52 protein-coding genes and 1 pseudogene (1 of these 53 cut by a window edge) are annotated in these 56,530 nt (G+C 72.3%); 32 read left to right on the top strand and 21 right to left on the bottom strand.

Annotated features, from left to right (window positions below; genetic code table 11):
• Positions 1-965, top strand: partial view of a PP2C family protein-serine/threonine phosphatase gene (locus tag ACFQ79_RS19795; RefSeq protein ID WP_383585161.1) — the 3' portion only. Its footprint begins 184 nt before the window's first position; the window shows 965 of its 1,149 coding nt (coding positions 185-1,149); its start codon lies beyond the left edge, outside the window; the stop codon is at positions 963-965.
• Positions 966-1,822: 857 nt separating this feature from the next.
• Here the strand turns inward: ACFQ79_RS19795 and ACFQ79_RS19790 are convergent.
• Positions 1,823-3,949, bottom strand: a complete 2,127-nt coding sequence (locus ACFQ79_RS19790) for a SpoIIE family protein phosphatase (RefSeq protein WP_383585159.1) — start codon at positions 3,947-3,949, stop codon at positions 1,823-1,825.
• Positions 3,950-4,149: 200 nt separating this feature from the next.
• Here ACFQ79_RS19790 and ACFQ79_RS19785 point away from each other — a divergent pair, with 200 nt between their 5' ends.
• Positions 4,150-5,394 (top strand): PP2C family protein-serine/threonine phosphatase, encoded by a 1,245-nt coding sequence (locus ACFQ79_RS19785; protein WP_383585156.1) that lies wholly within the window; start codon positions 4,150-4,152, stop codon positions 5,392-5,394.
• Here the strand turns inward: ACFQ79_RS19785 and ACFQ79_RS19780 are convergent.
• From ACFQ79_RS19780 to ACFQ79_RS19770, 3 genes are all read right to left on the bottom strand, one after another.
• A complete protein-coding gene (locus ACFQ79_RS19780) occupies positions 5,378-5,623 on the bottom strand; it encodes a PT domain-containing protein (protein WP_383585153.1) in 246 nt (81 codons plus the stop codon). The two genes, ACFQ79_RS19785 and ACFQ79_RS19780, sit on opposite strands and share 17 nt — an antisense overlap.
• On the bottom strand, positions 5,541-6,788 hold the full coding sequence (locus ACFQ79_RS19775) for a geranylgeranyl reductase family protein (RefSeq protein WP_383585186.1): 1,248 nt from the start codon (positions 6,786-6,788) through the stop codon (positions 5,541-5,543). The genes ACFQ79_RS19780 and ACFQ79_RS19775 overlap by 83 nt, the downstream gene beginning before the upstream one ends.
• 228 nt (positions 6,789-7,016) lie before the next feature.
• A complete protein-coding gene (locus tag ACFQ79_RS19770) occupies positions 7,017-7,952 on the bottom strand; it encodes a LysR family transcriptional regulator (RefSeq protein WP_383585150.1) in 936 nt (311 codons plus the stop codon).
• 71 nt (positions 7,953-8,023) lie between these two features.
• Between ACFQ79_RS19770 and ACFQ79_RS19765 the strand changes: the two genes are divergently transcribed.
• Together ACFQ79_RS19765 and ACFQ79_RS19760 are read left to right on the top strand one after the other, a co-directional pair.
• Positions 8,024-8,191 (top strand): hypothetical protein, encoded by a 168-nt coding sequence (locus ACFQ79_RS19765; RefSeq protein WP_383585147.1) that lies wholly within the window; start codon positions 8,024-8,026, stop codon positions 8,189-8,191.
• A gap of 20 nt (positions 8,192-8,211) precedes the next feature.
• The gene (locus ACFQ79_RS19760; protein ID WP_383585144.1) at positions 8,212-8,946 is read left to right on the top strand and encodes a dihydrodipicolinate synthase family protein; all 735 of its coding nucleotides are present in this window, start codon (positions 8,212-8,214) and stop codon (positions 8,944-8,946) included.
• Between the two features lie 86 nt (positions 8,947-9,032).
• On the opposite strand, the gene ACFQ79_RS19755 is transcribed toward ACFQ79_RS19760, so the two are convergent.
• The 8 genes from ACFQ79_RS19755 to ACFQ79_RS19720 form a co-directional block, all read right to left on the bottom strand.
• On the bottom strand, positions 9,033-10,571 hold the full coding sequence (locus ACFQ79_RS19755; protein WP_383585184.1) for an MFS transporter: 1,539 nt from the start codon (positions 10,569-10,571) through the stop codon (positions 9,033-9,035).
• Between the two features lie 190 nt (positions 10,572-10,761).
• Positions 10,762-11,295 (bottom strand): hypothetical protein, encoded by a 534-nt coding sequence (locus ACFQ79_RS19750; protein ID WP_383585141.1) that lies wholly within the window; start codon positions 11,293-11,295, stop codon positions 10,762-10,764.
• Positions 11,296-11,327: 32 nt separating this feature from the next.
• Positions 11,328-12,170 carry a hypothetical protein gene (locus ACFQ79_RS19745; RefSeq protein WP_383585138.1) on the bottom strand — a complete coding sequence of 281 codons (843 nt, stop codon included), beginning with the start codon at positions 12,168-12,170 and terminating at the stop codon, positions 11,328-11,330.
• A gap of 127 nt (positions 12,171-12,297) precedes the next feature.
• Positions 12,298-12,594 (bottom strand): DUF2188 domain-containing protein, encoded by a 297-nt coding sequence (locus tag ACFQ79_RS19740; RefSeq protein WP_383585135.1) that lies wholly within the window; start codon positions 12,592-12,594, stop codon positions 12,298-12,300.
• A gap of 32 nt (positions 12,595-12,626) precedes the next feature.
• Positions 12,627-13,748: a glutamate--cysteine ligase gene (locus ACFQ79_RS19735; RefSeq protein ID WP_383585133.1), complete on the bottom strand. Its 1,122-nt coding sequence runs from the start codon at positions 13,746-13,748 to the stop codon at positions 12,627-12,629.
• A gap of 35 nt (positions 13,749-13,783) precedes the next feature.
• Entirely contained in the window at positions 13,784-13,957 is a 174-nt protein-coding gene (locus ACFQ79_RS19730; RefSeq protein WP_383585131.1) for a CsbD family protein, read from the bottom strand.
• Between the two features lie 269 nt (positions 13,958-14,226).
• Positions 14,227-15,852, bottom strand: coding sequence for a phospholipase D family protein (locus tag ACFQ79_RS19725; protein ID WP_383585129.1), 1,626 nt, complete (start codon positions 15,850-15,852; stop codon positions 14,227-14,229).
• A 139-nt stretch (positions 15,853-15,991) separates the two neighbouring features.
• Positions 15,992-16,360, bottom strand: a complete 369-nt coding sequence (locus tag ACFQ79_RS19720) for a low affinity iron permease family protein (protein WP_383585127.1) — start codon at positions 16,358-16,360, stop codon at positions 15,992-15,994.
• A gap of 245 nt (positions 16,361-16,605) precedes the next feature.
• On the opposite strand from ACFQ79_RS19720, the gene ACFQ79_RS19715 reads away from it, so the two are divergent.
• The 4 genes from ACFQ79_RS19715 (at position 16,606) to ACFQ79_RS19700 (ending at position 19,031) form a co-directional block, all read left to right on the top strand.
• Entirely contained in the window at positions 16,606-17,550 is a 945-nt protein-coding gene (locus tag ACFQ79_RS19715) for a hypothetical protein (protein ID WP_383585125.1), read from the top strand.
• A 289-nt stretch (positions 17,551-17,839) separates the two neighbouring features.
• Positions 17,840-18,394 (top strand): DUF5994 family protein, encoded by a 555-nt coding sequence (locus tag ACFQ79_RS19710; protein ID WP_383585123.1) that lies wholly within the window; start codon positions 17,840-17,842, stop codon positions 18,392-18,394.
• Between the two features lie 4 nt (positions 18,395-18,398).
• Positions 18,399-18,626, top strand: coding sequence for a hypothetical protein (locus ACFQ79_RS19705; RefSeq protein WP_383585121.1), 228 nt, complete (start codon positions 18,399-18,401; stop codon positions 18,624-18,626).
• A 138-nt stretch (positions 18,627-18,764) separates the two neighbouring features.
• Positions 18,765-19,031 carry a hypothetical protein gene (locus tag ACFQ79_RS19700; protein WP_383585119.1) on the top strand — a complete coding sequence of 89 codons (267 nt, stop codon included), beginning with the start codon at positions 18,765-18,767 and terminating at the stop codon, positions 19,029-19,031.
• 262 nt (positions 19,032-19,293) lie between these two features.
• On the opposite strand, the gene ACFQ79_RS19695 is transcribed toward ACFQ79_RS19700, so the two are convergent.
• Positions 19,294-20,232 (bottom strand): RimK family alpha-L-glutamate ligase, encoded by a 939-nt coding sequence (locus ACFQ79_RS19695; RefSeq protein WP_383585117.1) that lies wholly within the window; start codon positions 20,230-20,232, stop codon positions 19,294-19,296.
• A 214-nt stretch (positions 20,233-20,446) separates the two neighbouring features.
• On the opposite strand from ACFQ79_RS19695, the gene ACFQ79_RS19690 reads away from it, so the two are divergent.
• Positions 20,447-22,381: a cellulase family glycosylhydrolase gene (locus ACFQ79_RS19690; protein WP_383585115.1), complete on the top strand. Its 1,935-nt coding sequence runs from the start codon at positions 20,447-20,449 to the stop codon at positions 22,379-22,381.
• A 235-nt stretch (positions 22,382-22,616) separates the two neighbouring features.
• Here the strand turns inward: ACFQ79_RS19690 and ACFQ79_RS19685 are convergent, their stop codons facing one another.
• The gene (locus ACFQ79_RS19685; RefSeq protein WP_383585113.1) at positions 22,617-22,841 is read right to left on the bottom strand and encodes a DUF6458 family protein; all 225 of its coding nucleotides are present in this window, start codon (positions 22,839-22,841) and stop codon (positions 22,617-22,619) included.
• Positions 22,842-23,016: 175 nt separating this feature from the next.
• Here ACFQ79_RS19685 and ACFQ79_RS19680 point away from each other — a divergent pair, with 175 nt between their 5' ends.
• On the top strand, positions 23,017-24,087 hold the full coding sequence (locus tag ACFQ79_RS19680) for a mechanosensitive ion channel family protein (protein WP_383585111.1): 1,071 nt from the start codon (positions 23,017-23,019) through the stop codon (positions 24,085-24,087).
• A gap of 22 nt (positions 24,088-24,109) precedes the next feature.
• On the opposite strand, the gene ACFQ79_RS19675 is transcribed toward ACFQ79_RS19680, so the two are convergent.
• On the bottom strand, positions 24,110-25,132 hold the full coding sequence (locus ACFQ79_RS19675) for a LacI family DNA-binding transcriptional regulator (RefSeq protein WP_383585109.1): 1,023 nt from the start codon (positions 25,130-25,132) through the stop codon (positions 24,110-24,112).
• 152 nt (positions 25,133-25,284) lie between these two features.
• On the opposite strand from ACFQ79_RS19675, the gene ACFQ79_RS19670 reads away from it, so the two are divergent.
• Genes ACFQ79_RS19670 through ACFQ79_RS19655 form a run of 4 tightly spaced genes read left to right on the top strand, consistent with a single transcriptional unit; the run spans position 25,285 to position 30,762 of the window.
• On the top strand, positions 25,285-26,592 hold the full coding sequence (locus ACFQ79_RS19670) for an ABC transporter substrate-binding protein (RefSeq protein ID WP_383585107.1): 1,308 nt from the start codon (positions 25,285-25,287) through the stop codon (positions 26,590-26,592).
• A 17-nt stretch (positions 26,593-26,609) separates the two neighbouring features.
• Positions 26,610-27,557 carry a carbohydrate ABC transporter permease gene (locus tag ACFQ79_RS19665; RefSeq protein WP_383585105.1) on the top strand — a complete coding sequence of 316 codons (948 nt, stop codon included), beginning with the start codon at positions 26,610-26,612 and terminating at the stop codon, positions 27,555-27,557.
• Positions 27,557-28,375, top strand: coding sequence for a carbohydrate ABC transporter permease (locus tag ACFQ79_RS19660; RefSeq protein WP_383585103.1), 819 nt, complete (start codon positions 27,557-27,559; stop codon positions 28,373-28,375). Before ACFQ79_RS19665 ends, ACFQ79_RS19660 begins: the two co-directional genes overlap by 1 nt.
• Before the next feature lie 8 nt (positions 28,376-28,383).
• Positions 28,384-30,762 carry a beta-glucosidase gene (locus ACFQ79_RS19655; RefSeq protein ID WP_383585102.1) on the top strand — a complete coding sequence of 793 codons (2,379 nt, stop codon included), beginning with the start codon at positions 28,384-28,386 and terminating at the stop codon, positions 30,760-30,762.
• Positions 30,763-30,843: 81 nt separating this feature from the next.
• Here the strand turns inward: ACFQ79_RS19655 and ACFQ79_RS19650 are convergent, their stop codons facing one another.
• Entirely contained in the window at positions 30,844-31,212 is a 369-nt protein-coding gene (locus ACFQ79_RS19650) for a PRC-barrel domain-containing protein (protein WP_383585099.1), read from the bottom strand.
• A gap of 243 nt (positions 31,213-31,455) precedes the next feature.
• Here ACFQ79_RS19650 and ACFQ79_RS19645 point away from each other — a divergent pair, with 243 nt between their 5' ends.
• From ACFQ79_RS19645 to ACFQ79_RS19615, 7 genes are all read left to right on the top strand, one after another.
• Complete coding sequence (locus ACFQ79_RS19645) at positions 31,456-32,907, top strand: hypothetical protein (protein WP_383585097.1); 1,452 nt, start codon at positions 31,456-31,458, stop codon at positions 32,905-32,907.
• A 353-nt stretch (positions 32,908-33,260) separates the two neighbouring features.
• Positions 33,261-33,641 carry a hypothetical protein gene (locus tag ACFQ79_RS19640; protein WP_383585095.1) on the top strand — a complete coding sequence of 127 codons (381 nt, stop codon included), beginning with the start codon at positions 33,261-33,263 and terminating at the stop codon, positions 33,639-33,641.
• Positions 33,642-33,711: 70 nt separating this feature from the next.
• Positions 33,712-34,293 (top strand): carbonic anhydrase, encoded by a 582-nt coding sequence (locus ACFQ79_RS19635; RefSeq protein WP_383585093.1) that lies wholly within the window; start codon positions 33,712-33,714, stop codon positions 34,291-34,293.
• The gene (locus tag ACFQ79_RS19630) at positions 34,290-35,813 is read left to right on the top strand and encodes a SulP family inorganic anion transporter (RefSeq protein WP_383585091.1); all 1,524 of its coding nucleotides are present in this window, start codon (positions 34,290-34,292) and stop codon (positions 35,811-35,813) included. The genes ACFQ79_RS19635 and ACFQ79_RS19630 overlap by 4 nt, the downstream gene beginning before the upstream one ends.
• A 179-nt stretch (positions 35,814-35,992) precedes the next feature.
• Entirely contained in the window at positions 35,993-36,322 is a 330-nt protein-coding gene (locus tag ACFQ79_RS19625; RefSeq protein WP_383585089.1) for a DUF3040 domain-containing protein, read from the top strand.
• Positions 36,323-36,465: 143 nt separating this feature from the next.
• On the top strand, positions 36,466-37,581 hold the full coding sequence (locus tag ACFQ79_RS19620) for an AI-2E family transporter (RefSeq protein ID WP_383585087.1): 1,116 nt from the start codon (positions 36,466-36,468) through the stop codon (positions 37,579-37,581).
• A 252-nt stretch (positions 37,582-37,833) separates the two neighbouring features.
• Positions 37,834-39,453 carry an amino acid permease gene (locus tag ACFQ79_RS19615; protein WP_383585085.1) on the top strand — a complete coding sequence of 540 codons (1,620 nt, stop codon included), beginning with the start codon at positions 37,834-37,836 and terminating at the stop codon, positions 39,451-39,453.
• A gap of 74 nt (positions 39,454-39,527) precedes the next feature.
• On the opposite strand, the gene ACFQ79_RS19610 is transcribed toward ACFQ79_RS19615, so the two are convergent.
• Entirely contained in the window at positions 39,528-40,214 is a 687-nt protein-coding gene (locus ACFQ79_RS19610) for a TetR/AcrR family transcriptional regulator (protein ID WP_383585083.1), read from the bottom strand.
• Between the two features lie 288 nt (positions 40,215-40,502).
• Here ACFQ79_RS19610 and ACFQ79_RS19605 point away from each other — a divergent pair, with 288 nt between their 5' ends.
• Genes ACFQ79_RS19605 through atzF form a run of 4 tightly spaced genes read left to right on the top strand, consistent with a single transcriptional unit; the run spans position 40,503 to position 47,219 of the window.
• The gene (locus tag ACFQ79_RS19605) at positions 40,503-41,264 is read left to right on the top strand and encodes an urea amidolyase associated protein UAAP1 (RefSeq protein ID WP_383585081.1); all 762 of its coding nucleotides are present in this window, start codon (positions 40,503-40,505) and stop codon (positions 41,262-41,264) included.
• Positions 41,261-41,947 carry an urea amidolyase associated protein UAAP2 gene (locus ACFQ79_RS19600; RefSeq protein ID WP_383585079.1) on the top strand — a complete coding sequence of 229 codons (687 nt, stop codon included), beginning with the start codon at positions 41,261-41,263 and terminating at the stop codon, positions 41,945-41,947. Before ACFQ79_RS19605 ends, ACFQ79_RS19600 begins: the two co-directional genes overlap by 4 nt.
• A complete protein-coding gene (uca, locus tag ACFQ79_RS19595) occupies positions 41,944-45,531 on the top strand; it encodes an urea carboxylase (RefSeq protein WP_383585077.1) in 3,588 nt (1,195 codons plus the stop codon). Before ACFQ79_RS19600 ends, uca begins: the two co-directional genes overlap by 4 nt.
• Positions 45,528-47,219 carry an allophanate hydrolase gene (atzF, locus tag ACFQ79_RS19590; RefSeq protein ID WP_383585075.1) on the top strand — a complete coding sequence of 564 codons (1,692 nt, stop codon included), beginning with the start codon at positions 45,528-45,530 and terminating at the stop codon, positions 47,217-47,219. The genes uca and atzF overlap by 4 nt, the downstream gene beginning before the upstream one ends.
• A 4-nt stretch (positions 47,220-47,223) precedes the next feature.
• On the opposite strand, the pseudogene ACFQ79_RS19585 reads toward atzF, so the two are convergent.
• The 4 genes and pseudogenes from ACFQ79_RS19585 to ACFQ79_RS19570 all read right to left on the bottom strand — a co-directional run bounded on the left by ACFQ79_RS19585 (position 47,224) and on the right by ACFQ79_RS19570 (position 50,928).
• Positions 47,224-47,603 (bottom strand): annotated as a pseudogene (locus tag ACFQ79_RS19585) (dihydrofolate reductase family protein).
• Positions 47,591-48,295, bottom strand: coding sequence for a class F sortase (locus ACFQ79_RS19580; RefSeq protein ID WP_383585073.1), 705 nt, complete (start codon positions 48,293-48,295; stop codon positions 47,591-47,593). Before ACFQ79_RS19580 ends, ACFQ79_RS19585 begins: the two are co-directional and overlap by 13 nt.
• A gap of 91 nt (positions 48,296-48,386) precedes the next feature.
• Positions 48,387-48,893 carry a sortase gene (locus tag ACFQ79_RS19575; protein WP_383585071.1) on the bottom strand — a complete coding sequence of 169 codons (507 nt, stop codon included), beginning with the start codon at positions 48,891-48,893 and terminating at the stop codon, positions 48,387-48,389.
• A gap of 373 nt (positions 48,894-49,266) precedes the next feature.
• Positions 49,267-50,928, bottom strand: coding sequence for an FAD-dependent oxidoreductase (locus ACFQ79_RS19570; protein WP_383585069.1), 1,662 nt, complete (start codon positions 50,926-50,928; stop codon positions 49,267-49,269).
• A 231-nt stretch (positions 50,929-51,159) separates the two neighbouring features.
• Between ACFQ79_RS19570 and ACFQ79_RS19565 the strand changes: the two genes are divergently transcribed.
• From ACFQ79_RS19565 to ACFQ79_RS19535, 7 genes are all read left to right on the top strand, one after another.
• On the top strand, positions 51,160-52,281 hold the full coding sequence (locus ACFQ79_RS19565) for a SchA/CurD-like domain-containing protein (RefSeq protein ID WP_383585067.1): 1,122 nt from the start codon (positions 51,160-51,162) through the stop codon (positions 52,279-52,281).
• A gap of 65 nt (positions 52,282-52,346) precedes the next feature.
• Positions 52,347-52,817, top strand: a complete 471-nt coding sequence (locus ACFQ79_RS19560) for a cupin domain-containing protein (protein ID WP_383585065.1) — start codon at positions 52,347-52,349, stop codon at positions 52,815-52,817.
• A complete protein-coding gene (locus ACFQ79_RS19555) occupies positions 52,814-54,082 on the top strand; it encodes a beta-ketoacyl-[acyl-carrier-protein] synthase family protein (protein WP_383585062.1) in 1,269 nt (422 codons plus the stop codon). Before ACFQ79_RS19560 ends, ACFQ79_RS19555 begins: the two co-directional genes overlap by 4 nt.
• Positions 54,079-55,326, top strand: coding sequence for a ketosynthase chain-length factor (locus tag ACFQ79_RS19550; RefSeq protein WP_383585059.1), 1,248 nt, complete (start codon positions 54,079-54,081; stop codon positions 55,324-55,326). Before ACFQ79_RS19555 ends, ACFQ79_RS19550 begins: the two co-directional genes overlap by 4 nt.
• Before the next feature lie 24 nt (positions 55,327-55,350).
• Positions 55,351-55,611 carry an acyl carrier protein gene (locus ACFQ79_RS19545; protein WP_383585057.1) on the top strand — a complete coding sequence of 87 codons (261 nt, stop codon included), beginning with the start codon at positions 55,351-55,353 and terminating at the stop codon, positions 55,609-55,611.
• 2 nt (positions 55,612-55,613) lie between these two features.
• A complete protein-coding gene (locus ACFQ79_RS19540; RefSeq protein ID WP_073905101.1) occupies positions 55,614-56,093 on the top strand; it encodes an SRPBCC family protein in 480 nt (159 codons plus the stop codon).
• 54 nt (positions 56,094-56,147) lie between these two features.
• Complete coding sequence (locus ACFQ79_RS19535) at positions 56,148-56,480, top strand: TcmI family type II polyketide cyclase (RefSeq protein ID WP_073905086.1); 333 nt, start codon at positions 56,148-56,150, stop codon at positions 56,478-56,480.
• Positions 56,481-56,530: the final 50 nt, after the last annotated feature.

Below are 56,530 nucleotides of genomic sequence, written 5' to 3'. Positions count from 1 at the left end.
CCCGTACGACGGCGGCCATGGGGGCTCTTGCGGTGGCCGCCCAGGTGCTGATCGGCGTGCTCAGGGGGGTCTCGGGCACCGCCAACATCCAGGCCCAGATCGCTGCCCTGATCGTCGTCTCGGCCGTCTGCGTCACCGTGTGTGTGGTGCGGGACCGGCGCGAGCAACAGCTGCACCAGGTGCGGTCGGTGGCCGAGGCGGCCCAAAGAGTGCTGTTGCAGCCGCTGCCCGCACGTGCCGGCCCCCTGCGGATCGCCGGCCTGTACATCCCCGCCGAGGAGGAAGCCGAGCTGGGCGGAGACCTGTACGCGGTCGCACGCACCGCCCACCACAGCACCCGGCTCCTCATCGGCGATGTGCGCGGTAGTGGTCTGGGGGCCATCAGCAACACCGCCCTGCTGCTCGGAGCCTTCCGAGCGGCCGCCCATCGGCAGGCCACCCTTCCCCGTCTCGCCGTCCATCTGGACGCCGCGTTCCGTTGGGACACCGGACAGTGGCGGTCACGGACAGAGCAGGACACCGTTGAGGACTTCGCCACCGCCCTGCTGCTCGACATCCCCGACCACGAGCCGGTCGTCCACCTCATCAGCTGCGGTCACCCGCCGCCGCTCATCCTCCGCGGCGATCGGCTCATCCCGCTCGTGGCCGATGCGAGCCACCTGCCGATCGGCTTGGCCGGGGCCTTCGGCATCGCCGACTACGACGTCCAGACGTTCCCGTTCGAGCCCGGCGACCTGCTGCTCCTCTACACCGACGGCGTGATCGAGGCACGCGACACCGAGGGCCGCTTCTACCCCTTCACCGAGCGCGCGCCACAGTGGACCACGGAGGACCCCGACGAACTCCTGCGTCATCTCCAGGCCGACCTACTGGCCCACGTCCACGCACACCTCTACGACGACGCGGCCGTCGTCGCCATCCGCCGCACGACATCCGCCCCACCGCCAACCGACCCGGCCCCGTGAGCGAGGGCCGGGGCGGGGGCGGGGGCACCCTGTGGCCTTGAGCGTGCCTCCGATCCGAGAAGGGACGGCGTGGACACCTGAGACCTCAGATGGTCCACGAGGTCCACGAGGTCCACGAGGCAATGGACCTCGACACCCGTGTCGGCCTCGGCCATCACCTCTACCTTCCGCCGCTCCTGCTCCCGCTCGATTCGCTGCAGTCGACCGCGACGACCCGGTCGGACACACAGGATGTCTCTCCTTTGGCCTAGCGCAGCGCGCTCCGGGCAGGGGCCGCTCATAGCGTGGGATGACGCTTGCACGGCCCCCAGGAGGACTTCCGATGAGCAGTCGCAGCATGGTCGCCGGCATAGCCCTGGCGATCGCCTCTCTCGCCCCGTTGTCCGGCGTCGCTCACGCCCAGGACCTCGACTGTCGCAACTTCCGATTCCAGGAGGACGCCCAGGCGGAGTTCGACCGGGACCCGAGCGACCCGAACCGGCTCGACGAGGATCAGGGACCTGATGACGGGCTCGCCTGTGAGGCACTTCCCAGGCGCAGCAGCACAGGCGCCGTGCCTGGGCCCGTGCCGCCGGTGGACCCGGGCGCTACCGCCGTCTCACCGGTGAATCCGAGTGCCGGTGCCGTTCAGCCGGCCCCCGTCGTCCCGAGTCGCGGTACCCGGGCGGGGATCGGTGGAGCATCCGGTCCGTCCGGTCTCAGCGTGGGCATAGGCCTCGCCCTGGCTGTCGGAGCCACCGTGGCGGGCGGCTTCCTCACCGCACGGCGCCGGGCCCGCGGATCGAGGAGGTCCTGATCGACGCCCAGGTCTTCGCCCACGGCAAGGAAGAGCGTTCCTCCGTGGCGTCCGGCCCCGGTCACGTCCCGGCGGCGGGGTCGTGACCGAGGGGCGGGGCCGTGGGGAGGGTTCGTGCCGCCCAGAGCGTCTTGCCTCGTTCTGAGGGCCTCACGCCCCAGCGCTGGGTGAGGTGGGCGGTGATGAACAGGCCCCGGCCGTTCTCGTCCGCGTCCAGGGCGCGGCGAAGGTGCGGACTTGCGCTGCTGTCGTCGGTGACCTCGCACACGAGCGCGCCGTCGCGGATGAGGCGCAACTGGATCGGCCCCTTCGCGTAGCGCACGGAGTTGGTGACCAGCTCACTGACGACGAGGGCGGTGTCGTCGATGACGTCCTGGGCCAGTCCCCATTCCGCGAGTTGGTCCATGGCCCTCCTGCGCGCCTGCCCGGCGCTCTCCGGACGGTTGGGAAAGGTCCACGCCCTCGTCCGGGAGTCGCCCAACGTGCGGGTGCGGGCCAGCAACAGGTAGGCGTCCCGGAGCGGCTGCTCGGGCGCGAGGACCTCGGCGCACCTGTCGCACATGGCCTGAAGAGAGGGCTGCGGTTCGGCGAACAGGTCGGTCAGCCGGCTCAGCAGCGCTTCCGGGCCGCCGGCCGCGGTCAGCAGAGCGGTGTTGCAGATCAGCAGGGTGCTCCCTTCGGGCAGGACGCGTCGCGTGAGCGCGTACTCCGCGAGGCCCTGCCCGAGAGGTGGTCCGGCCGCGACGTCCAGCAGTTCGACGGCACCGCCCGGATGCACCAGAACCGGTGGCGGGTGTCCCGCGCTCGCTGCGGTGCACAGCCGGGTGACCGGGTCGTAGACGAGGCAGAGGCAGGTGGCGGGCGTTCCGTCACCGGCGTCCGGTGCAGCCGTGTCCGGCGGGCTGCTCGGGCGGCTCGCGAGGTCGTGAAGCCGCTGGAGGATGTCCTCCGGCGGCAGGTCGAGGTCGGCGAGCGCCTCGATCGCCGCGCGGAGCTCGCTCATCGCCGCCGGACGCGAAGTCCCGGACGTGGTGTCGCCCGCCACGAGGGCGACCCTGGACCCGGAGAGGGAGATGGCGTCGGACCAGCCGCCGCCCGTGCCGGCCGGCAGGTGGGTGCGGGCGAGTTCGACGGCCGTCACGACGGAGGCCTGCGCCTGGGCGAAGCCACCGGACAGGATGCGGGCGGCCGAGCGCTCGCGCCCGTAGAGACGGGCGTTGTCCAGGCACTGGCCCGCGTGGGTGGTGAGCTGCTGCGCGAGCCTCAGGTGCCGGTGGTCGTACGGGGCGGGTTCGCGCCAGCGGTAGAAACAGGCCAGGCCGAGCACCACACCCCGGGCTCGGATCGGAACGAGCAGCATGGAATGCGTCCGTGCGCTCAGGATCCGGGCGTCACGCCGACGCCTCGGATCGAGCCAGTGGGCGTCCGGACGCAGGCGTCGGATCAGCTTCGGGGCCAGGGTGTCCAGGACGGTTCGGTAGGGGGTGCCCGGCGGGTACACGTCCACCTCGCCGACGGCCGGGACGCCGTCCTGGTCCGGTCCGGCGACCGAGCGGTACCCCACGCGTCGGACGGTCTGGTCCCGGTCGAGAGCGTCCGCGATGGGAGCCCGGCCGCCCAGGACCACGTCGTAGACGTCGACGGTCACGGTGTCGGCCAGGGCCGGGGAGACGACCTCGCAGAACTCGGCCGCCGTACGGAAGATGTCGAGCGTGGTTCCGATCCGCGCGGCCGCCTCGTTCTGCAGGCGCACCTCCGCTTCGGCCCGCACCCGGGCGGTGATGTCGGTCAGTGCGGCGGCGAGCCCGAGCACGGTGCCGTCGGCCCGCTGCAGCCGGAACCCGGACACCGAGGAGACGGTTTCGGCCAGAGGGACGCGGCGGTCGCGGAACCGGATCCTCATGTCGAGCTCGGGCACGCCGGTCTCCAGCACCCGGTGGGCGGCCCGTTCCACGGCCGCGGGGTCGGTGATGTCGAAGGACCGCAGGATCTCCGGGAGCGTACGGCCGAGCAGCCGGTCGGCCGGGAACTCCCGCATCAGCCGGGCCGCCGTGTTCACCCGTACCAGGCGCAGCTCCTGGTCGTACACGTGCAGGCCCATGGGGGACTGGGAGAAGAGCGCGTCCAGGACGGCACCCCCGAGGCCCTCGGGGGTGGACAGGCTGTCCGGATGATCTTCACCAACCACTGTGTGACCGCCCATTCGACGAGACGGGTGGACCGCGCTGCCTCCCATGCAACGCCCACCCCACCCGCCCGGCCACCGCAGTGGAGTGGCCGGGTGACGCCGGCCGGTCCCGCCGGACAGGCCTGCTGGGGCGCGGTCGGCGGGAGCGCTGCGTACGCTGGTCGGAGGGGGTTCCTCTCGGGACGAGGATCGGAAGGTCTGTGAGGCCGGAGATCGACCACAGTGCGTTGTTCGCCGCGACGCCCAGCCCGTATCTGGTACTGGCACCGGATCTGCTGATCGTGGATGTGAACGATGCGTACCTGCGGGCGACCGGCCGCACCCGGGAGGATCTGCTCGGGCAGCACGTGTTCGACGCGTTCCCCGACAACCCCGACGACCCGGGCGCGGACGGGGTGAAGAACCTGGGGGCGTCGCTGGGGCGGGTGCTGGCCACCGGTGAGGCCGACACCATGGCGGTGCAGAAGTACGACATCCCCGTCGTCTCGCAGCCCGGTGTGTTCGAGGAACGCTGGTGGTCCCCGGTGAACACCCCGGTCAAGAACGCGGACGGGCGGGTCGCCTGGATCATCCACCGCGTGGAGGACGTGACGGCGTTCATGCGGTCCCGCCGGTTCCGGGGCCGGAACGAGGGGCGGCGGATGAGCGAGCGCGAGGAGGGGATGGAGGCCGAGCTGTACGCCCGCGCGCGGGAGCTGCAGCGGCTGAACGAGGAGCTGCGGGCGGCGCACGCCCGGGAGCGGGAGGTCGCCGTCACCTTGCAGGAGGCGATGCTGCACTCCCCTGACCTGGCCCGGCACAGTGACGTGGCGGTGCGCTATCTGCCGGCGATCGGTTCGCTGAACGTGTGCGGCGACTGGTACGACGCCGTCGACCTGGCCGAGGGGCGGTTCACCGTCGCGGTGGGCGACGTCGTCGGGCACGGGCTGGAGGCGGCCACCGTCATGGGCATGCTCCGCAGCGCGCTGTCCGCGGCCAGTCGGGCGGTGGCCGGGCCGGCCGGGGCCCTGGAAGTGCTGGGCATGTACGCCCGCTCCGTGGACGGCGCGCTCGCCGCGACCGCGGTCAGCGTCCTCGTGGACACCCGCTCCAAACTGCTCGTCTACTCCAGCGCCGGGCACCCGCCGCCGGTGCTGCTGCACGCGGACGGCACGTGCGAGCTGTTGGACCAGGCCACCGACCCGCCGCTGGGAGCCAGACCCGAGCACGTTCCCCGACCGCAGGCCGGCTCCCCCTACCGCCCGGGTGACACCCTCGTCCTCTACACCGACGGGCTGATCGAACGCCGCGACGAGGACATCGACACCGGCCTGGACCGGCTCACCAACGCCCTGGGTGACCTGGCCACCCTTGATCCGGCCGAGCTGGCCGACGCGCTGCTCGCGCGACTCGGCGTCGCCAGCGGAGCCCGCGACGACATCGCCCTCGTCATCGTCCGCGTCTGAGCCCGCGGAACGCCCGGCACGACGGTCGGCACGGCGGTCGGCACGACGTCGGTACGGCGGTCGGTACAGCGGTCGGTACGACGGTCGGTACAGCGGTCGGTACGACGGTCGGTACAGCGGTCGGTACGACGGTCGGTACGGCGGGTCTACCTCCGTGGGGTGGGCACGAGGCGCAGCAGCCCGTGGAGGACGGCGTCGATGGTGTCGTGTGCGGGCTCGTCGGTGACATGGGTGAGCAGGCGGGCCAGGGTGCGCAGGACGTGGGGCGAGGCCATCACACGGGGGTGGAGGACGGGCCGGAAGCCGTAGCGCGAGAAGATCAGATCCCCGGCGAGGTTGCCCAGCCGGTAGTAGCGCGCCCATCGGCGCTGGATCTCGGCCGGGTACTGGTGCAAGGCGTGTTCCCGGCGCGGTCCGGCCGGACGGGCCAGTGCCAGGGCGATGATGTCCGCCGCCACCTCGGCGGCCTCCATGGCCTGGGCGATGCCCTCGCCGCTCCACGGACTGACCATGCCGGCGCTGTCGCCCACGAGCAGCACACCCCGCCGGTACTGCGGGCGCCGGTTCAGTCCCATCGGCAGCGGCGCGCTGCGCAGGGGCGAGTCGGCGGTCTCCTCGTCCAGCCCCCAGTCCGCGGGCAGGCGGGGCAGCCAGTGGTCCAGCGCCGCCCGCAGGTCCACCGGCCTGCGCCGCCGGTGCTGCGGCAGGACACCGAGGCCCACGTTGACGCGCCCGTCCCCCAGGGGGAACACCCACCCGTATCCGGGCAGATCCCGTCCGGTACGAGGACAGCGCAGGTCGGCCCAGAGCTCCAGGTAGGGGTCATGTGTACGGGCCTCGCTGCGGTAGTACCGCCGGGCAGCGGCCGCGACGGGCCTCTTGGCGTCTCGTTCGAACCCCAGCCCGAGGGTCGTGCGCGCGGAGGCTCCGTCGGCGGCGATCACCAACGGCGCCCGGTAGCGGACCGGCTCCTGCCCCGGTCCGCGGGAGGCGGTCACGCCGATGACGTGTCCTGCCCGGTCGGTCAGCGGGCCCGTCACCTTCACATGGGTACGGAGGCGCGCTCCGGTGGCGCGGGCGTGAGTGGCGAGCAGGTCGTCGAAGTCGTGCCGACTGCGGGTGAGTCCGAAATCGGGAAGGGCACCCAGGCGCGGCCAGTCGAGCTCCGCCTGGTGGCCGCCGCAGACCCAGCGCATGCCCTTGTTGCGCATCCACCCCGGTGCGTCGATGTCGATGCCCATCCGCACCAACTGGTACACGCCGCGTGGTGTCAGCCCGTCGCCGCACACCTTCTCCCGGGGGAAACCGCCCTTCTCCAGGAGCAGCACGTCCACCCCCGCCCTCGCGAGGTGCACCGCGGCGGCGGAACCCGCCGGACCCGCCCCCACCACGATGACCTGTGCCTCTTCGTCACCGGCGCCTTCAGTGCCCGCGCTGCCGGCGTCGCGGCCTTCGTCGGCCTCGCCACTTTTGGTGATCACCCCACCACTATGCCCAGGGCGGGAGCCGGTGGAACGTACCGATCCGTCGGCCCGAGCCGGGAGGTGGCGGCGGACACGGCCCTGCGGGCCGCCGTGGCGGCGGAGCGGTGCCACCGCCGCCGGGACGGCCGCCGTCCCCGACTAGGAGGCACCGTCCGCGGTGCCCACCGCCGTGCGGGCCGCCGCCACGAAGGCTGCGATCGCCGGGTGCGTGCGGCCGCCCGCGCGGAAGGCGACCTTCGAGCGGCGGAAGAGGGGCAGCCGGGTCAGGACCACGCCTTCGGGGGTGGGCGTGGTGGCCATCTCCGGTACGAATCCGGCGCCTTGCCCGATCGCGGCCAGCGCCAGGACGGTACGGAAGTCGTTGACCTGATGGCGGATGCGCGGCTGGAAGCCGGCCGCCTGGCAGGCGCGTACGGCCATCGCGTGACCGGTCGTACCGTCCCGGGCGGTGATCCACGGGGTCGTGGCCCACGGTCCGAGCAGTTCGGCCAGGGTGCCGGGGTGGGCGGCCGAACCGCTGGCGGGAGGCCTGTCGTCGGCGGCCTCGGCCGTGGCCAGGTACATCGGCTCGTCCAGCAGGGGCACCTGATCGACCGTGGTGTCCGGTGAGGCGGGAACGAAGTCGTAGTCGTGGACGAGGGCCACGTCGAGTTCGCCGGTGCGCAGGGCGTCGGAGACTCGCGCCGAGTCGATCTCCTGCAGCATCGGTTCCAGCGCGGGGTGCCGCAGGGCCAGTTCGGCCAGCGTCCCGGGCACGATCGCGGGGCCGCCGGAGGGGAACGTCCCGATCCGCAGCGGTCCCCCGATGCCCTCGCGCGCCCCGGCCAGCTCGGAGACCGCGCGTTCGAGGCGTTCGAGAACGGCGTCGGCGTGGGTGACGAGGGTGCGGCCCGCGGGCGTGAGCACCACCCGCCTGCCGCTTCGTTCCAGCAGGGGCACACCGGCTTCGCGTTCGAGGACACCCAGTTGCTGGGAGACGGCCGACGCGGTGAAGGTGAGCGCCTCTGCCACGGCCGCGATGGTGCCGCGTCGCTGCAGTTCGCGGAGCAGGTGGAGACGTCGCACATCAAGCATAAGATCACCTTACGCATGAGCGAAGAAATGTGAGCTGGATCTACCGGGTCGGTGTCGGTGAGGCTGGTCGCATGAAGCCCGAAGCGAACCTCACCGGCCTGTTCGTCCCCTTGGTGACTCCGTTCACCGACGACCTGCGCCTTGCCCCGGACACGCTCGCCCGCCTCGCCGACGAGGCCCTGTCGGCCGGCGCACGCGGTCTCGTCGCCCTCGGCACCACGCGGAGGCGGCCACGCTGACCACGGAGGAGAAGCGGGCCGTGGTCCGCATCTGCTCGGCCGCCTGCCGGGCACACGGAGCTCCGCTGATCGTCGGCGTCGGCACGAATGACACGGCCGCCGCCATCACGACACTGCGGGACCTCGCCCAAAGCGGTGACGTCGCCGCGGCGCTGGTCCCCGCGCCGCCCTACACCCGGCCCGGCGAGGCGGGAACGCTGGCGCACTTCACGGCACTCGCCGAACACGGAGGCCTCCCGCTGGTCGTCTACGACGTCCCGTACCGCACCGGTCAGCCCCTCGGCACCAGCGCCCTGAAGGCGCTGGGGCACCTGCCGGAGGTCGTCGCGGTCAAGTACGCGACCGGTGCGATCGACGGATCCACCATGGACCTGCTCGGCTCGACGGCACCGGGCTTCGCGGTGCTCGGCGGCGACGACGCCGTCATCTCGCCGCTGCTCGCGGCGGGCGCCCACGGCGGGATCCTGGCGTCGGCCCATGTCCGCACCGCTGACTTCGCCGAACTGATCTCGCTGTGGCGGCGCGACGAGGCCGCACCGGCCCGCCGGCTGGGAGCCGAGCTGGCCCGGCTGTCCGCCGCGCTCTTCGCCGAGCCCAACCCGACCGTGATCAAGGGCGTCCTGCACGCCCAGGGCCGCATCCCCAGCCCGGCCGTCCGGCTGCCGCTGCTGGCCGCCTCCACCGATGCGGTACGGCGGGCGACGAGCCTGGCCGACACACGGACCCACCGCGCGCGCCACGAGGCCGCGGCCTGACCGCGGGTGACGACCCCGAACCCGTTCCGCCCAGGCGGCCCGGGCGGCCTCCGGGACGACGGGCCGCAGGAGCTACGGCGCCTGGTTCACACCGGGGGTGTCGGCTCCGGTTCCTTCGGGACGGCGCGGTCGCCCGGGTGGCGGACGGCGCACAGGAAGCCGAGGCCCAGGGCTACGGCCATGCCGTAGAAGACCCACTGGTTGGCCTGGGCGAAGTCCATCTGGATGGACGACATGGCGTCGCGAGTGGCTTCGGCGACCTGTCCGGTGCCGGTCGGCGGGGTGGCATCGCCGTGGCCGGAGACGGAGTCGGTGATGCCGCGTGCGACCTGGTCCGCGGTGGCGGGGTCGATGCCCCGGGCCCGGAGCGTGTCCGTGACGTTCTCCGTCATGGCCCGCGACAGCAGGGCGCCGAACACCGCAAGGCCGATGCTCGCCGCGTAGTTGCGGACGGTCTGGGTGATACCGGTGACCTCGCCGTACGAGGTTCCGATGGCCCGGTTGACCGCGTCCGTCGACGCCGGGGCCAGGATGAAGCCGATTCCCGCGCCGGCGAGGGCCGCGTACGGCCATTGGTCGTGCATGGACAGGTTCGTCAGTTCGTTGGCCCACAGGGCGAAGCCGACCGCGCCCAGGATCGTTCCCGCCTTCAGCGCGGGGCGCGCGCCCCGTTTGTCGAGGATCCGGCCGCCCCACTGGGAGGCGAGGGCGAAGCCGACGAAGAAGTACAGCAGGAAGAGCGCCGCCTGGTTGGGCGAGGCGCTCAGGGACACCTGCGCGTAGACGGAGGAGAAGAAGAACACCGGCACGAAGGCGAGCATCGCGAAGAACAGCACGGCCGCGTCCACCGTGAACGCCTTGTCCTGGAAGACCCGCAGGTCGATCAGCGGGTGGCGGACGCCGCGTTCGTACCGTACGAACACGTACAGGATCACGAGGCCGCCGACGACGCAGAGCCACGTCGCCCAGCTCCCCCATCCCCACGACCAGGCCTGCTGGAAGCCGAGGACGCTCAGGCCCATGCCGGCGGCGACGAGAACGGCGCCGGGCACGTCGAGAGTTCCGGGGCGCGGGCGGTCCGCGATGTGCGCGAGAGCGGTGAGGATCAGGGCGATGACCGCGACCGGCACGTTGACCCAGAAGACGGCGCGCCAGGTCCACGAGGCCGTGAGCCAGCCGCCGAGCAGCGGGCCGACGGCGGTCAGCGCTCCGGAGATCCCGAAGAACAGGGCAAGCGCCCTGCCCCGCCGCTCGACGGGGAACACCGCCACGACCACGGCCAGGGCGGCCGGGAAGAGCAGTGCCGCGCCGAGACCCTGCACGGCCCGGAAGGTGATGAGCCACGGCTGGGCGTAGTCGCCGGACGGGACGCACCCGCAGAGGACCGACGCGATGACGAAGACGAGGGTGCCGATGATGACGATGCGCCGTGGCCCGTACAGGTCTGCCAGCCGGCCGCCGAGGGCGAAGAACGCGGCGAGGGAGAGGAGATAGGCGTTGACCACCCATTGCATGCCCGAGCTGGAGAGTCCCAGTTCGCGCACGATGTCGGGGGCGGCGATGGAGACGATGGTCTGGTCGATGAAGGTCATCGCCACCGCGAACATCATCGCCGCGAGTGCCATGGTCTCGTTCGGGAGCCGTCCACCCTTCTGCTGCGCGGGGTGCGGCTGCGGATCAGGCTCTGTCCGGCTGCTCACGCTGTCCAGTCTGAGCCCGTCCACAGCGTCGCGCACGCCGCGCGCGGGCACGCGGGTGCCGGAAGAGGCGGGCGAGAGAACGGGGACGCCGGGGAGGAGAAAGGCCGGTGCGGTCTCAGAAGGGGTACTCGGCGCACACCTCACCGTCGAGGCAGTGGGCTGCGTGGCGGCGCATCCGGGGCCCATAGGCGTCGTGGCGGAACAGCGACGTGTAGGAGCCGGTGTCGCGCTCGACGAGGCCGGCGGTATCGGCCAGGTAGACATCGAATCCGGGGTACATCAGTCCGACGAACGGCAGGTCGTCCATGTCGAGGGCGAGGACGGGATACTCCCCTTCCTCGTCGGGTTCGGTGACCGCGAGGACGCGCCGGGAGTCCGAACCGCCGGGCAGCAGGAAGCATTCGGGGAAGCGTTCCGCCAACGGGGCGAAGTCGTCCGTCCACCAGGCGCCGAACTCGTCGCCCACGAGCCGGTCGAGCGGGCGCGGGGCGGCGCCGTGCGCGGTGGTGTGCGCGGTCGTGTGCGCTGTGGTGTGTGCGGTGGTGTGCGTCGCGCTGTGCGCAGCCGTGTGCGCCGTGGAGTGCGCGGTCGTGTGCGCCGTGGAGTGCGCGGTCGTGTGCGCCGTGGAGTGCGCCCCCTCGATCGTCATGAGGCCGACCCTAACAAGCCGGTCCGACAGGCCTAGGGACGTTCGAAGGCCTGCAGTACGCCACCGAGCGCGAAGCACAGCGCACCGCACAACGTCCCCCAGTTGGCGATGTCGGCGTTGACCAGGCTCTGGGTCGTGGGCCGGGTGAAGGCGGCCAGCGCGGAGACCATGAAGAGCACCGACCCGAACTGATTCACCGCCACCACCCACCAACCGAGGCTGCGCGAGCGCAGGCAGGGCCGGGAGCGATGGCAGATCTCGGCGAACGCGAGATGACCCGACACCAGGAAGAGCACGCAGCCGACCACATCGGGAGCCCAGATCAGTCGGTTGGTCTGCTGGACGCTGAGCCCCTGCAGGAAGGAGTCCAGCAGGTTGACTCCGAACACGAGCGTCCCGGCGAACAGCACGAACGTGCTGAGCCAGTCCAGACGCATCGGCTCGTACCCCCACCACCGCCATCCGACCGTTGCCAGTGGGCCGCCCGCCGGGGCGTGGCGAGGCGCGTTCAGCACCTGCAGGAGCGCGGTGTAGCCGCCGATGGTGAAGAAGAGCCCGCCGACCAGGTAGATGGAGGCGCTCTCTGCCGGGTCGCCCGAGCCGAACTGGGCGACCCCGGCGCCGAGAGCGAAGAGCGTTCCGCCGAGGAAGAACGCACCCGATGCGACGGAATTGAGCCTCCGGAGGCGATCGAGCGCCTCGGCGTCGGCGGTCGGGGACATGACGACCGTGCCCCCGGGGTCGCGGACGGACAGCGCCCCGCGCTTGCGCGCGGGCCGCGACTCCCATACGACCGTCCCCCCTTCGGGGTGGTGCCAGGTGAGCCGGGTGGTGAACGGTCCCGCGCCTTCGGCGTGGTGCTCAGGCTGTTCCACGGCACGAGCCTAGTTACCGCTCCTCCGCCCGGCGGACAGTGAAACGAGGAGGTTCAGGACGTTGTCCTTTCCCCTGGAAGTCCTGCCCCCCAAATGGCCTGTCCTCCGGGCGTCCTGGCTCCGGCGGCTAGAAGAGACCGCCGCGTTCCCCTGCCCTGCGGCCCCGTTCATCAGGGGATGCGACGGGGGCGTCACCGTAGGTGTAGGCGGTTCGGACGTGCCCGTCACGGGCGTGGACGACGACCTGTGCGGGGGTGTGCTCCTTGGCGTGCCGACGTGCGGAGTCGATCGCGTCTCTCTGGGTCCGGTGCGGCTCGTGCAGCAGCCGACGGCCTTCCCGGCCCTCGACCTGCCACTTCACACCCGCAGCCGCTGCCCGCTCGCCGGACGGTGCGACGTGGTAGACGGTTCGTTTCGCTGTCATGTTCCTTCTCCTCAGCCTTTCAGCGGACTGTCTCAGGCTCGGGAGCCGCTCGTGATCTCCGCACAGTGGGTGACCACCGAAGCGAGACTTCCGTGCGTACGCAGGAGCTCACGCTGGACACGGGCCCCGTTGCCCCGTTCCAGCAGGGCGGCGATGCCTTCTCGGACCCGCTCGTCGTCGCCGCTCTCGGCCAGGGCCTCACGGACATGGGCGTGCAGTGCCCGGACGACCTCCGCCGCCGGAGCCTCCCGCATGGTCTCGGGGTGGAGGAGGGGGCCTTCCAGGCCCGACCGGCCGGCCCGCCACGCCGCGAGGCGAAGCAGGCTCGTGCTGACGCGGGAGGGCGGCTCTCCGGCCCGCCAGGCCATGGCGGCGGTGTCGACCAGGCCCCGTACCAGGGCGGCAAGGAGCACCGGAGTCGACGCGTCGAGGCACACGTCCACCACCCTGACCTCCACGGTGGGGTAGGTGGCCGACAGCCGGGCGTCGAAGTAGATCATCCCTTCGTCGCGCAGGACGCCGGTGTCGAGCAGCGCGCGGACCTGTTCGTGGTAGCGATCGGCGGATCCGAAGACGTCCATCGGACCGGCCGAGGGCAGCCGGTTCCACACCCTGCCGCGGTAACTCGCGTACTTGCTGTCCTGTCCTTGCCAGTAGGGCGAGTTCGCGCTCATCGCGGCCAGCACCGCGAGCCAGGGGCGGATCCTGTCCAGCACGGCGACGCCCTCCTCGTCCGACTCGACCGAGACGTGGACGTGGCAGCCGCAGGTGAGCTGCTCCTGCGCGGTCAGGCCGAACTGCTCGCCGAGCCATGCGTATCGCTCGCCCGGGTTCAGCGAGGGCCGGGCGGGCAGCGGTGAGGTGGCCAGGGCCGCGACGAGGGCGCCCGCGGAGGCGGCGTGACGGCGGGCCTCGGCGCGGCAGCGGACGATCTCGTCCCGGAGTTCGCCCATCTCCGTCACCGGCTCGGTGGCGAACTCCACCTGTTCCTTCTGCAGTTCCTTCTCGAAGGCGTGCTCCGGCTCACCCTCGTCGTCCGGCCGGCGGCCCACGGACCTGTCGGCGGCGGCGAGGACGGCACCGGCCAGAGCGAGCGGCTCCCCGCTGCGGGCGTGCACCAGCAGCAGCTCTTCCTCCACGCCCACGCTTCTCATGGAGCCACCGCCGTTCGCCCCGTCTCACGAGCGGGTCAGCCCTTGAAGACGTCCTTGATCTTCTCCTTGGCCTCGCGGGCGTTCCCCTTCGCCTTCTCCGCGCGTCCCTCGGCGGTCAGGCGTTCGTTGCCCAGCGCCCGGCCGACCATCTCCTTGAGCCTGCCTTTGACCTGCTCGGCCTTGGCGCGGCCCTTCTCCTTGTCCGACACGACTGACCACTCCCCAGAATGGGAACATTGGTTATACATGGGTTCTGACCGGCATTCCGAATGACAAACCTGGCACTCCATGTCATCGGCCCCTGCCAGGGCCGGCCGCGACCGGGCTGTCGCCGAGACGGGTCCTGGAGATCGGCCGGATCGAGGCACACGACGGCGGCACGGGCCTCTTCCAGGTCGGGCGAGTCGAAGGGCGTGCCGGCGCCGTCGCGGCCTGTCGTGTCGTGGCCTGTCGTGTCGTGGCCTGTCGTGTCACGCCTTCAGAACGTGTTGTGCCGCCGCAACCGCAGCGGACGACCGTCCGGATCGACCAGAACGTGATGCAGAGGAGTCGCCAGCGCCCGCTGTGCCCCGGACAGATCCGGGGGCCTGTACCGGCGCAGCCGGCCGGCCGGTCGAGGACCGCCGCGGCCGGCCTCATGCCAGGCGTCGAGTGCTGCCGCGGCCTCCGCGAAGGCACCGAAGGCGCTCGCCGGGTCACACAGCGCGGCCGGCTCCGCTTCCGCCCGCCGCCCCGCGGCCCCTCGCGCGTCCAGGTGCTCACGCATGAGCCCGAGGCGCAGCTCTCGGGCGAAGACCCGCGCGCCGTCCCCGAGCCCTCCGGGGTCGCGCGGCCTCCGCCGGTCCAGGCTCTCGTCGACGACGGCGCAGCCGAGTTCGGAGTCGTGGGTCCATGAGCGGAGGTTGATGTTGTCGGAGCCCACGGAGGCCCACACGTCGTCGATGACGCACACCTTGGCATGGACGTACACGGGGGTCCCGGCATGGTTCTCCAGTCCGTAGACCGCGACCCGGTCGCCGGCGGCCCGACGCAACTCGTCCAGCGCCGTGATCCGCCCGATCAGGTTCATGGGCAGGGTGAGCCTGCCGTCCTGTTCCGGGAAGGTGGGAATGACCCCGATCATCAGCAGTCCGGGATGGTCGGCCAGCGCCCGGGCGAACGAGGCCACCACTCTCGGGGACCACAGGTACTGGTCCTCGACGTAGATCAGGGCCCGGGCCCGTCGCAGCGCCTTGAGGTACCCCCGTGCGATGCTCCGCTCTCCGTCGGGGGCGAAGGGATAACCGCGCCACAGCCGGTTCGGATACGTGCGCAGCACCTGCACGGTGTGCGTGCCGCGCGGAACGGGATCGGGGGCCTGCGGCGGCAGTCTGCCCGCGTCGGCGTCCTCCCGGTGCATCAGTGCCCGCAAGCGGGTGGCCGGGCTGCGACTGAGCGGAGCGGGGTCCTCCCACCGTTCGCGGAACACCGCCTCGACGTCGCCGACGACCGGCCCGCGAAGGGCGAGCTGCACGTCGTGCCACGGCGGGTGCGGACCGTAGGCGGAGGCCAAGGGAAGGGACTGGCGGTCGCCCGCGTGGGTGGCGTCGTCGTTCCGGTTGCGGCAGAGGTCGATTCCTCCGACGTACGCCACGTCCAGCTCCGGGCGGCCGGGGTGACGCAGCACCACCATCTTCTGGTGGTGCGAGCCGCCGGGCCGCACCCGCGTGTCGAGCAGGCACTCGCCGCCCGCCTCCTCGATCTCCGCGCCGAGGCGGCGGTTCTCCTCCTGGCTGAACCGGAGACTGTCCAGGTGGGAGCGCCACAGCAGGCCCTTCACGACGACGTGCCGGCCGGCCGCCTCGCGCAGCACCGCGCCGATCTCGGTGCCCTGACCGGCGAGCCGCTCGTCGCGATCGCCGCGCCAGTCGGTGAACAGGAGCAGGTCACCGGCGCGCATGTCACGGATGGCGTCCAGCAGCTCCCTGAAGTACGTGGCGCCGTGAACCAGGGCGAGCGCGCGATTCCGCTCGGACCAGGCCTTACCGTCCCGGCGGCGCGTGTCGAGGCGCGTCGCGGGATTGCCGCGTTCGCCGGGTGTCAGAAGCCACTCTGCGCGCGTCACGTCGTCGGCCCTCCCAGGCCCGTCCGCCGCCGGCCGCGGCAGACGTGATGCCGCGTCCCGTACGGCTCTCCCGAGCCCCGTCGGCACCCTCACCTTTCAGCGTGCCACTCCGGGGCGGCCCGCGCCGTCGCGGCGTGCCTCAGGTGTCCTCGTCCATGCCGATGGCCTCCTCGAGCGAGTCGAACACCTCGCCGGTGGCACGTCGGCGTTCCTCCAGCAGCGCCAGCGCGATCGCGTCGAGCTTCCGCTGGACAGCCCGGTCCGCCCGCCGCTCGGCGTTCTTGAGCAGGGCCAACAGCAGCAGGGTCACCGACACCATGGTGTCCCCGACCAGGAGTTGCCAGCTCACCGACAGGCCCGCCGCATGGACCCCGATGAAGGCCGCGACGAGCAGCAGACAGAACGAGAAGAACAAAGGGGAACTCGTCAGATTCGACGCTCGCTCCGCGAGGCGTTCGAACGGGCCTCGCCCTTTGCCTCCCCGCTCGGAAGGGTGCTCGAGGGTCATACTCCGTGGTACCGCAGCGGCACCCGGACCGCACGTCGCCAGATCTCCCGCACCTCCGGATGCCAGGCGTCCCCAGGACCCGGCCGACGGCCTTGGGCCAGGCGTCCAGCACCTAGGATGCCGGGGTTCGGACGTGCGGGACCTCGGGGGTGCGTGGCATGAGCGGTTACGGCAGTAGTGGGTACGGTGACGCGGCGGGCGGCGGCGGTGCGAACCTGCCGCAGGGACCCCCGTACGCTCCTCCGGTGGCTCCGCGGGGACATCCGAACTCCCCGTCCGCTCCCCCGCCGGGACATCCGTACGCGCAGTCCGGCCCGCCGCCGGCCTACCCGTACCCGCAGTCCGGCCCTCCGCCGGGGCACTCGTACCCGCACTCCGGCCCTCCGCCGGGATACTCGTACCCCCCGGGCTACGCACCGGTCCCGCCTCCGCGCGCGGAGCCCTCGCGGGCCCGGAACATCCTGCGCGGCCTCTACAACCCTCTGTACGCCGCCCAGCGGACCTTCCGCCCGTCGCGCCCCGGGATCGTCCACGACCCGGAGGTCCGCAAGCTCCAGTTGTGGCGGACCGGCCTCGGACTCCTCGCCTGGGTGGGTCTGATGGTCACCTACAACGCCGTGGCGAGCGCCGACGACGTCCAGGGCGTGGCGAGCGACCGCCTCGACCAGAGCTGGACCAGCGTCCTGGTTCTCGTCTGCACCTTCCCCGTGGTGGTCGGCGCCTTCGTGGCGGCCGCACGGGGCGGGCTGCGCCGGGAGTACCTGCGCCGGACCCTGCGTCCCGTCGGCTCGGTTCTGGCGATCATGGCGTCCATGGGCACCTCCGCCCTCGCCATGGCCCCGGAGTCGGCAGGCCTGCGCGACGCCGTGGGACTCCCCGGACGGATCCTCATCGTCGTGCTGTGTCTGTGGTCGATCGGCTTCGCGCTCTACGGCATCGGCCTGTCCCTGGTGCACGTGTTCCGCACGGCCGACATCCACGAAGTGCTGCCGCCGATCCTCGCCGGCGTCCTGGTGTGGGAGATGGCGCTCCTCGATGTGATCACCGGTTCCTACGACCAGGTCCCGCCGGGTGCCCGGGTGATCTTCATCCTCGGCGCGCCCGTCACGGTGACGGCCCTGTCGTGCTGGGAGCTGTACCGGCTGCGGCGCGACCACGGACTCACGCTCCGCACGGCGCTGAGCCGCTGACGCTCTGTCGGCGTGTGTTGCAGGCCCTGGGCCGTGCGCTGTCGGCCTGGGCCGTGCGCTGTAGGGCCTGGGCCGTGCGTTGCGGGCCCTGGGCCGTGTGCTGCAGGCCCTGGGACGTGCGTTCATACCGGCTGGGACATCACCTGGGCAGAAGAGCCCGTCCGACCACCGGGCGGAGTACGCTGAACTTACCGGGAGTAACTCGAGCACCCGCTCCCACGCGGACGTCGTTTCCGGCGATCAAGACGCTGGACCGCCCTGCAGGGCGGTCCGGAGACGGGTCCGCATCATGACCACCACCGTCGCACCCACCCTTTCCGCGCGCCTTTCGCTGACGCCGAAGACCACCCTCGCCGGCCTCCTGGACGGCGCATGGTGGCCGCGTTCACGTGACCTCGCCGCCGAGATTCCGCCCTTGGCCGACGCACTCGGGGGACGCTTCGGACGCATCACACGCATCACGGTGAACCCCACCCGCTGGCCCGTCGTCCCGCACAAGGTCGCCGTCACCGGGCACACCGTTCACGTCGGCTGGTTCACCGAGCAGGATCCCGACAAGATGATCCTGCTCTCCTACGCCGTCGGCCGCTGCGACCTGCTGGTCATTCCTCCCGACACCGAACCCGCCGCAGCCGCCCGGCTCATGACCGCCGCCGCCCTACCCGGCAGCATCCTGGCCGCCGGTGCGCTGATGTCCGACGAGGCCGCGACCGGCCGCCGGATGCGAGACGCCCGCAGCAGCATGAACGCCTGGGAGACCGACGGCGGGGCCGGTCGGCCGCCGCCGCGGCAGCCGGTCGTCGGCGCGCGGATGATCCCCATGCCCGGAAACCCGCGGAGGTGACCCCGTGGAGACTCTGATCACGATCGCCGCGATCGCGCTGCTGATCGCGCTCGGCGTGCGCCTGATCCACCGGCTCAACGCCCAGCACGACGCACGCATCGCCGCCCACCACTTCGGCGAGCCCTTCCCGGCCATTCGCCGGCCCCCCGGCCACGGCCCTCACACGCCGACGGAGTCCGACATCCCGACGGGGCAGGCCGCCCGCCGTCGGATCACGGGAACCTGGCCCTGATGCCTCCTGATGACCTCCTGATCACCTTCTGATCCCCCCAAGACCACTCCTCCGGCCGAAGGCCGCGGGTGGGGCACCCGACACCCGGGACAACCCACCCGCCAGGCCTCTCGCCCGCCCGCGAAGGGACCACACACCTTGCATCCCACCGACACCGCGCTCCTGCCCTCGGCCGGACACGCCGAGATCCGCATCGTCGCCGCCACCCCCGAAGCCGCCCGCGCGGTCGCCGAGGTGATCCGTCACTCCTTCGCCGGGGCGGAGCAGCGCAGTTACCCCGAACCCGAAGGTGGCACACGGCTCCACCTCACCGTCGACACCGGCTCCGCCGCGGAACCCGCCCTCTCCTGGCTCGCCGCCAGCAGACCGTCCGCGTCCGGCGGCCCGCACGTCGACGAGCTGTGAGGAGCGTCCGCCGATCCCCATACACGGGAAGGAGGCTCCGCCGAGCGCGAGTCGGCGTTCCAGGATCTCTCCGGCTCGGGACGCGGCGGCGGGCCACTCGACCGGCAGGGCGGCGACCGGCACGAGGAGGTCGGGGCCTCTTAGAGGCGCCACTGCGGACGACGCCGCCACCGACTGCGGTCGAAGAGCCGCGCCGCCATCTGTTGCGGTCGAGTGGGGCAGTGGACGCGGTCGCGCTCGCGCGCCGGACGGGGCAGCGCGCTCAGCCTGCTGCTTCGAGGCGGCCGCGACAGGCCGCGGCGATGGCTTCGGCGATGCCGGGCATGTCGGGCCGCCAGGTGGGATTGCAGTTGACCTCGCACACGGTGAAGGAACCGTCGGCTTCGAAGAGGAGATCGACGCCGGCGACGCCGAGGCCGATGACGCCCGCCGCCTCGACGGCCAGTGCCTCCGCGTCCGGGTGTCGACCGGTGCGGACGGTGTGGGTGCCGCCCTGCGCCAGGTTGGAGACGAGGCGGTCGTCGCCGGCCGTGCGCACGGCGGCCGCCACGGCCCGGCCGTCGACCACCACGACGCGCAGGTCCCGGCCGTGCGAGTGGGCGACGTACCGCTGGAGGAGATAGGGGTGCCGGTCGTCCAGGCTGCCCGCCACAGCGCGCAGCCCCTTGTCGTCGTCGGCGAGGAAGACCCGCCGGCCGCGATGGCCGCGTACGGCTTTCACCACGCACGGCTGCGGTACACCCACATCGAGTACGTGCTCCAGGGGCGCGTCGGTGTGGGTGCGGGTATCGGGGACGGGGATGCCTGCGGCGGCGAGCTGTTGGAGTTGCCAGAACTTGTTCACCGCCGCGAGGACCGCATCGGCGGGGTTGATCAGCTGCGTGCCCATGGCGGCCAGGTGCCGCAGCAGGGTGACCTCGCGGTCGGCTGACAGCTGAGGCGTCGACAGACGGGCGTAGGCCACGGCGGGCGCGGCGACGGGGTGCCCGCCGGTGTCGGCGAGTGTGAGCCGTCCGCCTTCCACGCCGAGTACCAGCCGACTGCTGTGGACCACCACGGCCCGATGCCCGAGCTCCGCCGCGAAGGAGGCGATGAGCGACGACGTGACCGGACCCGGGTCCCTGCCGGCAGCGCCCTCCGCATCCCGGCCGAGACCTGGACACAGCAGTAGCCACGCACGTCCTTCGACCACCGACGCCATGCCGGTCCCTTCGTTCGCGGGTGCCCCCTGCCGGTCCCGACAGATGATAGGGCGGACGTCCGCCCGGAGGCGCTCGCGGTGGTCATCATGGTGAACTGCCGGGGAACTCGCCTCCCGTGGCAGTTACTTGTGGGTACGAAGTCTTGTCAGCCGCCCTTTGTTTACGCGAACATACTGCGGCACGGCCCCCACCCGTCACCCACCGAAGGCCTTCATGAAGAAGTCACTGCTGGGAGTCGCGCTCGCCGCGGCCCTCATCGCCGCCGGGGCCCCGGCCACCGCCGCACCGGCCCGCGCCAGCGCGCCCGCGCCCTCGTCCACGCCCACGCCCACGCCCACGCCCGCACTCTCGTCCGCCGGCTCCCTGCTCGCCGACAGCTGGCAGCCGCCGCTCAGTACCCGCGGCCGCTATGTCGTGGACGCCCGCGGGGACCGCTTCAAGCTCAAGTCCGTCAACTGGCACGGCGCCCAGGGCTCGTACAACGGCACCGGAGACGTGAACGACCCCGCCAGCCACCACGACGCCGAGAAGTCCGACCAGGTGCCCCTGGGCCTCGACCGAGCACCGCTCGCGAGCATCCTGGCCGACTTCCACCGGCTCGGCGCCAACAGCATCCGCCTGCCGTTCTCCAACGAGATGCTGCACGACCAGCGGGCCGTGCCGGACGCCGCCGTCGCGGCCAACCCGGCCCTCAAGGGGAAGACCCCGCTCCAGGTCTTCGACGCAGTGATCGCGGCCACCACCGCCGAAGGGTTCGCGGTCGTCCTCAACAACCACACCAACACCTCCCGTTGGTGCTGCGGACTGGACGGCAACGAACGCTGGAACACCAGCCAGTCCACCGCTCAGTGGGAGGCCGACTGGCTCTTCCTCGCCAAGCGCTACAAGGACGATAAGCGGGTCGTCGGCGCCGACCTCTACAACGAGGTCCGCCGCACGGTCATGGACGACGCCAACTGGGGCTGGGGCAACGACCACGACTGGTGGGCCGCCTCCCAGCGGGTCGGCGACCGGCTGCTCACCGAGGCCAACCCCGATCTCCTCGTCATCGTCGAGGGCATCAACTGGCAGGGCATCCCCACCGACCTCACCCCGCACGGGCGGCCCACCCTCGAACCGGCCCGCGAGCTGTCCCACACCCTGGTCGCCTCGAACAAGCTCGTCTACTCGGCCCACTTCTACGGCTACACCGGCCCCCACCACACCGGCGCGACCGGCACGGGCGAGACCAGCGACTGGCGCTACCAGGAACTCCCCCGTGAAGAGCTGTTCCAGACCCTGCAGCGTCAGGCCCTCTTCGTCGCCGACGACACCCGGCGCCACTACACCGCGCCCGTCTGGATCAGCGAGTTCGGCATCGGAGCCGACGAGACCAACCCGCAGGGCCGGACCTGGTTCGCGAACTTCGTCGACTACCTCATCGAGCACGACGTCGACTTCGCCTACTGGCCCGCGGTCGGCTTCACCGGCCACGGACGGTGGAAGCTGCTGGACTACGACAGCCAGGGCCGGCGCTCCGGCATCCTCGACGGCGGTGACTGGCGCACACCGCACTGGCAGCGGCTCGTCGACGCCCCCGGCAGGACCGGTGCCGTATCCGTCGCCGACTCCTGGGACATGCTCACCACGGACCACGCCGACCTCGTCCAGTCCCTCCGCGCCCGCGCGAAGGGCGACTGGGACAACGGCGCCCGCAAGGCGGCCTGCCCCGACGGCCAGCGGATCGTCGGGCTCTCCCACGACGGCGGGCGCGGTCTGTGCACCGACACCGGAGCCCGCGGACTCGCCGCGCCCGCGGGCGCGCTGACCGTCGTGACCGACGAGCGTCACGTCTCCGACGGCGACTGGGCCGGCGGCTACACCAAGTTCCAGTGCCCCGCCGACCAGTTCATGGTCGGCTACAGCCTCCGCGGCCGGGCCGTGTCCGCCGTGCTGTGCGCCCAGGCCGCCCGAACCCTGCCGAAGGCCGGCCGCACGCTCTGGTTCGACCGCGGAGACAACCGTCCCGCCGACGCGCCCGGCGGCGAGTTCGCCCTCGGCAACTACAAGGGCCAGTGCGGCAGCGGCGAGTACGCGGCCGGTGTCGCGCACAGCGGTGCCTGGGCGAGGGGCAACAAGCCCGCCGCCCTGCTCTGCCGGACCCTCTGAGGGGGTCGGCCGGTCGCCGTCCGCCCTCGGCGCGGACGGCGCCACGGTGCCGGCGGACACCGGACGAACACGTCCACCGCGTCCGCCGGCACCGAGCACGGGTCACCAGACACCGAGCACCAGACACAGGTCACAGGTCACCGAGCACCAGACACCGGTCACCGGAGACCGAGCACCAGTCACCGGCTGCCGTGTCAGGTCCGGCCCGTCCCGTCCCGGCCCGTCGTCGACCCTCTCAGAGCAGACCCCGCCGCTCGTCCTCGGTCACGGTCGGGGCGACCGGGGGAACGACCACCCGGCGGCGGCGCAGGATGCTCGTGTACACGGCGGTGCCGATGATGCCGACGGCCATGAGGATCAGCCCCACCAGATCGAGGTTGACCCCGTCGACCTCCCAGTCGGACGCGAAGGTGAGTATGGCTCCGACGGCGATCAGGATGATGCAGACTCCCAGGCCCATGTTTCCTCCCTAGTCTCCCTCCCCCGTGGGGACGGATGTTCCTCGCGTACCCCGGTCCGCGACTCTCACCCTCCGCGGCAGGAGGCCGAGAGCCCGGGGCGGGGGGAGGTTTGGCGTGCTCGACGGCGGTGAGGCGTACGGGACGACCCCGTTCGACTCATCCACTGGGGAGCACATGGAGACCGTAGTTCGCCTGGCGATCTCCGTCGGCGGCTCGGCGCTGGCGGCCTTCGTCGTCTGCCGCGTGGCGGACCTGCTGGCGCGGTTCGCCGACGCCCGGCATCCGGAGACCCCGCTGTGGGGGCTGCTGCGCCGCTGCCGCACACCGCTGTACGTCGTCGTACTCGCCGCCCTGCTCAGATGGGCCTATCCGGTGGCGGCGCCCGAGGAGGGGCCGCTCGCAGAGCACGCGGGGGCGGTGAGCCGTGTCCTGCTGCTGTGTCTGATCGGCGGCGGAGCCTGGCTGACGGTGCGTACGGTCGCGGCCGTCGTCGAGTCCTCGTACGCGCGGTACGCCGGACGTTCACGCGACGCCGCCCGGCTCCGCCGGGTCCGTACGCAGGTCACGCTGATCATGCGGGTGGTGTCCGTCGCCGTCGGGGTGGTCGCCGCCGCCGCGGCCCTCGTCACCTTCCCCTCCTTCCGTACCCTCGGCACGTCCCTGCTCGCCTCGGCCGGCATCATCGGCATCGTGGCCGGCGTGGCGGCCCAGTCGACGCTGAGCAACCTCTTCGCCGGCTTCCAGATCGCGTTCGGCGACATGGTCCGCATCGGCGACACCGTCGTCGTGGACGGCGAATGGGGTGTCGTGGAGGAGGTGACCCTGACCTTCCTCACGGTCAGGACCTGGGACGAGCGCCGTGTCACGCTCCCCGTCTCGTACTTCACCTCGCGGCCGTTCGAGAACTGGTCGCGCGGCGGCGCGGAGATGACGGGGGCGGTGTTCGTCCACTGCGACCACACGACACCGGTCGCGCTCGCACGGGCGCACCTCGAGAAGTTCCTCGCCACGTGCGGCACCTGGGACGGGCGTGGCTGGGACCTCGCCGTCACCGACACCTCGCCGACCGGCATCACGGTACGGGCGATCGTGACCGCCAAGGACGCCGACGACCTGTGGACGACCCGTTGCGCCGTACGCGAGGAACTCGTCGGCTGGCTCGCGCGGGAGCACCCGGGCGCCCTCCCGAAGGTCGTCACCGCTCCCGCGGCCGACGCCTTCGACCAGGCACGGCCCGACCGGTAGGGGAGGCGCGCCCGGAGCGCGCCTAGAGGTGGGCAGGTGGCGGGGCGGTGCTCTTCCTGACGACGAGGCTGGTCGCCAGCTCCATGCGGGTCACCGAGGGCTCCCCCGCGCGCAGGCGGAGCAGCATCTGCACCGCTTCCTCGCCCATCTCCCGCAGCGGCTGGTGGATCGTGGTGAGCGGTGGGCTCGACCAGCGCGCGATCATCACGTCGTCGTAGCCGACGACGGACAGGTCCTCGGGCACGCGCAGCCCGCACACCCGGGCCGCCTCCATGACTCCGAGCGCCTGCAGGTCGCTTCCCGCGAAGACGGCGGTCGGCCGGTCCGGCAGTTGCAGCAGCTCCATGGCCCGCGCGTGTCCGCCCTCGACGTGGAAGTCGCCGAAGCGGACGAGGGAGGGGTCGTGGGTGAGGCCGGCCATGTTCAGCGCGGACCGGTAGCCGTCGAGCCTGGCCAGTGAACACAGCATGTCCTCGGGGCCGGTGATGATGCCGATGCGCCGGTGTCCGAGGTCGATGAGGTGGCGGGTCGCCGCGACGCCCCCGGACCAGTTCGCCGATCCGACGGACGGCACGTCGGGTTCGGGGTCGCCCGCCGGGTCGACGATCACGAAGGGGATCGACCGCGCGTCGAGCTGCCGCTTGACGGCGTCGGGGAGGGAGGAGAACACCAGGACCACGCCGATCGGCCGGCGCTGCAGGACGCCTTCGATCCAGTCCGGGGCCGGGGCGTGACGGGTGCCGCTCTCGGTCAGCACGACGCTCGCCTGGTGGGCCTTGGCGAGGTTCTCCACTCCGCGGATCAGTTCCATCGACCACACGCTGTCGAGCTCGTGGAAGACGAGTTCGATGAGGGGCGCCTCCCTGGCGACGCGGGTGGTCCGCCGGTACGAGTGCGTCTCGAGGAGCTGCTCCACCTTGACGCGGGTGGCCGACGATACGTCCTGCCTGCCGTTGAGGACTTTCGAAACTGTCGAAAGCGACACTCCGGCCTGCTGCGCCACCTCCGCCAGCGTGATGCGCCTGCTCTCCTCGCCATCTCCCATCTGAGCAGCATAAAGCACCACTCCGCGCCTGGACATGGTCACGCTTCGATAACTCCCCACCGCAGGGTTGACCCGTTCGTCACGCCAACTTTACCGTCCGACGGCAGTGAAGTTTCGAAACAACGAGCGAAACTCTTTCGAAAGGTGAGGCGATGAAGCGTCACGTACGGCTCCTCAGAACTGCTGTCGTCGGTGGAGCGTCGCTGGCCATGGCGCTGTCCCTGGCGGCGTGCGGCGGCTCGGGTGACTCCGCCGGAGGCAGCCGGGCCGAGATCCACGTCCTGGTGTACGGCGATGCCACCAACAAGGTGGAGAAGCAGCTCGTCGACACCTTCAACAAGACCTCGAAGGTCAAGGCGGTCCTCGACACCATCCCCGGCGCCGACTACCAGTCCAAGCTGCAGACGATCATCAGCGGCAAGCAGGCCCCCGACCTCTTCTTCAACTGGGGCGGCGGCAGCATCAAGCCGTATGTCGACGCGGGCCTGCTCATGCCGCTGGACGACTTCATCGCCAAGGACCCGGGCCTGAAGTCCCAGTTCCTGCCGTCGGTCTTCAACACCGCGGTCGTCGACGGCAAGCCCTACGGCATCCCCATGCGGGGCACGCAGCCCGTCCTGCTCTTCAGCAACAAGAAGGTCCTGGCGGAGGCCGGTGTCACCGCGCCGCGCACCTGGGACGAGCTCCTGGCCGCCGTCAAGGCGCTCAAGGCCAAGGGCGTCACCCCCATCGCTCTCGGCGGCGGCGACAAGTGGCCGACCCAGATGTGGTTCCAGTACGTCTACGACCGGGTGGCCGGCCCCGACCACTTCCAGAAGGCGGTGAACGGGGACAAGAGCGTCTGGGCGAGCGCGGACAGCAAGAAGGCGCTCGGCATGCTCAAGGAGCTGATCGACGCCGGAGCCTTCGGCACCAACTACGACTCGGTCAAGTTCACCGACGGCGGCTCGCCCGCCCTGCTCGCCTCCGGGAAGGCCGCTTTCGAGCTCATGGGCTCCTGGGAGTACGCCACCCTCCAGGACGCCTACCCGGACTTCGTGAAGAGCGACCTCGGCTACGGCACCTTCCCGACCGTCGAGGGCGGCAAGGGCGACCCGGACAACCTCGCCGGCAACACCAACAACTTCTACTCGGTCCTGAAGACCACCGAGCACCCCGAGGCCGTGGCGGAGTTCCTGAAGCTCATGTACTCGGACGCGTTCGTCAAGGGCCAGCTCGGCATCGGCAACCTGCCCACCACCGCCAACACCCCGAAGTTCCTCGACGGCTCCGCCAACCCCGCCTACTCGACGTACCAGTACGACCTGGTGAAGAAGGCCCCCTCCTTCCAGCTCTCCTGGGACCAGGCCTATCCCCCGGCGGCCACGACCACCATTCACCAGGCCGTCCAGCAGTTCTTCAGCGGACAGTCGGGTCCCGACGCCTTCATCGCCGCCATGCAGACCCTGCCCGCGGCCTGACCTCCGGAACGCCCGACATGACCACTGCCGCAGTCCCCACCGTGGACAGCACCGAGAAGAGCGCCCGGCGCGGACGGCCCGGCGGCCCCGTGACCGGTGTGGGCCGCCCGGGCATCGCCTGGGCGGCGCCCGCCGCCGTCTTCTTCGGCCTGTTCGCCCTCGTACCGCTCCTCCTGGTCGTCGTCCTGTCCTTCACCCGCTGGAACGGCCTCGGTTCCCCGGAGTTCGCCGGCCTGGACAACTGGAGCCGGCTGCTCGACGACCCCGTGATGGTGAAGAGCCTCTGGCTGAGCCTGGTGTTCACCGTGCTCGGCGTCGTCGTCCAGACCCCGCTCAGCATCCTGCTCGGCGTCTGGGCCGCCGGCCCGCAGCGCAACCGGGCCGTGCTCTCCGCCGTCTACTTCGTCCCGCTCCTGCTGTCCATCACCGCGGTCTCCGTCCTGTGGCGCGCCGTGCTCGACCCCAACTTCGGGGTCCCCTCCCAGGCGACGTGGCTCTTCGGCGACGGCAACCTGTTCGGCACGCAGGTCGGCGCCATCGGCGTCCTCGTCTTCGTCGGCACCTGGCAGTTCACCCCCCTGCACACCCTGATCTACCAGGGCGCCGCCCGGGCCGTCCCCGGGGTCCTCTACGAGGCCGCCCGGATCGACGGCGCGGGCACGGTCCGCCAGTTCTTCCACATCACCCTGCCGCAGCTGCGCAACACCGTGGTCACCTCGATGATCCTGATGGTGGTCGGCGGACTCACGACCTTCGACACCGTGCTGATCCTCACCCAGGGCGGGCCGGGCACCGACACCACGAACAGCGCGTACTACATGTACCAGAAGGCCTTCAAGAGCTTCGACTTCGGAGGGGCCTCCGCGATCGCGCTCCTCCTCGTCCTCGTGGCCACGCTCGTCTCACTGGTCATGGTGCGCCTCACCGGCTACGACAGGATGCGCAGCACCATGGAGGGCGTGTGATGAGAAGCCGCCCCAACTACCTCGCCGGGCTGGGCTCGTTGCTCTGGCTGTTCGTGGTCGGTCTGCCGCTGTACGTCATGCTGGTCGCCACCTTCCAGTCCCGTACGGAGTACGCGGCGAACGGCCCGCTGGCCCTCCCCGAGCGCTTCACCCTCGACAACTACGTCAACGACCTCGACGAGGGCTTCGCGCAGTACTTCCTCAACACGGTCGTCGTCACCGTCTGCGTGGTCGGCATCGTCCTGCTCCTCGTACCGCCCCTCGCGTACGCCATCGTGCGCAGCGACGGCAGGGGCACCGGCCGGATCTTCCGGCTCTTCCTGCTCGGGCTCGCCATCCCGTCCCAGGCCGTCATCGTCCCGATGTTCTACCTCATCAACGAGGCGGGCCTGTACGACAACCTCCTCGGCGTCATCCTGCCGACCGCCGCCTTCGCGATGCCCGTCTGTGCCCTGATCCTCTCCGGCGTCATGCGGGACATCACCCCCGAGCTCTACGAGGCGATGACCGTCGACGGGGCCTCCCCCTGGAGGATCTTCTTCCGGCTGGTGCTGCCCCTGTCGAAGAGCGGTCTCTCCACCGTCGTGGTGTTCTCCTCGCTCCAGGCCTGGAACGGCTTCCTGTTCCCGCTCGTGCTCACGCAGTCCTCGGAGAACAAGGTCATCACCATGGGCCTCTACGACTTCCAGACGGAACACGGCGTCGACATCCCCGGTCTCCTCTCGGCCGTCGTCCTGTCCATGCTCCCCATCCTGCTCGTGTATCTGTTCGCCCGTCGCGCCCTGGTCCAGGGCCTGATGGGGGTCGGAGGAAAGTGACCGGCACCATGGCCGTCCAGCACCAAGCCCCGTACCGCGCCTGGCGCGACCCCGCGCTGAGCGCGGAGGACCGAGTCGACGCGCTGATCGGCGAGATGACCCTGAAGGAGAAGGCCGCCCAGCTCTTCGGCGTATGGGTCGGCGCCTCCGACGAGGGCTCCGGGGTCGCGCCGCACCAGCACGACATGGAAGAGCCGGTCGACCTCGACGGCCTGCTGCCCGACGGCCTCGGTCAGCTCACCCGGCCCTTCGGAACCGTGCCCGTCGACCCCGCCCTCGGCGCCCTCTCCCTGATGCGGACACAGGCGCGGATCACCGCCGCGAACCGCTTCGGCATCCCGGCGGTCGCCCACGAGGAATGCCTCGCGGGCTTCGCGGCCTGGGGCGCCACCGCCTATCCCGTCCCCCTCTCGTGGGGGGCCACCTTCGACCCGGCGCTCGTACGGGAGATGGCAGCCGCCATCGGCCGCGACATGCGGGCCGTCGGCGTCCACCAGGGGCTCGCCCCCGTACTCGACGTCGTCCGCGACGCACGCTGGGGGCGCGTCGAGGAGACCATCGGCGAGGACCCCTATCTCGTCGGGACGATCGCCACCGCCTATGTCCAGGGTCTCGAGTCCGCCGGGGTCGTCGCCACCCTCAAGCACTTCGCCGGCTACTCCGCCTCCCGGGCCGGCCGCAACCTCGCCCCCGTCGGCATGGGCGCAAGGGAGCTGGCCGACGTGATCCTTCCGCCGTTCGAGATGGCGGTCCGGGAGAGCGGCGTCCGGTCGGTCATGCACGCCTACACCGACACCGACGGCGTTCCCTCGGCGGCCGACGACCGGCTGCTCACCGGACTCCTCCGGGACACCTGGGGCTTCACCGGCACCGTCGTGGCCGACTACTTCGGGATCGCGTTCCTGAAGACCCTGCACGGCGTCGCCGGCACGTTCGGCGAGGCGGCCGGTGCGGCCCTCGCGGCCGGCGTCGACGTGGAACTGCCCACCGTCAAGACCTTCGGTGCCCCGCTCCTGGACGCGGTCCGGCAGGGCGACGTGCCCGAGGTGCTCGTGGACCGCGCGGTCCGGCGGGTCCTCCTGCAGAAGACCCGGCTCGGGCTGCTCGACCCCGACTGGAGCCCGGTCCCTCCGGCACTGCGGGCCGCCGACACCACGGCCGGCCCCGATGCCCTCCGGGGCACGGTCGACCTGGACCCGGCCGCCAACCGGGAACTGGCCGGCCGCATCGCCGAACGGGCCGTCGTGCTGCTCCGCAACGACGGGACCCTGCCGCTCGACCCGCTCGCTCCCCGCCGGATCGCCCTGATCGGCCCCAACTCCGAGGCCCCCACGGCCGTTCTCGGCTGCTACGCCTTTCCCGTCCACGTCGGCGGACAGCACCCCGACGTCCCCGTCGGGATCGCCCTGCCCACCCTGCGCGAGGCCCTCGTGGCCGAGTTCCCCGGCGCCGAGGTCCTGGTGGCACGGGGCACCGGCGTCGACGACGGCGGGACCGAGGGTTTCGCCGAGGCCCTCGACATCGCCCGCGGCGCCGACGTCGTCGTGGCGGCCCTCGGCGACCGCGCGGGGCTGTTCGGACGCGGTACCAGCGGAGAGGGCTGCGACGCCGAGTCCCTGGTCCTCCCCGGCGCGCAGAGCCTGTTGCTCGACGCCCTTCTCGACACCGGCACTCCGGTCGTGACGACCCTGCTGGCCGGCCGGCCCTACGCGCTCGGCCGCGCGGCCGACGAGTCCGCCGCCGTCCTGCAGTCCTTCTTCCCCGGCGAGGCCGGAACGGCCGCCATCGCCTCCGTCCTCAGCGGACGGACCGGCCCGAGCGGCCGCCTGCCCGTCAGCGTGCCGCGCCACCCCGGGGCCCAGCCGTCCACCTACCTGGCCGCCCGTCTCGGCCACAGCAGCGAGGTCTCCAGCATCGACCCGACCCCGGCCTTCGGCTTCGGACACGGCCTCACCTACACCTCCTTCGCGTGGAGCGACCTGGCCGTCGAGGACACCGAGGTCCCCACGGACGGCGAGGTGCGGCTCGCCCTCACCGTGGCGAACGCCGGCGACCGCGCCGGAACCGAACTCGTACAGCTGTATCTGCACGACCCGGTGGCCTCCGTCGTCCAGCCCGTGCAGCGACTCGTCGGGTACGTGCGTCTCGACCTGGCCCCCGGCCACAGGGCCCGGATCCGCGCGGTCGTCCCCGCGGACCTCGCGTCGTTCACCGGCAGGGCCGGGCGGCGCGTCGTGGAACCGGGAGAGCTGGAGCTGCGGCTCGGCGCGTCCAGTACGGAGCCGCGGCTGACGGCCCGGGTGACCCTGACGGGTCCGGTGCGGCAGGTCGACCACCGCCGGCGTCTGCACGCCGACTTCGAGGTCCTCCGGCACGCCTGCCGCTGACCGGAGGATCGCGACCGCCCGGCCGAGGGCATGGGAGAGGGCCCGAACTCGTCGAGTTCGGGCCCTCCTCCGGAGCCGCCCTCAGATCATCGGGCCGCCGAAGGGGCCTCCCAGGCCGTAGTACGAGCCCAGCTCGTGACGGTAGGCGGGGTCCTCGAGGTGCTTCTCGCGGGAGAACTCGGGGGCCTCCTTGATCTGCTCCTTGGTGCGGTCGACGAAGACCTTCTGCTCGTCCAGATCGATCCGGACCACGGTGGCGGCCGGAAGGAGGACCTCCTTGCCGAAGATCCAGACCCCCGTGTCCACGACCAGATAGGAGTCCCCGACCTCGTCGGAGTGCTTGTCCACCTTCCCGATGCGGCCGTCGATCGCCTCGACCTTGTAGCCGGTCAGTTCGGTGCCGGCCAGGTGACCCGCGGTCGACTTGTAGCTCCACACGTGCTCACTCACGCGAAAACAACTCCTCCGGTAGGCGAGGGCGGCCGGCGAACTGCCACCGCCCTCCTTCTCCGTGTGTCTTTCGCAGCGGGGCGCGTTCCCCGCCTGGCCATCGCCTGCCCCGAGTCGAGCGGGCCAATCCCCCCGCACCGCGCTGCTAGGCTCCGCTCTTCGCTTGATCGTTTACAGATCGCCGGTCGGGGGGGCGTGACACACAAGCCCCTTGACGGCACGGGGAATTCGGGGGCCCACCACATGAGAATCGGTACGACGGGGGCGTCCATGGTGCTCGCGGGGGCGCTGCTGTGCGGCCTTTCCGCCTGCTCGTCGGACAGCGGAGCGAGCGGTGGCGGTGCGGGCCGTGGCGGCGCGGGCGCCGGGGGTGCGGCGAGCGGGAGTGGCGCCGGGGGCGCGGACGGTGCTCCGCTTTCGAGCAGGATCGCCGCCCCCTCCGCGTTCGACACGGCCAAGGGCTGGGAGGTCGAGGCCGCGTGGCTCCCCCGGGGACAGCCCCTGCCCTACGCGGTCTCGCAGAAGGCCGGCACGGTCGCCCATCTCGACAAGACCGGGCGGGGCTACGTCCTGAACGTGCGGGAAGCGGCGTCCGGCAAGGTGCTGTCCACGAGCAAGCCGTGGCAGGGCCCCCAGCCCACCGAGAGGCAGGCGGACGAGACGTCCGGCGCCCTGGCCGTCCCGCAGATCGCCCTGATCTCCCGCCGGGACCGCGAGTACTTCGCGGTGTGGGCGCGGGGCGAGGCGCGCAAGGACGAGCTCCACGAGTCCAGGGAGGTCGTCGCCGTCGCGTTCTACCCGGCCGGTGCCGCGGGCAAGGACATGGCCCCGGTCGGCGCGGGGGGCGCGGAGGCCCCTGACGGCGAGTTCGACCGGCCCAGCGTGCTGCCGGGGCCGGGCGGCCTGGTCGTCACCTCGTACGGCGGCGACAGCATTCTGGTGTCCGTCGAAGGCAAGGTGCGGGACACCAGCGACGCGAAGGTCAGTCTGAACGGCGAGTCGGTGGACCCCGACTACCTGATGTCGTTCCCGAGCGCCCAGGGTCTTGTGACGAACGGCGACGACGTCTTCGGGGGCGACGGCGGTTTCGGCGCCGACGCCGGCTGGCGGAGCACGCGCGTGGCTCCGCCCGGCGTGGAGGCCGTGCTCACGAGGCAGAGCGTGACCTCGGGCAGGACGGAGACGCCCAACGGCCGCATCGTCGGTGCCGCCGGCGGCTACGTGATCGCCAACTGGCTCACCGCGGCCGACGACGTCTCCGCCGTCCACGACATGGCGACGGGCGCCGTGCGCGCCACCGCCCCGTGTCAGACCGCCGACACCGAGTACGCCATCCGCATCCCGGACCCGAGGTCCGGCGCCGGAGTGAAGCCGGCTCTCTCCCCCGACGGGCGTTTCCTGGTCGACGGCGGCAACGTCTTCGACCTGCGGACCGGCAAGGGCACCTGCGCCGACCAGGGCCAGGACGCCAAGAAGATCACCCTCAGGACCGTCGGGGACGACGGCACCGCCTACGGGACCGCGGGTGAGGAGCCTCCCCTGACGCCGGTCTCCGTCTCCGCCACCACCGGCGCCGCCGCTCCCCTGCCGGAGGCGACCGCCCTGCCCGCCGCGATGGCCTCCGGCGCGGGCCTGTTCGTGACGTACGCCGGGACCGACACCATCCGCCTGATCGCCCTCCGCCTGAAGAAGTAGGGCGGCACGCCGCACGAGCCTTCCCGACCCGCCCGGACACGGCCCTTGCGCAGCGCCGTTCAGGGCTGGGGCCCGACGTCGAGCCCCAGCCCTCGCGCGTCCCGCTCCGGGCGGACGGCCGTGGGGGCAGAGGCGCCGGCCCCGTGGCGAACCTGACGGACTTGGTGAGCGCCGACCGGCCCGACGCTGCCGTTCGCGTCAACATCCGGCTGATTCCATTCGAAAACGTTCGTACAGCACGGGTGTCGCAGGATGCCGTTCACGTGGGCGCATTACCCTTCGTTGACCCACCCTTGGGCTTGCTTTGGCGAACTCTGATGATGGTGTGACCAGAGGGAGGAGCGTTCTTACCGATGTCAGTCCGCACCTCCGCGGCCCTGCGCGCGACCCTCCTCCTCGTCCTCGCCCTCGTCTGCGGCACCTTCGTCCTGCCCACCCCCACCGGTCCCTCGCCCCCGCTCGAACAGCCCCGCGTCCAGCAGGCCGCACCGGCCACGGCGTACGAGTCCGTGCCCGCGGGGGAGGGCGAGGCCGATGCCCCCAGGGGCTCCGTCCTCCACCGTGACCGGCGGCGGGCCGGCACCGCGGCCGCGGGCCCTCCCGGCCCGCCGCCGCTCGTCACCCGCACCGCACCGCTCGCGGCTCCGCCGGCCGGCCGCACCGGCGGCCCGGACACCCGGCCGAGACCGCTCTCCGCCCACGACTCCTCCGCTCTCCAGGTGTTCCTCTGCTGACAGGCCGGCACCGCCCCGCGCCGACCTGTCAGCCCGACGCGCCCCCACGGCGCGCCAGGAGGAAACCTTCATGCAGCCCCTCATCGACCACGCCCGCCGATTCGGACAGCGCCCTGAGGAGTTCGCCCCGCACGCCGCGGGCCAGTCCCCGGCCGTCCTGTTCGTCACCTGCTCCGACTCCAGGGTCGTACCCGCCCTGATCACCGGCGCCCGGCCGGGCCAGCTCTTCGAACTGCGCACGGCGGGCGGCATCGTGCCCCCGTACCGCACCGGCAACCCCAGCGGGGAGGCCGCCACCATCGAGTACGCCGTCGAGGTCCTCGGCGTCGAGGACGTCGTCGTCTGCGGCCACTCCCACTGCGGCGCGGTGGGCGCCCTCGTCCGGGGCGAGGACCTGAGCGCCGTGCCCGCCGTACGCGAGTGGCTCGCCCACGCGGCACCCGACGGGGCCCCGGGCCGCCCCGACGACCCGGCCGTCGCCGAAGCCGTCCACGGCCACGTCCTCGCCCAACTCCTCCGCCTGCGCTCCTATCCGTGCGTCGGACGGAGGCAGGCGGACGGCCTGCTCCGCCTGCACGGCTGGTACTACGAGGTGCACACGGGCGCCGTCCTGGAGTACCGCCCCGGGTCCGACGCCTTCGAGGCGCTGTGACCGGGGACGTCCGGACGCCGCGCTCCTTCCCGTTCCCGCGGCAGGACTTCGCCGCGTCCCTCGTCGTCTTCCTCGTCGCCCTCCCGCTCTGCATCGGCGTCGCCGTCGCCTCCGGCGTCCCCGCCGAACTGGGCCTCATCACCGGCATCGTCGGCGGCATCGTCACCGGCCTGATGCGGGGCAGCAGCCTCCAGGTCTCCGGCCCGGCCGCCGGCCTCACCGTGCTCGTCCTCGAAGCGGTCCGGGCCTTCGGCCTCCCCGCGCTCGGAGTCATCGTCCTGGCGGCCGGCCTGCTGCAGATCGCCATGGGCCTGCTCCGCTGGGGCCGGTGGTTCCGCGCGATCTCCCTCTCCGTCGTCGAGGGCATGCTCGCGGGCATCGGCCTGGTCATCATCGCCGGGCAGCTCTACGCCGCGGCCGGAATCCCCGCCCCCGAGTCCGGTCTCGACAAGCTCACGGGCCTGCCGGGTGCCCTGGTCGAAGCCCTGGGGAGCCGAACGGCCCTCGTATCGCTCGCCGTCGGGGCCGGCACCGTCGTCCTCATCGTCGGCTGGCGGCGGATGCCACGACGGGTCCGCGCGGTACCCGGCGCCCTGGTGGCGGTCCTCCTGGCCGCCGTCGCGACCGCCGTCTTCGACCTCCCGGTGCAGACCGTGCGGGTGAGCGGCGTGCTGGAGGCCGTCCACCTGCCGGGCTCCGCGGCCCTCTCCTCCCTCGCCGACCCCGCGGTCCTCGGCACGGTCCTGGCGTTCGCCCTGATCGCCTCCGCCGAGTCGCTGTTCAGCGCGGCGGCGGTCGACCGGCTTCACACCGGACCGCGCACGGACTACGACAGGGAACTCGTCGCACAGGGCGCGGGCAACACCCTGTGCGGTCTGCTCGGTGCCCTGCCGCTCACCGCGGTCATCGTGCGCAGCTCGGCCAACGTCGAGGCGGGCGCCCGGACGAAGGCGTCCCGGGTCCTCCACGGAGTATGGCTGCTGCTCTTCGTCGCCCTGCTGCCCGCCGTCCTCGCGTACATCCCGCTGGCCGCGCTGGCCGGGATCCTCGTGCACGCCGGCTGGAAGCTCATCCCGTTCAAGGGTGTCGTGACGCTGTGGCGCCGCCACCGGGGCGAGGCCCTGGTCCTCGTGGCGACGGCGACGGCCATCGTCGCGGTCGGCATGTTCGAGGGTGTCCTGATCGGCCTCGCCCTGTCGGTCGCCAAGGCCGCCTGGGAGGCGTCGCACCTGCGGATCGAGCACAGCGACGACGGACGCGGCGCGATCCGCGTCCGGCTCCAGGGGACGATCACCTTTCTGCGGCTGCCGCAGATACTCGACAGTCTGGAGGCCCTTCCCGGCGACCGCCGGGTGGTCCTGGACCTCACCGGGGTCCACCACCTGGACCACGCCTGCCGGGCGGCGCTCGAGACGTGGGCCGAGCGCCACAGCGGCGCCGACGCCGAGGCCGTCCGCGCCGACACCGCACCGGACCGCCGCGAGGGCTCCGCCGCGGGCCCGGTGAGCACTCCGCGCTGAAACCCGCACGTGACGGGGGGCGACGCATCGCGCGTCGCCCCCTGTTCGCTGCCCGCGGGACCGCTCCTCGTCCTCCCCGGAGGCCCTTCGGGGCTCGAGCCGTCACAATGAGACGCGGGCGCGGTCGAGGAGATGTCCGAACCTCCGATCCGCCTCCGCGTGGTACCGAGGAGGTCGCCATGAGTCACTCCACGGACGACCGGCGCGTGCTCGCCGAGATCGAACGGCGCCTCGCACGCGACGATCCCGAGCTCTGTACGCTCTTGGCCACGCTGATCCGGCAGTTCCCACCCGGGCCGGAAGAGCCCCGCCCGGACGGGCCCCGTCCGGCAGCCCGTACGGGGCGGAGGCGTCTTCGCCGCAGGCCGGCCGTGATCCTCTTCGCGCTGATCGCGGTGCTCGGCCTGATCCTCACCGCGATCCTGACCGCCCCGTCCTCCCCGCCGCCCGCAGAGGACTCGCCGTCGGGCACCCACTCCGGGTCCCTCCTGACCCCTCCAGGACGGTGACCGTGCGTATCTGACCGAAGCCGTCGGCGCGCGCCGGGATGCTCCGCCGGCGGCCGGGCCCGGTGACGGGCCGGGCGGTGGGCGCGCGCCGGGCGGTGGGGGCGGGCCCGGAGTGCGGAGCGGTGGGTCCATAGGCTGAGCCCATGTCTGCCACGTTGAGTCCCACGAAAGCCGCCGCCGCTCTGCGTACGGCGGCTCGTGTGTCCGCCGAGTCGTTGTTGGTGCTGCTGATGGCCGGGGTGGCCCTGTGGGTCCTGGGCCGGATGTGGTCGGTCGTCTGGCCGCTCGTCGTCGGCCTGATCCTCACCACCCTGACCTGGCCTCCGGCTCGTTTCCTCCGGCGGCACGGCTGGCCTCCCGCCCTGGCGGCGGCGGTCGTCACGGTCTCCTTCATCCTGGCCGTGGTCGGCATCGTCGCGCTCATCTCGGTGCCGGTCGCCTCCCAGTCCGGGGAGCTCTCCGACGGCGTGGTCGAGGGAATCCAGCGGCTGCGCGAGTGGGCGGCCGGGCCGCCGCTGAACATCGGCGACGACGAGATCTCCGGCGCACTCGACACGGCGATGGCCCGCCTCCAGGACAGCATCGGCAGCATGGTCACCGCGATCGCGACCGGCGTGGGCACGGTGTTCAACGGTGTGGTCACGGCCTTCCTCGCCCTCTTCCTGATGTTCTTCTTCCTCAAGGACGGCCCCCGGTTCGTCCCGTGGCTCACCCGCCAGCTCCCCGGACGGCTCGCCGTCGACGTCCCGGTCGTGGCGGAGCGGAGCTGGGACACGCTGGGGGCGTTCGTGCGCAGTCAGGCCTTCGTCGGCCTCATCGACGCCGTGCTCATCGGCGTCGGTCTGTGGATACTCGACGTACCCCTGGTCCTCCCCCTCGCCGTACTGACCTTCGTCACCGCGTTCGTGCCGATCGTGGGCGCCCTCTTCGCCGGCCTGGTCGCGGTGCTCATCGCGCTCGTGTCGAACGGCGTCACCGACGCGCTGATCGTCCTGGCGATCATCGTCGTGGTGCAGCAGTTGGAGGGGAACGTCTTCCAGCCCATGATCCAGAGTCGCGGACTCGGGCTGCACGCGGCCGTCGTCCTGCTCGCCGTGACGCTCGGCGGCAGCCTGGCCGGCATCGTGGGCAGTCTGCTCGCCGTCCCCGTGGCCGCGCTCATCGCGGTCTTCTGGAACTACCTGCGGGAGCAGCTCGGCGACGAGACGCCGGAACAGGACCCGGACGAGGCAGACGCCCCCGTCCCCGTCACGACCTGAGCCGACGCCCGGCCGGCCGCCGGTCCGCGGCGCCGGGCCGGCCGCCGGTCCTGCGGCGCTGCCCGACGCCCGGCCGGCCACCGGTCCCGCGGCGCCGGACCGAAGGACGGTGGCCCCGGAACGCGCGGGCCGGCAGGAGAGGAGTCACTAACGGTCGGGACATGGACGCGATACGCGGCGGAAACGGGCCGTCCCTAATTTCTGTCAACCGACAGGAATTCGCAGGACCTCACTCCGCGACAGGGGACCGCCATGACCGTGACGACCGATCCCACTCCCCCAGCACCTCCCCCGGCCGGCGCGAAGGGCGGAGGGTCACCCGACGGTCCGCCCGACAGCTCACTCGCCTCGTTCGGCTATCCCCAGGAGCTGCGCCGCAGGATGGGGCGGTACGCGTCCTTCGCCGCCGGGTTCTCCTTCATCTCCGTACTGACCACCGTGTTCCAGTTCTTCTCCCTCGGCTACTCCTTCGGCGGGCCGGTCTTCTTCTGGACCTGGCCCGCCGTCCTCGCCGGCCAACTCCTCGTCGCCGCCTGCTTCGCCGAACTGGCCGCCCGGATGCCCATCTCGGGGGCGATCTACCAGTGGGCGAGCAGACTCGGCAGCCCGTCCTTCGGCTGGTACGCGGGCTGGATCATGGTGACGGGGCGGATCGTGGTCGTGGCCGCCGCCGCCCTCGCGCTCCAGGTCGTATTGCCCGCCGTCTGGCCCGGCTTCCAGGTGGTCGGCGGCGATCCTTCGCCCACGACGACCAGCGGCGCCGCGAACGCCGCCCTCCTCGGACTGGTCCTGCTCGCGCTCACCACCCTGCTCAACGTCCTCGACAACCGCGCGCTGTCGGCCGTCAACACGATCGGCGTCACCGCCGAGATCGCCGGCGTCGCCCTGATCGTCACCCTCCTCGCCACCCACGCGGAGCGCGCTCCCGGCATCACCCTGCACACCGGCGACCAGGGCGGCCTGATCACGGCGCTCCTCGTGGGCTCGTTCACCGCCGCGTACGTCCTCATCGGCTTCGAGAGCGCGAGCGAGATGAGCGAGGAGACCGTCAACCCCCGGCGCACCGCTCCCCGCACGACGCTCAGCGCCCTCACCACGTCCGGCGTCTGCGGAGGGCTGCTGCTGCTCGGCGGGCTGCTCGCCGCGCCCAGCCTCACCGACGGACGGCTCGCGGCCGAGGGCCTGGGGTACGTGCTCACCAGCACCCTGGGCGACGGCCTCGGCCGGGTCCTGCTCGCCGATGTGGCCCTGGCCGTCTGCGCGGCGACGCTTGCGATCCAGACCTCGGCGACCCGGATGCTCTACTCGATGGCGCGCGACGGCGTCCTCCCGCGGTCGGCACGACTGGCACGGGTGCCCCGGCGGACCGGGATGCCGGGGGCGGCGGCCGTGGTGGTCGGAGTCTGCGCGGGGCTGCTGCTCCTGCTCAACCTCGCCTCGCCGCAGGCGATCCTGGCCATAGGCACCACGTGCATCGCGATGGTGTACCTGGCGTACGCGATGGTCACGGGCCCGATGCTGGTCCGGCGCCTGAGGGGTGAGTGGCCGCCGCCTGCCGACGGCACCCGGGACGAGCTCGGGCGGCCGCTGTTCTCCCTCGGCCGCTGGGGCCTCCCCGTCAACGCGCTCGCCGTCGCCTACGGGATCTTCATGACGGTCAACCTCTCCTGGCCGCGCGCCGAGGTGTACGACCCGGATGGCGGCCACTGGTACTTCCGGTGGTTCACCGTCCTGGTCCTCGGCTCCACGGTGGCGAGCGGCGCGGCATACCGTTGGTACCGCGGCCGCGGCCGCGGGGGCGCCGGTCCCGCGGTCGGGGAAGCGGGCCGCCGCGTCCTGACGGACCCCGAGTCCGAGGCCGTGCGCGCCTGAGACCCGCAGGGCGCTCCGCCCCGTCGGATCCGCGCCCGCCCGGCCCGGAGGCCGTCCGGGAGGCCGCCCGTCCGTCAGGCCTGTGCCGCGAGGAGCCGCTGCCCCTCGCGGCGCAGTCGTGTCAGGGACCGCTGTGACACGCCCGCCACCCGGAGCGCCGCGTCGGCCGTGGCCACCGCCAAGGTGCTCGGATCGCGGGCCGGTTCCGCCCGCCGGATGAGGATCACGCTCTCGGTGAGGCCGAACAGCAGGTCCGCACGGAGCGCCAGGTCGTCCTCGGCGAGTCCTGTCCCGGGTTCCGTGGCAGCCAGCAGCTCCGCGTAGCAGGACTTGAGCGCGGACCGGATCCGGTGGAAGTCGGCGAAGCGCTCCGTCTGCACCTCGGGCAGCAGGTAGAGCGCGCCGAGGTTGTGCGGGCCGGCGCACAGGAGTGCCGCGTCGGAGTGGCACAGTGCCCACAGCCGCGCCTCCGGTTCCGCCTCCGTACGGGACACGAGGTCGCGCGCCACCTCCAGCGAGGGCCGGACGGTCCCTTCGAGCAGCTCGGCGAGGATCGCCTCCTTGCCGTCGAAGTAGTGGTAGAGGGACGCCTGCCGCAGGCCGGCCCGCTCGGCGATCGTGCGGGTGGAGGTCGCGGTGTAGCCACGGACGGTGAACAACTCGGCCGCAGCCGCCAGGACTTCGTCACGCGGTTCGAGACCTCCGGCGGGACGCTCCCGGGCCCGCGGGCGGCCGACTCTTCTGCTGGTGGGCGTGCTCACCCCGCGATCCTCGCACAGGGCCGCGGGTCACCTCGGAGCCGAGCCGCCGGGTGAGTTTCCGGTAACCGACGCGAAACCCGCGGGCAATGGCCGTGAAGCTCCCACTGCCTAATTTCTGTCGAGCGACAGAAATAAGAGCGGCGACCTGGAGGCCGACCCATGGCGACCCCGTCAGCGCAAGCAACGGCAACAGCGACAGCGACAGCGACAGCGACAGCGACAGCGACAGCGACGACGTATCGGGCGCGCGATCACGCCCGTGCACAGGCGGGTCAGGAGGTGGACGCCATGCCCGTGCTGCCCGCGAGCAGTTGGCCGGCACCTCCCGAGGGCGTCGCCGCCGGGGACGTCGTCTGGGCCGAGACGGTGGCGGGCGGCAACTACACCCACAAGGTCCTCGCCCGCGGCACCGAGCTGCGGCTGACCGACCTCACCGGCGACGCCTGCGCCCATCTCCTCCTCCACTGCGCCGACCGCCCCTGGGAGCGGCTGAACGCCGCCGACACCGTCAAGGTGCTCTGGAACGCGTACCTCGGCGCGGGGCATCTGCTGCTCTCCGACCAGGGCCGGGTGCTCGCCTCCGTCACCCGGGACACCTCCGGTCGGCACGACGCCCTCACCGGCACCTCCAGCCTCGCCCGCAACACCGTGCGGTACGGGGACGGTGCTCCCCAGTCCACCTCGCCGGCGGGACGCGAGCTGTTCAAACTCGCCGCTCTCAAGAACGGCCTGACCCCGCGCGACCTCCCCCCGTCCGTCTCCTTCTTCCAGGGCGTACGGATCGCGGAGGACGGCACGGCCGGGTTCACCGGCTCCGCCGGCCCCGGCGGAAGCGTGACGCTCCGCGCCGAGCAGGACGTCATCGTCCTCCTCGCCAACGTCCCCCACCCGCTGGACCCGCGTCCCGCGTACACCTGCGGACGCCTCGGCGTCCTCGCGTACCGGGCCCGGCCCACCGCCCCTGGCGACCCCCTGTGGGATGCCACGCCCGAAGGCCGCCGGGCCTTCCTCAACACCGCCGACCACCTGACCGCCCGGGGGATCGCATGACCGCCACCGCCCGTACCGGCCGTGTCGTCACCGACGACATCGTCCCCGCCCGCGCCGCCTGGTCCGCCGTCGTACGCAAGGGACAGCTGTTGACCGTCACCGACCTGTACGGCAACCAGGCCGCGGACTTCCTCCTCTACGACGCCCACGACACCTCCGTGCGCTACAGCGCCCCCGACACCATCCAGGCACAGGGCTCCGTCTTCCTCACGACCGGCTCGGTGCTGATGTCGGACGAGCACACCCCCTTGATGACCGTCGTCGAGGACACCTGCGGACGGCACGACACCCTCGGCGGCGCCTGCTCCAAGGAGTCGAACACCCTCCGCTACGGCCATCACACCTGGTCGCAGCACGCCTGCGTGGAGAACTTCCTCGCCGAGGGGGCCGGACACGGCCTGGGCAAGCGCGACCTCGTCTCCAACGTCAACTGGTTCATGAACGTGCCGGTCGAGAAGGACGGCACGCTCGGCATCGTCGACGGCATCTCCGCCCCGGGCCTGAAGGTCGTCCTCCGTGCCGAGACCGACGTCCTCGCGCTGCTGTCCAACTGCCCCCAGATCAACAACCCCTGCAACGGTTTCGATCCGACCGCCGTGCGGATGACGATCACCGAGCCGGACGGCACCCACGGCAGCACGCCCGGCGAGAACGACGAGGACGACGAGGACGGGACCCGATGACGTTCGACACCCTGCTGGTGGCCAACCGCGGCGAGATCGCGGCCCGCGTCATCCGCACCGCCCGGCAGCTGGGTCTGCGCACCGTCGCGGTCTACTCCGACCCCGACCGGGGCGCCGAGCACGTCCGGCTGGCCGACGAGGCCGTCCGGCTCGGCCCCGCACCCGCCAAGGAGTCGTACCTCGACGCCGGTCTGGTCCTCCAAGCGGCCAGGGAGACCGGCGCCGGCGCCGTCCACCCCGGCTACGGCTTCCTGTCCGAGGACGCCGGCTTCGCACGCCGCTGCGCCGAAGCCGGCATCGTCTTCGCCGGTCCGACCCCCGAACAGCTGGAGCTGTTCGGGGCCAAGCACACCGCGCGCGCCGCCGCGCAGGCGGCGGGCGTGCCGCTCGCCCCCGGCACCGGGCTCCTCCCGGACGTGGACGCGGCCCTCGCGGCGGCCGAGGAGATCGGCTACCCGGTGATGCTCAAGGCGACCGGCGGCGGTGGCGGCATCGGCATGCGGGCCTGTCACGGCGCGGCCGACCTCGCCGACGCCTGGGACCGCGTGCAGCGCGTGGCCGCCGCCTCCTTCTCCTCGGCCGGTGTCTTCCTGGAACGACTGGTCGAGCGCGCCCGTCACGTGGAGGTGCAGGTCTTCGGCGACGGGCGGGGCAAGGTCGTCACCTTCGGCGACCGCGACTGCTCGCTCCAGCGCCGCAACCAGAAGGTCCTGGAGGAGGCCCCGGCCCCCGGTCTGCCGGACCGGGTGCGCCTCGGACTCGCCGCCGCCGCCCGGGACCTGTGCGCCTCGGTGGACTACCGCTCCGCCGGCACGGTGGAGTTCGTGTACGACGCCGCCCGCGAGGAGGCGTACTTCCTGGAGGTCAACACTCGCCTCCAGGTCGAGCACCCGGTCACCGAGGAGATCTACGGAGTCGACCTCGTCGCCTGGATGCTGCGCCTCGCGCAGGGCGACACCGCGGTCGTCACCGAACCGCCGGCGCCCTCCGGCCATGCCGTCGAGGCCCGCCTCTACGCGGAGGACCCGTCCCGCGACCACCGGCCCAGCGCCGGCCTGCTGACCCGTGTCGCCTTCCCCGAGGGCGTCCGCGTGGATTCCTGGGTCGAGACCGGTACGGAGGTCACCACCGCGTACGACCCGATGCTCGCCAAGGTCGTCGTCCACGGCGCCGACCGCGCCGAGGCCCTCGACCGGCTGGACGCGGCGCTCGCGCAGACCCGCATCGACGGCATCGAGACCAATCTCGGCCTCGTCCGCACCGCGCTCCGGGACGCCGACGTCCGCGCCGCCGCCCACTCCACCGCCTCGCTCGCCGCCCTCGCCGACCCGACCCCCCGCATCGAGGTCGTCGCCCCGGGCACCCTGACCACCGTGCAGGACTGGCCGGGACGGACCGGCTACTGGCAGGTCGGGGTGCCCCCGGGCGGTCCGATGGACGACCTGTCGTTCCGGCTCGGCAACACCGCGCTCGGGAACGACGAGGGAGCGCCGGGCCTCGAGTGCACCCTCCAGGGCCCCTCCCTGAGGTTCACCCACCCGACGACCGTCTGTGTCACCGGCGCCCCCGCTCGGGTGACGGTCGACGGCGCCCTCGTCCCCCCGTGGGAGCCCGTCACCGTCGGGGCCGGTCAGACCCTCGCCGTGGGTGCCCCCGAGGACCGGGGCCTGCGCACGTACGTGCTGTTCGCGGGCGGCCTCGACGTCCCGGAGTTCCTGGGCAGCGCGGCCACCTTCACGCTCGGCCGGTTCGGCGGTCACGGCGGCCGGGCGCTGCGCGCGGGCGACGTCCTGCACGGCGGCGAGGTCCGTACGGAGACCTCCGCCGTCGCCCCCGGCAAGCGGCCCGCCTTCGGCACAGCGTGGCGGATCGGCGCGGTCGAAGGCCCGCACGCCGCACCCGAGTTCTTCACCGAGGACGACATCCGCGACTTCTACGCGGCGGACTGGAAGGTGCACTTCAACTCGGCGCGCACCGGCGTCCGCCTGGTCGGCCCCAAGCCGCGCTGGGCGCGCCCGGACGGCGGCGAGGCGGGCCTGCACCCGTCCAACATCCACGACACGCCGTACTCCGTCGGCGCCGTCGACTACACCGGCGACATGCCCGTCCTCCTCGGCCCCGACGGCCCCTCCCTCGGCGGCTTCGTCTGCCCGGCGACGGTCGTCACCGGGCAGCGCTGGAAGCTCGGCCAGCTCCGCCCCGGCGACACCGTACGGTTCGTGCCCCTCACACCGGAGGCGGCCGCGCGGCTGCGGAAGCAGCCCTCCGCCGCACCGCGCGCCGACCGCGGCGCCGTCGTCGACGGCGGGATCCTCGCCCGCCTGGCGGAGACCGCGGCCCGTCCGTCGGTCACCTACCGGCGCAGCGGCGACGACAACCTCCTCGTCGAGTACGGGCCCATGCAGCTCGACCTCGCGCTCCGCATGCGCGTCCACGCGCTCGCGGAGGCGCTGGCCGAACGCGGGCTCCCCGGCGTCATGGACCTCACCCCGGGCATCCGCTCGCTGCAGATCCGGACGGACCCCGACGTCATGCCGCAGCACGCGCTCCTCGACGTCGTGCTGCGCGTGGAGGAGGAGCTGCCCGCCACCGACGACCTGGTGGTGCCCAGCAGGATCGTGCACCTGCCGCTGTCCTGGGACGATCCGGCCACGCGCGAAGCCATCGCCCGCTATGCCGCGGGCGTGCGCGACGACGCCCCCTGGTGCCCGTCGAACATCGAGTTCATCCGGCGCGTCAACGGCCTGGAGACGACCGACGACGTGTACCGCACGGTCTTCGACGCCGAGTACCTGGTCCTCGGCCTCGGCGACGTCTACCTGGGCGCGCCCGTCGCCACTCCCCTGGACCCGCGGCACCGCCTCGTCACGACCAAGTACAACCCGGCCCGCACGTGGACCGCCGAGAACTCGGTCGGCATCGGGGGCGCGTATCTGTGTGTCTACGGAATGGAGGGCCCCGGCGGCTACCAGTTCGTCGGCCGCACCACACAGGTGTGGTCGGGCTGGCAGCAGCGCGGCGCCTTCGAGCCGGGCAGGCCGTGGCTGATGCGCTTCTTCGACCGGATCAGGTGGTATCCCGTCGGCGCCGGCGAACTCCTGGAGCTGCGCGCCGACCTCGTCTCCGGCCGGTTCGTGCCGAGGACCGAGGAAGGCACCTTCTCCCTCGCCGCCTACCAGGCCTTCCTCGCCTCGAACGCCGCGTCGATCGCGGCCTTCCGGGACCGGCAGAGCGCGGCGTTCGGCGCCGAGCGCGACGCCTGGGAGGCCGCCGGCGAGTTCGCACGCGCCGAAGCGGCCTCGGAGGTCGCCCCGGCCGCCGCCGACATCGAGGTGCCCGAGGGCGGCCGGCTGGTCGAGGCGGAGTTCACCGCCTGCGTCTGGCAGGTGAACGTCGAGGCCGGCGACCGGGTGTCGGCGGGTCAGCAGCTGGTCGCCCTCGAAGCGATGAAGATGGAGGCACCGGTAACGGCCCCCGCCGACGGCATCGTCGCGGAGGTCCTGGTCAGGCCGGGCAGCCAGGTGGAGGCGGGGACCGCGCTCGTCGTCCTCGCCGCCGTGGAGACCGTGGAGGTGGGCGCGTGAGCGGCGCCGTGGAGCGCGTGCGGGCCGCGTACGCCCGTATCGCGCAGGTGGACCGGCCGGAGGTGTGGATCGGTCTCCGGCCCCAGGAGGAGGTGGAGGCGGACGCCGCCGCGATCGACGCGCGAACCGCGTCCGGGGAACGGCTCCCGCTGGTAGGGACGGTGTTCGCGGTCAAGGGCAACATCGACGTGGCCGGGCTGCCGACCACCGCGGGCTGCCCCTCGTACGCGTACGAGCCGGCGGCCGACGCCCCGGCGGTCGCGCGTCTGAGGGAGGCCGGCGCCGTGGTCCTCGGCACCACGAACCTCGACCAGTTCGCGACCGGGCTCGTCGGTACGCGCAGCCCGTACGGCGCGGTCCGCAACGCCGTCGACCCGTCGTACGTCTCGGGCGGGTCCTCGTCCGGCTCGGCGGTCGCGGTCGCCCTGGGCATCGTGGACCTCGCGCTCGGCACGGACACCGCGGGCTCGGGCCGTGTCCCGGCGGCGTTCAACGGCATCGTCGGCCTCAAACCGACCCGCGGTCTGGTCCCGACCGACGGCGTCGTTCCGGCCTGCGCGTCGCTGGACTGTGTGACGGTCTTCGCCCGTACGCTCCCGGAGGCCGAGCGGGCGCTGTCCTTCCTGGCCGCGCCTTCCGGACGCGAGCTCCCCGCCCTGGAACAGCGGCGTCCGGGCCCCTGGCGGGTCGCCGTCCCGGCTGCAGGGCGGCTCGGCGAGCTGGACAAGGGCTGGGCCGAGGCGTTCGAGGCGGCCGCGACCCGGCTGGCCGACGCCGGTGCCGAGCTCCTGTCCGTCGACCTGGCGCCGTTCACCGAGGCGGCCGCGATGCTGTACGAGGGCGCGTTCGTCGCCGAGCGCCACACCGCCGTCGGCGCCTTCGTCGACGCGCACGCGGGCTCGGCGGATCTCGACCCGACCGTGGCCGGCATCATCTCGGGGGCCCGCGACATCCCCGCCCACCGGCTCTACGCGGACCAGGAGAGGCTGTCCGCCCTCCGTGGCAGGGCCCTGGCCTCGTTGGGGGACGCGGACGCGCTGCTCCTGCCGACGGCGCCGGGGCATCCGACGCTCGCGGAGGTCGCGGCCGACCCGCCGGGCGCGAACGCCCGGCTCGGCCGGTTCACCAACTCGACGAACCTGTTCGACCTCGCGGCGGTCGCCGTCCCGGCGGGCGAGGTGAACGGGCGGCCGTTCGGCGTCATGCTGATCGGCCGGGCGTTCACCGACGACCGGCTCGCCCGCGTCGCGGGCCTGCTCACCGCCCCGCCGCTGCGGCTCGCCGTGGTCGGCGCGCACCTGTCCGGGCAGGCGCTCAACGGGCAACTGCTCTCCCTCGGCGGCCGTCTGGTCCGTACGACCACCACCGCCCCCGCCTACCGGCTGCACGCCCTGGACACCGTCCCGCCCAAGCCGGGCCTGGTCCGGGTCCGGGAGGGCGGTGCGCCGATCGAGACCGAGGTGTGGCAGCTGCCCGCCGAGGGGCTCGGCGCGCTCCTCGCGGCACTCCCCCGCCCGATGGCCCTCGGCACCGTGGAGCTCGCGGACGGGTCCCTCGTGACCGGCTTCCTCTGCGAGCCCGAGGCTCTCGACGGTGCCCGCGACATCACGGCGTACGGCGGCTGGCGCGCCGCCCTGCCCTCCCTCGCCCGCCCCGGGGCGCCGGGACCGCGTCCGGCCCGTGGCTGACGTCTCAGCGGCGTACCGTGAACCTCAGGTGGAGCACCCGGTCGCCCTGGATGACCACGTGGGGGTCCTCCAGGAGCTGCTGCCCGTCGAAGCCGCCGAAGAAGCGCTTGCCCGACCCGAACACCACCGGTGCGACGTCCATCGCCACCTCGTCCACCAGGCCGGCGGCGAGGAACTGGCCTCCCACCTCGCCGGCGCTCACGGCGACGACCCGGTCGCCGGCGAGTTCCTGGGCCTTCTCCATCGCGGCCCGTCCCCGGCGCCGGATTCGACGAGCCGGGTGTCCCCGCTGAAGTACCAGTCGTGGAGCGGCCCGACTCCGTCGTCCTCGTCGGCGATGAAGCCGTCCACCGACACCACGTTGTGCATGATCACTGTGCCCATGGGGTTCTCCTCGCTCCTCGGTGCTCTCTCGTCCCCGTAAGGGTCGCGTAGACGACCGTGTTGGCCCGGTAGCCGGTGTCGCTGGACCAGTCGCCGCCGCAGGTGATCAGGCGCAGCTCGGGGCGGCCCGAACCGCCGTAGACCTTCTCCTCGGGGAACCGGTCCTTGGGATGGAGCTCCACCGCGTCGACGGTGAAGAGCGCCGTCCGGCCGTCGACGCGCTCGATCTCGATCCCGGCGCCCCGGGAGAGGGAGTCGAGCCGGTGGAAGACGGCGGGGCCGAGCGGGGTGTCCACATGACCCGCCACGACGGCCGTGCCCGGGGCCCCGGGGGCGGTGCCGTCGGCGTACCAGCCGGCCACGGTCGGCGCCGTCGCGGGCGGGGGGCGCAGTGCTCCGCGGCCGTCCAGTTCCAGGGGGATGAGGGAGACGTCGATCGCGAGGTCCGGAATCCTGATCCGCGCCGCGTCGGACGCGGGCAGCGGGCGGGGTCCGGGGCGGTCGCGTTCGGCTCCGGCGGGGGGCCGGGTGAGCGGCGAGGCCTGCGCCGTCGTCGGCGGCCGCGAGCCGTCGCCGTCCGGTACGTGGGCGAGCAGGACGATGCCGAGGAGCGTCGTGCAGGCGAGTGCCCTGGCCGAGGGAGCGCGCCGGGGCGGGGCTCCGTCGGGCTCCGGACCGGAGCTGTTCTTCATGCTGGTCGTGCCTCCGCTGAAGGGCGGGGCCCCGGATCTCCTGACGGATCCGGGGCCCTGACCGTGCGACCTGGGGTGGGGAGGCGTGGACTCAGACGCTGTTCCGCGCGGCGGTGGCGCGGCGGCGCCTCCTGACCAGGACACCCGCGGCGGCGCCGCCGAGGAGGAGCGCGCCGAGGGCGTACGGGCTGCCGCCGCCGCCCTCGTCCGCGCCGGCCGCCCATCCGAAGCCCGCTTCCACGGCGCCGTTCGGCCGGCCGGAGATCTGGTAGGTGACGGTCTGCTGGATGCGGGGCGGGCACTTGAGGGTCACGGTGTCCGTGCCGGAGGCGGCGTCGAGCGGGAGCGTGAACCGACCCACCAGGACGCCCTTGCGGTCGCCCGGCAGGAGGTGGAACTTGCCGCCCGCCACCGACTCGCCCTTGCCGTACGTCTCCGTGCCGCAGGCGGTGGTGCTGACGGTGACCGTGGTGCCGGGGGCCGCCTTCCCGGGGTTGATCCGGACGTCGCCGGCGGGTGCCGCGACGGCGGAGGGTGCGGACAGGGCGAGGGCGCTCAGGACCAGGGCGAGCTGGGTGCCTGTACGTGCGAGACGCATGCTTCTTCTCTCCTTCGGCGGAGCTTTCCTGGCCGGCTGGGCCGCGCGGCGCCTGTGCTGTGCTCCGTGCACGAGAAGATCCCCGCCCGCTGATCACCGCAACGGGAGGATCGCGCCCGATGTCCCCCGGTCGGAGGCTTGATCGTCCTTGCCGTTGATCATCGCCGCAGGTCACGGCGGCCCGCGCGGCGCCCGGGAACGAATTGCGTCCTGCGCGCGAATGGGTTAGGCACACGCCCGTGGGCTCCGGACCGACGGCGGGGCCGTCGGCCGCGGCGGGCCGGGCAGGAGTCCGGGGCACGGTCGTCGCCATGGTTCACCGACCGATGACCGGGCCCGGGACCTCTCTGCCGTGCGGGCGACGAGAAGGCGGTCAGCCCCGGCCCAGGATCGCCGTGAGGGCCTGCTCGAGATCCGCTCCGGGATCGGCCGACGCCCCTTCGGACCGCCACGCGACGAAGCCGTCGGGGCGGACGAGCACCGCGCCGTCCGGGGTGACGCCATGGGCCTCGGCCCAGTCCGTGTCGCCGGCGGGAGAGAGCTCCGCGTCGGGCCCGTCGCCGATCCGGTACGCGTCGAGCGGCACGGACAGCTGCTGCCCGACGCGTGTCGCCGCGGCGTGCCACCCGCCGGCGCCGGCCTCGGAGCTGAGCAGCACCAGGGACCGCTCGTACAGGTCGAGGGTGGAGATCCGGGTACCGGCGCGGTTCAGCCACACGTGGGGTGCCCGGCTCCCGGGTTCGCCCGTCAGGCGCAGTCCTTCGGACACGACCGGCATCGCCCGGTCGGTGCCGAGGACGGCTCCCTGCGGATAGCGGTAGCCGAGCACCTCGTTGAGAATGCCGCCCTTCTTCCCCTGGGGCCCGCCGGCTCCGGGGCCGGGGACGTAGCCGGGGTGGCTGTGCTCGACCGACCGCGCCGCGGCCCTGGCGCTCGTCACCTCGGCGACGGGCCGGCGCTCCGCGTCGTAGGACGCGAGCAGGCCGGGGCCGGCCCAGCCGCCCAGTACGGCGGAGAGCTTCCAGGCGAGGTTGTGCGCGTCCTGGATACCGGTGTTGGAGCCGAACGCCCCGGTGGGCGGCATCTCGTGGGCGGAGTCGCCGACGAGGAACACCCGGCCGTCCGCGTACCGTTCGGCGATCCTCTCGGCCGCGTGCCAGGGAGCCCTGCCCGTGATCTCCACGTCGAGGTCGGGCACGCCCACGGCCCGCCGGATGTGCTCCGTGCACCGCTCGTCGGTGAACTCCTCCAGCGTCTCGCCGTGTTCGGGGTGCCACGGGGCGTGGAACACCCAGCGCTCCCGGTTGTCGACCGGAAGCAGGGCCCCGTCGGCGTCCGGGTTCGTCAGGTAGCAGACGATGAAGTGCCGGTCGCCGACGACGTCCGCGAGGCCGCGGGAGACGAAGGTGACGCTCACGTTGTGGAACAGGTCGCCCTGACCGTTCTGCCCGATGCCGAGCCGCTCGCGGACCGGGCTGCGCGGGCCGTCCGCGGCGACGAGGTAGTCCGCGCGGATGGTGGTGTGCTCACCGGTGTCGCGGCTCTTGACCTGTGCGGTCACCCCCTCGGCGTCCTGCTCGAAGGACATCAGTTCCGTCGAGAACCGCAGATCCCCGCCCAGCTGCCCGGCGCGCTCGCGCAGCACGGGTTCGAGATCGTTCTGGCTGCACAGGCACCACCCGGAGGGGCTGAAGCGGGCGATCCCGCCGCCCGGGTCGATCTCCTTGAACAGCCACTCTCCGACATCGCCCACCAGGCTGGGCGTCTGCAGGATGCCGTTGTTGCGCTCCAGGACGGACGCGGCCTCCTGGATGGCCTGTGCGATCCCGGCTCCGCGGAACAGCTCCATCGTGCGCAGGTTGTTGCCGCGGCCGCGCGGGTGGATGGAGGTGCCCGCATGGCGCTCGACGAGCGTGTGCGGCACTCCGAGACGTCCCAGGAACAGCGAGGTGGACAGGCCCACCAACGAGCCGCCGACGATGAGTACGGGCGTGCGGTGACCGGCTTCCTCGCCGGCCACGTCGAATCGGTTCATTGTTCGTCTCCGGCGTCACGTGCGACGCGAGTCGGGGATGGGATGCAGATTCAATCCCTCCGGGGAAGGGCCCGCGTGCCGGAGGCACCCGGATGACACGCGGTTCACTCGTCCGCTCTTTCGGGCTCGCGCGCTGTCGGCGCTCCTGTCAACCATCGACACATCACGACTGCGGCGCTTCGGTCACGCAGGTCGTTCCCGCCCCCCACCGAGAGAGAAGAGGTGTGCCGGATGGCCCCCTCGGGACGCATCTCACAGTCGGCCTTCGACGGCTCCAGGCTCCGGGTGATCCTCCTGCTCGACCTGTACGAAGGTGCTCAGCAGCAGTTCCTGGACGCGTACGAACTCATGTGCAAGCAGGTCGCCTCCGTTCCCGGCCACATCAGCGACCAGCTGTGCCAGTCCATCGAGAACCCCTCGCAGTGGCTCATCACCAGCGAGTGGGAGAGCGCACCGCCGTTCCTCGCCTGGGTGAACAGCGAGGAGCACGTCGAGACCGTCAAGCCCATGCACAGCTGTGTCCGGGACACCCGGTCGATGCGCTACAGCGTCCTCCGGGAGACCGGTCCCGCCCAGCCGACCGCGCGGACCGCGGGCTCGTCGGGCATGCAGGTGGCCGCCCGCGTGGGCGACGGAGTCGCACGCCACGCCCTCACCTTCACCGTCAAGCCGGGCTCCGAGTCGAAGGTGGCGGACATCCTGGCCGGGTACCAGTCGCCCCGGGCCCAGGTCGACGAGACCACACGGCTGCGCCGCACCTCCCTCTTCATGCACGGCAACCGCGTCGTGCGGGCCGTGGAGGTGGAGGGCGACCTCCTCGTGGCACTGCGGCACGTCGCCCGTCAGCCCGAGGTACGAGCGGTCGAGGAGGCCATCAACCCGTACCTGGAGCAGGACCGGGACCTGACCGACCCCGAGTCGGCGCGGGTGTTCTTCACCCGGGCGGCGCTCCCGGCCGTGCAGCACGTGGTGTCCAGCCGGCCGGCACCGGCCGACCTGAGCCGGCACGCGCTGTACTACCCGGCCAAGGAGGGCTGCGGGATGGAGCTGGCCCGGCTGCTCGCCGACCAGGACCGGGCCGCGGCGGACGATCCGAAGAGCCCGGTGTACGGCAGCACCGTGTTCCAGCGCGACGACATCGTGGTGCGCCTCATCGACATCACGGGCGAACTCGACCTCGACCCCGTCGCCTCCCTCGGGCTCAAGGGCACCGAGAAGGCCGCGGAGCTGGAACTCCTCCTCGACGGTGCCGCGATCGGCGTCGAGGGCTCCCTGAAGACGGAGCGCAACATCAACCGGCTTCTGTCGCACGCCGACATGCTGCCCGTCACGGACCGCTCCGCGGACTCCTGACGGTCGGTCGCGGCCCCACCCAGTCGCTCTCCAGCACGTCACTGCCACATCCGGAGGTATCAACCATGCTCAAGCAGCGTCCACGCATCGTGAACCTGAGCGAGACGGAACCCAACCGCAGGCGGGGAGGTGACCTGCGGGCCATGCTCACGCCGGCCACGGTGGGTTCCACCAGCGGATTCATGGGCCTGGCCATCGTTCAGCCGGGCGAGCGCATCGGCGAGCACTACCACCCGTACTCCGAGGAGTTCGTGTACGTCGTCGCGGGCGCGCTGGAAGTGGATCTGGACGGCGACACGTACGCGCTCCGGTCCGAACAGGGACTCCTGATCCCGATCGACGTGCGGCACCGCTTCCGCAACGTGGGCGACGTGGAGGCCCGCATGGTCTTCCACCTGGGCCCGCTGGCCCCGCGGCCGAGCCTCGGTCACGTCGACACGGAGGACCTCGACGAGGCCGAGCTCGCCGCCGCGGGCCCGCACCTGACCGTGGGTGACCCGGGTCAGGTGTCCGAGCGGAGCGGGGCCATCGAGTGACCCGGCGAGTGGCCGTCACCGGCATCGGTGTGGTCGCTCCGGGCGGCACCGGAGCGAAGGCGTTCTGGGACCTCCTCGCCGCCGGCCGTACCGCGACCCGCGGCATCACCCTGTTCGACCCGGTCGGGCTGCGCTCCCGCATAGCCGCCGAGTGCGACTTCGACCCGGCGGACCACGGCCTCGACGTGGACCTGAGCCGCCACGCGGACCGGTACATCCAGTTCGCCGTCGTCGCCGCCGGGGAAGCCGTGCGCGACTCGGGACTCGACACCGACACCGAAGACCCCTGGCGCGTCGCCGTCTCCCTGGGCAGCGCCGTCGGCGGCACCACCCGGCTCGAACACGACTACGTCCTGGTCAGCGAGGGCGGGCGACGGTGGGACGTGGACCACCGCGCGGCCGACCCCAAGCTGCACATGGCGTTCTCCCCGAGCACCCTCGCCTCCGTCGTGGCCGAACAGTTCGGCGCCCGGGGCCCGGTGCAGACGGTCTCCACCGGATGCACCTCCGGCCTCGACGCCGTCGGCTACGCCTTCCACACCATCCAGGAAGGCCGGGCGGACGTCTGCATCGCGGGCGCGTCGGACTCCCCGATATCCCCGATCACCATGGCCTGCTTCGACGCCATCAAGGCCACGTCGCCCGACAACGACGACCCCGAGCACGCCTCCAGGCCCTTCGACAACAACCGCAACGGTTTCGTCATGGGCGAGGGCGCGGCCGTCCTCGTCCTGGAGGACTACGAGCACGCCAGGGCCCGCGGTGCGCACATCTACTGCGAGATCGGCGGTTACGCCACCTTCGGGAACGCGTACCACATGACCGGTCTGACCGGTGAGGGACTCGAGATGTCCCGGGCGATCGACTCCACGCTCGACCAGGCCCGGCTCGACCCCACGCTGATCGACTACGTCAACGCGCACGGCTCGGGCACCCGGCAGAACGACCGGCACGAGACCGCCGCCGTGAAGCGGTCCCTGGGGGCGCACGCCTACGACACGCCCATGAGCTCCATCAAATCCATGGTGGGGCACTCGCTCGGCGCGATCGGCGCGATCGAGGTGGCCGCCTGCGTGCTCGCTCTGAAGCACCAGGTGGTACCTCCGACGGCGAACTACGAGACCCCCGACCCCGAGTGCGACCTGGACTACGTGCCGCGCACCGCCCGCCCCCGGAAGCTCAGGAACGTGCTCTCCGTGGGCAGCGGATTCGGCGGCTTCCAGTCCGCGGTGCTCCTGACGGGAACGGGCGGGAGGACACGATGAGCACTGAGCACCCACGGCGCGCGGTCGTCACCGGCGTCGGTGTGATCGCCCCCAACGGACTGCGTGCCGACGCGTACTGGAAGTCCGTCCGGGAAGGCCTCGGCGTACTGGACCGGATCACCCGCGAGGGGTGCCAGGACCTGCCCCTCAAGGTCGCGGGCGAGGTCCGGGGCTTCGACGCCACCGCACTGATCGAGGAGCGTTTCCTCGTCCAGACCGACCGCTTCAGCCACTACGCGATGGCCGCGGCCCAACTCGCGCTCGACGACGCCGGCCTCGCCCGGGAGAACCCCGAGGAACCGTTCGAGATCGGCGTCGTCACCGCGGCCGGCTCCGGCGGCGGCGAGTTCGGCCAGCGCGAGCTCCAGAAGCTCTGGGGCCAGGGATCCAAGTTCGTCGGCCCGTACCAGTCCATCGCCTGGTTCTACGCCGCGAGCACCGGCCAGATCTCCATCCGGAGCGGCTTCAAGGGGCCGTGCGGTGTGGTCGCGAGCGACGAGGCGGGAGGCCTGGACGCCATCGCCCACGCTGCCCGGGCCGTACGGCGTGGGACCGGCACGGTGATCGTCGGAGCGGCGGAGGCCCCCCTCGCCCCGTACTCGATGGTGTGCCAGCTCGGATACCCGGAGCTCAGCACCGTCGAGGACCCGGACCGCGCCTACCGGCCCTTCACCACCGGAGCCTGCGGCTTCGTCCCGGCGGAGGGCGGCGCGATGCTCGTCGTGGAGGACGAGTCCCGCGCCCGCGACCGGGGAGCGGCCGTCCGGGCCGTCGTCGCCGGCCACGGCGCCACGTTCACCGGCGCCTCCCGATGGCAGGAGTCCCGGGAGGGACTCGCCCGCGCCATCCGGGTCGCCCTCGACGAGGCCGGGTGCGCTCCCGAGGAGATCGACGTGGTGTTCGCGGACGCCCTGGGCGTACCGGAGGCGGACCGCGCCGAGGCGCTGGCGATCGCCGACGCCCTCGGGGCACACGCCGGCCGCGTCCCCGTCACGGCGCCCAAGACGGGCATCGGCCGTGCCTACTGCGGGGCGCCCCTCCTGGACACCGCCGCCGCGGTCTTCGCCATGGAACACGGCGTGGTCCCTCCCACCCCCAACGTGTTCGACATCTGCCACGACCTGGATCTGGTGATGTCCCGCGCTCGCCCCGCCGAGCTGCGCACGGCCCTGGTCCTCAGCCGGGGACTCATGGGATCCAACGCGGCGCTGGTCGTGCGCCGCGGCGACGACACCGCCCGGTAGGACCGGGCGGGAAGGAGAGTACAGATGCTCACCACCACACTGACCTTCGACGAGCTCGCCGCGCTGATGAAGCAGGCGGCCGGCGTCACCGTGGACGTCCGGGAGCTGGAGAAGGCGCCGGATGCGCCGTTCGCCACCCTCGGCGTCGACTCGCTCGGCCTGCTCGGCATCGTCGGCGAGCTGGAGAACCGGCACGGCGTGGCGCTGCCGACGGACGCGGAGCGCGCCAAGACGCCCGCGGAGTTCCTCGGCCTGGTCAACAACGCCCTCAAGACGGGAGTCTGACGTTGTCCGGTCACACTGACAACAGCATCACCATCGACGCCCCGCTCGACCTCGTGTGGGACATCACCAACGACATCGAGAACTGGCCGAACCTCTTCAGCGAGTACGCCTCCCTCGAGGTGCTCTCCCGCGAGGGGAACTCCACGACCTTCCGCCTGACCATGCACCCGGACGAGTCCGGGAAGGTCTGGAGCTGGGTGTCGGAGCGCACGGTCGACCGCCCCGGGCGGACCGTCCGGGCCCGCCGCGTCGAGACCGGACCGTTCGACCACATGGACATCCGGTGGGAGTACGAGGAGACACCGGCGGGCGTCCACATGCGCTGGGTGCAGGACTTCGCGATGAAGCCCGAGGCTCCGGTCGACGACGCCTGGATGACCGACAACATCAACCGCAACTCGCGCACGCAGATGGCCCTCATCCGGGACCGCATCGAGCAGGTCGCCCGCGACCGCCGGGGCGCCTCGGTCCTGCCGGGCTGACCGCACACGGCCCCACCGGGCCGCGCACCACCGCACTCCCAGAAAGGAAGGTCCATGCACCACGCTCTGATCGTCGCCCGCATGGCGCCCGGTTCGGCGCCTGCCATCGCCGACGTGTTCGCCGCCTCCGACCGCGGTGAACTCCCCCATCTGGTCGGTGTCACCCGGCGTCGCCTGTTCCAGTTCGGCGACGTGTACCTGCACCTCATCGAGTCGGAGCAGGACCCGGCGCCGGCCATCGCGAAGCTGACCGGACACCCCGAGTTCCGGGACGCGAGCGAGAAGCTGTCGGCGTTCGTCAGCGCGTACGACCCGGAGACGTGGCGGGGCCCCAAGGACGCCATGGCGCAGTGCTTCTACAGCTGGGAGCGGGACGCAGGTTCCTGATCTCCCGAGAGCAGACCCGAGGCCGCCCGCCCCGCGATCGACGCGGAGCG

The sequence above is a fragment of the Streptomyces sp. NPDC056480 genome (assembly GCF_042795405.1).
GTDB lineage: Bacteria > Actinomycetota > Actinomycetes > Streptomycetales > Streptomycetaceae > Streptomyces.
Note: the sequence above shows the minus strand (reverse complement) of the source record. Positions and strands in the feature narration are given on the sequence as shown.

Bases quoted from the DNA above. Each gene is read 5' to 3' on its own strand.
- ACFQ79_RS19780 (WP_383585153.1), bottom strand. From the start codon at position 5,623: ATGTCACCGACGAGCCCGCACACGACACCATCGACGCCGTCCTCCACG.
- ACFQ79_RS19770 (WP_383585150.1), bottom strand. From the start codon at position 7,952: ATGCTTGATGTGCGACGTCTCCACCTGCTCCGCGAACTGCAGCGACGC.
- ACFQ79_RS19765 (WP_383585147.1), top strand. From the start codon at position 8,024: ATGAAGCCCGAAGCGAACCTCACCGGCCTGTTCGTCCCCTTGGTGACT.
- ACFQ79_RS19755 (WP_383585184.1), bottom strand. From the start codon at position 10,571: ATGGCACTCGCGGCGATGATGTTCGCGGTGGCGATGACCTTCATCGAC.
- ACFQ79_RS19750 (WP_383585141.1), bottom strand. From the start codon at position 11,295: ATGACGATCGAGGGGGCGCACTCCACGGCGCACACGACCGCGCACTCC.
- ACFQ79_RS19740 (WP_383585135.1), bottom strand. From the start codon at position 12,594: ATGACAGCGAAACGAACCGTCTACCACGTCGCACCGTCCGGCGAGCGG.
- ACFQ79_RS19735 (WP_383585133.1), bottom strand. From the start codon at position 13,748: ATGAGAAGCGTGGGCGTGGAGGAAGAGCTGCTGCTGGTGCACGCCCGC.
- ACFQ79_RS19720 (WP_383585127.1), bottom strand. From the start codon at position 16,360: ATGACCCTCGAGCACCCTTCCGAGCGGGGAGGCAAAGGGCGAGGCCCG.
- ACFQ79_RS19710 (WP_383585123.1), top strand. From the start codon at position 17,840: ATGACCACCACCGTCGCACCCACCCTTTCCGCGCGCCTTTCGCTGACG.
- ACFQ79_RS19695 (WP_383585117.1), bottom strand. From the start codon at position 20,232: ATGGCGTCGGTGGTCGAAGGACGTGCGTGGCTACTGCTGTGTCCAGGT.
- ACFQ79_RS19690 (WP_383585115.1), top strand. From the start codon at position 20,447: ATGAAGAAGTCACTGCTGGGAGTCGCGCTCGCCGCGGCCCTCATCGCC.
- ACFQ79_RS19685 (WP_383585113.1), bottom strand. From the start codon at position 22,841: ATGGGCCTGGGAGTCTGCATCATCCTGATCGCCGTCGGAGCCATACTC.
- ACFQ79_RS19680 (WP_383585111.1), top strand. From the start codon at position 23,017: ATGGAGACCGTAGTTCGCCTGGCGATCTCCGTCGGCGGCTCGGCGCTG.
- ACFQ79_RS19675 (WP_383585109.1), bottom strand. From the start codon at position 25,132: ATGGGAGATGGCGAGGAGAGCAGGCGCATCACGCTGGCGGAGGTGGCG.
- ACFQ79_RS19670 (WP_383585107.1), top strand. From the start codon at position 25,285: ATGAAGCGTCACGTACGGCTCCTCAGAACTGCTGTCGTCGGTGGAGCG.
- ACFQ79_RS19665 (WP_383585105.1), top strand. From the start codon at position 26,610: ATGACCACTGCCGCAGTCCCCACCGTGGACAGCACCGAGAAGAGCGCC.
- ACFQ79_RS19660 (WP_383585103.1), top strand. From the start codon at position 27,557: ATGAGAAGCCGCCCCAACTACCTCGCCGGGCTGGGCTCGTTGCTCTGG.
- ACFQ79_RS19655 (WP_383585102.1), top strand. From the start codon at position 28,384: ATGGCCGTCCAGCACCAAGCCCCGTACCGCGCCTGGCGCGACCCCGCG.
- ACFQ79_RS19645 (WP_383585097.1), top strand. From the start codon at position 31,456: ATGAGAATCGGTACGACGGGGGCGTCCATGGTGCTCGCGGGGGCGCTG.
- ACFQ79_RS19640 (WP_383585095.1), top strand. From the start codon at position 33,261: ATGTCAGTCCGCACCTCCGCGGCCCTGCGCGCGACCCTCCTCCTCGTC.
- ACFQ79_RS19635 (WP_383585093.1), top strand. From the start codon at position 33,712: ATGCAGCCCCTCATCGACCACGCCCGCCGATTCGGACAGCGCCCTGAG.
- ACFQ79_RS19625 (WP_383585089.1), top strand. From the start codon at position 35,993: ATGAGTCACTCCACGGACGACCGGCGCGTGCTCGCCGAGATCGAACGG.
- ACFQ79_RS19620 (WP_383585087.1), top strand. From the start codon at position 36,466: ATGTCTGCCACGTTGAGTCCCACGAAAGCCGCCGCCGCTCTGCGTACG.
- ACFQ79_RS19615 (WP_383585085.1), top strand. From the start codon at position 37,834: ATGACCGTGACGACCGATCCCACTCCCCCAGCACCTCCCCCGGCCGGC.
- ACFQ79_RS19605 (WP_383585081.1), top strand. From the start codon at position 40,503: ATGCCCGTGCTGCCCGCGAGCAGTTGGCCGGCACCTCCCGAGGGCGTC.
- ACFQ79_RS19600 (WP_383585079.1), top strand. From the start codon at position 41,261: ATGACCGCCACCGCCCGTACCGGCCGTGTCGTCACCGACGACATCGTC.
- uca (WP_383585077.1), top strand. From the start codon at position 41,944: ATGACGTTCGACACCCTGCTGGTGGCCAACCGCGGCGAGATCGCGGCC.
- ACFQ79_RS19580 (WP_383585073.1), bottom strand. From the start codon at position 48,295: ATGAAGAACAGCTCCGGTCCGGAGCCCGACGGAGCCCCGCCCCGGCGC.
- ACFQ79_RS19575 (WP_383585071.1), bottom strand. From the start codon at position 48,893: ATGCGTCTCGCACGTACAGGCACCCAGCTCGCCCTGGTCCTGAGCGCC.
- ACFQ79_RS19570 (WP_383585069.1), bottom strand. From the start codon at position 50,928: ATGAACCGATTCGACGTGGCCGGCGAGGAAGCCGGTCACCGCACGCCC.
- ACFQ79_RS19565 (WP_383585067.1), top strand. From the start codon at position 51,160: ATGGCCCCCTCGGGACGCATCTCACAGTCGGCCTTCGACGGCTCCAGG.
- ACFQ79_RS19560 (WP_383585065.1), top strand. From the start codon at position 52,347: ATGCTCAAGCAGCGTCCACGCATCGTGAACCTGAGCGAGACGGAACCC.
- ACFQ79_RS19550 (WP_383585059.1), top strand. From the start codon at position 54,079: ATGAGCACTGAGCACCCACGGCGCGCGGTCGTCACCGGCGTCGGTGTG.
- ACFQ79_RS19545 (WP_383585057.1), top strand. From the start codon at position 55,351: ATGCTCACCACCACACTGACCTTCGACGAGCTCGCCGCGCTGATGAAG.
- ACFQ79_RS19535 (WP_073905086.1), top strand. From the start codon at position 56,148: ATGCACCACGCTCTGATCGTCGCCCGCATGGCGCCCGGTTCGGCGCCT.